Consider the following 51283-nt stretch of genomic DNA (forward strand, 5'->3'; position numbering starts at 1 on the left):
CGTGTGCTTCGGTGCGGGAGAGTGGGCCGGCTGACCAGTTCAGCAGCTCCGGGTTGAGATCGTGTGACAGTTCCCGCGCGTCGATGGTTACCTTGTATCCGTGGATCGTCAGCGTCCTGCCCGTCGCGTCCGCAAATCCTGCGAAGGATGGATCAACGACGATCCTTCCGTCGACGGCAACTGCGAACTGGAAGTCGGCCATTCCGCGGGCGAGGAAGAAGAGGTATTGCTGCGACGGGATCAAGGTCAGCTCGTGTGCTTCGGCACGGGGCAGCGGTCCGGTCGACCAGTTCAGCAGCTCTGGGTTCAGGTCGTGTGACAGTTCCCGCGCGTCGATGGTTACCTTGTATCCGTGGATCGTCAGCGTCCTGCCTGTCGCGTCCGCAAATCCTGCGAAGGATGGATCAACGACGATCCTTCCGTCGACGGCAACTGCGAACTGGAAGTCGGCCATCCCGCGGGCGAGGAAAAAGAGGTATTGCTGCGACGGGATCAACGTCAGCTCGTGTGCTTCGGCACGGGGCAGTGGTCCGGCCGACCAGTTCAGCAGCTCTGGGCTCAGGTCGTGTGACAATTCCCGCGCATCGATCGTCACTTTGAACCCGTGAATCACCACCGACCGGCCAACGACCTCGGTAAACCCCGCATAAACCGGATCCACCACAATCCGGCCGTCGGCAGCCACGGCAAACCCGAAGTCCGCCATTCCTCTGGCAAGGAGGAACATGTAGGACGGTGCAGGCAACAGTTGGAGGTCGTGTGCCGAATCCCGCGACAGCGTTGCCATACCGCCCGTGATGAACGGGTTCAGATCATGCGACAGGGCGCGTCCGTCGATCGTGGCCGCGAAGCCGCGCAGCACGAGGGTGGTCGTCCCGCGGCCTTCGAGGAATCCGTCGAAGGCCGCGTCGAATTCGACTGTCCCGTCTTGGGACACCTCGAACTGGAAGCTCGCCGGCCTGCCGGGCACCTGCTCGATGCCGTAGACCCCGGGTTCCAGGGAGACCGTTGGTGCGGCCGCCCCGTTGATGACCTCGGAGCCGTGCCCGAGGATCACGAACTGCGGGTAGGTGAGGCTGCTGCTGTCTACGCGGATTTCAGGCATCTTATGCGCTCCAAGGCTTCGGGCCTCTGGCAGCCGCCTGCGGGAGGGCGCGGTCCTTGGTCGACGATCGCACTGGCCGTCTCCTTCTACGCGGCGGCGAGCATGAACGTCAGTCGTCGCTCGGCGGATCGTCGAGGGGACACCGCCCGCGGCGACCCTGTGCGGCGGAATTCGCGGGTGCAGGAGGTGATTGCGGCTGCAGCGCCGTAGCGCGCGGCCGACAATCGCAATGGGCCCAACAGGCCTCACTCCCAAGGGTTTCGCAGCCGACCGCCACCTGCAACCGGACGCGGGTGCCCCTGTCGGCGGGTGACCTCAGTCGGCCTCGGGATCGAGCCGGTCGGTCAGGATGTCGTCCAGGACCACCAGGTCTCCGCCGAGGCTCACGCCGGCCGTCGAGGCGGTCACCGTGAGGGCGATCGGGCCGACCCCGGGTCCGTCCACGGCGAACAGCGGGAAGGTGACCGTACCGTCGGCGATCTGCACGGCGCGGTTGGGCCCGTAGAAGGCCTGAGCCCCGCCCGGGTCGCAGAGCAGGACGTGGATGCTGCCTGCTCCGTCGGGCTGGGTGAGGACCAGGTGGCGCACGCTATAGGACGTCTCCGTCTGGTCTCGGACGGCGACCAGGCCGGCCAGGGCCGGAGCCTGCAGCAGGGTGTCCGGCAGGCCGTCCTGGATGTCGGGGTCGATGCAGAGGAGCAGGTGCTCGCCGCAGTCGATCGCGAGGGACGCCCGCTGCGCTGGGCTCATCAGGTACAGCTCACCCTCCGTCAGCGTCCTGAGCAGGGCGAAGTCGTCGTCCGTCGGCGCCGACGCGGTGATCGGCGACAGGGGCTGGGCGCCGGGGTCGATGGCGCGGATGGCGGTCTCGTCCGGCGGGGTGAGCTCGAAGCCGGTCAGTCCGGCCCGGGACGCGATGACCGACAGTGCGAAGGCCGCCTGGTCACCCACCGCGTCACCGGGCGGCGGCGCGAGCTGGCGGAGGTCGTCCAGTACGTCGGACCGGGCGATCTGCTGGAGCGTACCCCAGGCGGTGAGGGCGGTCACCGGGTCGGCGGAGGACGCCGCTCCCTGGACGACCGGCACCGCGCCGTTGCCGAGGCAGGCGGCCAGTGAGAGCCCTGCGGCGGCAACGAAGGGGTCAGCATCCGTGACCGCCTGCTGGACCGCCTGGGCGAGGGGGCCGTCGGGGCTCGGGTCGGCGCGGGCCAGCAGGGCCATCGCCCGGGGCCGGTCCGGGTCGTCGGCGGAGAGCGCGCGGGAGAGGAGGTCCCCGCGGTCGGCGTCGTCGAGGGACGTCAGAAGGGCGGGATCCAGACCGTCAACCGTGCCGAGCAGCTGGTCGATGTTCTCGGTCATGGCGCATTCACCATCTCTCGACGTTCCCTACGGCCTGACCAGACAGTGGCGCTTCATCAGGGCGGCCTGCGCGGCCGTGACACCGGTGTTGGAGGCCGAGACCGCATCCATGAAGTCCGAGGGGGCACCGGCGCACAGCGACGGGTTCACGGCGCAGTGCGGCAGGCCGAGGAAGTGGCCGACCTCATGGGCGAAGGTGTTGCCCGACTGGTCCGTGAACTCTTCCTGGATCGTGACGACCGGTGCCCGTAGGGCCGGGGCCTTCGTCTTGTTCTTCCGGCAGTCGCCCGGCTGTGGCGAAAGGCCGACGAACGTCGGACCGGTGATCAGGCGGACCACGAAGAGGTCGAGTGCGTCGTTCTTGACCGACCACCCGTTGGCGAGGGCGATCGCATCGGCATGGCTCCGGATGACCGTCAGCCTGCCCGCGGCCGCGGATGGGATGTTGAAGTTCCTGACCGTGCCGACCTCGGGTCCCAACGCGGCGAAGATCACCTTCATCACCCCGACCGCGTCGTTGACCTGCTGCACCTTGGCGGGCGTGAACGTGTCCTGCCCGACGATGATGACGTTGACGTCGAAATGCGGTGCCATGGCGGACTCCGATCCTCGTCGCGGAAACCTGGACGGGTACGGGACGCGACGGCGGCGCCCGACGACGTCAGCACGGCTTCGGGCCGGTGACAAAGAGCCCCGGCTCCACCGGGAGCACTCTCAAGTCGACCAGCACACATGCCTCTTCCGATCGTAGGCCGCCCCGGTCCACACGTCGCGGTAGCGGAGGGAGCCTGCGGATCCTCGAGGCCGGGCCGGTACGGCGGGGTCAGGTCATGGCCGACTGGAACCGGCCGGCCCGGATGCCAGCGGACGAGCGCCTGCACGTGCTGGACGACACAGCGTTCCCCGTCCCCTGGAGCGATGCGGATCCGGGCGCCCTCGCCGCCGCCCAGCCCGGCGGCTGGGTGTGGCCGTCGGAGTCGTCCTGGTGCGCCCGCGCCCGGTATGAGTTCTTCGGGACCACCGGCTCCTACAGCTTTCACTGGCGCCTGGCCGCCGCCTGGGCGGACACCAGGCCCGCGGCGGCCCCCGATCTGCTGTCGCCCCTCGACCGCTTCCTCGGCGCCGTCGTCCCCGAGCCCCCGGCCGACGGCCCCGCGCCGACAGCTGGCTTCCCCGACGACCCCTCGCCCTGGCGCCTGCACGTCCCCTACTTCGTCCCCCGGACGCGATCCCGGGCCTCGCCCGCGCCTGGGCGACGGCCGCACCGCGGCTGGAGGAACTCCGTGCACCCTTCGACGCCGAGTGCGCCGGCTGGGCAGGCCGACCCGCCACCTTCGCCGCCGCCGCGGGGGCCGGCACCGCGGCCGCCAACCGGTCACGGGGTTTGGGGCGGGGCGGGGCGCCCGGCCGCCGCCGCGGGGCGGTCGTTGGTCGGCGGGGCGCCCAGATGTGCTGGTCATCGAGGGGCATGGTCATCGTCTCCGGGTCGGTGGGGATGGTTGATGCGATGGCTGACCTGGGCGGCGTAGTTGGTCCAGTCGCCTGCTGAGGTGGTCGGTTCGGGCCGCAGCCACCGAAGCCCTGGCGCCTGACTGTGCTTCCTACGCGGTGGATGTAACGCTGATGCCCGTTCGGGCGCCTAACGCTCTGTAGACACGATCGGCCTGCGGGCCCCGTAGAGCGAAGAGGCAATGACTCATGGAGGAAGACGCTCTCTGCTCGCCAGAGGACTTCTTCAGGAAGTGGTACCCGATCGTCAGAGCTCGGGTCGAACTGTTGTACGGCGACCACGGACTGGACAGCGAAGCCGTGACCGACGACGCGTTCGTCGCGCTCTTCAAAGCGCAGCGGGAGGGACCGGTGCCCCACCCGTCGGGGTACCTGCTCACGGCCGCCTTCAACGGTGCCCGCGACTACCACCGAAAGCGCCGCCGCCGTTTGTGGGGACATCCGGTGGAGCCCGCCGACCTTCCCGATGCCGTCGGCGCCGCCGCATACACCTCGCTCGCCCACATGACGGGGCCGGCGGAAGCCCTCGAACTGCGCGAGGGCGAGCGGTACGTCCTCGGCCTCGTCAACCGGCTTCCGCAGAAGCTGCGCGAGGTGTTCGTCCTCGTCCACGTGGCGCGGATGGACCGGGAAGAGGCCGCGAGGGTCCTGGGCATCAAGCCGAGCGCGCTTCGCGCCCGCCTGTCCCGCGCGAGCGCGAAGCTTCGCAAGATCATCGACAAGGACCAGAACAAGCCGGAGACGGTCCTGGCCTACCTGGAGAAGAAGGCGACGGCATGAGGCACGACGACCCGCTGGACCACTCGGGACAGATCACCGACACCCTGACGAACACCTACCACGCACTCCAGAGCGCCTACAGCGAGGACGAAGCGCAGGCGGCCAAGCGCCTGAGCATGCTCCAGGCCCGGGCGGCGGCCGAAACCAAGGCCGAGGCCCGTGCTTGCGCCGGCAGGAAGCGGGCGTGCACCACCTGGGTTCCCGGCCAGTCGTCTCGCGACTGGCCGGGGCTGGACCTCCTCGCGCTGGTCCTCAAGGCCGCGGCGTCCACTTCCGCGCTCGCCAACGCCGTGACGGGCTCCGTGATCGCCACCCTGGTCGCCCTCACGATCGCCGGACGTCTCAGCGTGCACGTCACCGTCCCCCTCGCGACGACCGTCGGGGTTCTTCGCGGCCTGCCGATCGAGCTGCCGCACAGGCTCGACCGGGAGCGGGAGCAGCGTCGGTCCAAGGACCTGTAGTGCACATGGGCCCGCCGCCCCGGTTCCTAGGCCAAGAGAGCGGCGGGCCAGGCAATCCCCACCTACAAGCGAGGAGGTCACCGTGACCAGAATGCACCACCACCAGCTCCGCCGGGACCGGGCCTGCGAACGAGTCGATCGCAGCCGTGCCGTCGTCAGCGCAGGCACATGTGACTGCCGTCCGTGCGACAGGCGACGCCACCGCAAGCGGCTGCTCCGGACCGCGACGATGCACACCGCCCGCGGTCTCGGGTACGGGGCCGGCGCAGGTGTGTTCACCCTGCTCACCTGGTGGCTCACCAGCCGCTAGTCACAACCGGGAAGGTTCGCCGGGTCGCGGCGGCAGTGCTCGGACCGCATGGAGTCGGTGCGGAAGAATTGAGCGGTGGCGGAGCAGGTCAAAACACTAGGCTTCCGGCATGTCTGGTCCGACGCTGGTGATCGAGTTGGCGGAGCCCGTCTCCCCGGCTTCACTGCAGGAGTTCCGCGCGTTGATGGTGGGGCTCTCCTCCCGCTTCGAGGAGAAGCGACCCGGGTTCTTCGACGTCAACCTGCCCGCTGAGCGACTGGGTGTCGAGGACAGCCGAGAGGAGGACTGGCGAAAGCCGTTTCCGCTTCCCCTTCTTGGCCACACCTCCGTAGATGACAAGCTCGCGGCTCTGGTGGGATTCAATCCGCAGCACGAGGACTGGGATCGGCCTTTCCTCGTCTACCTGATGGGGCCGGGTATCGGTGACGAGGACATCTTCGAGGCCGAGCACGAGGACGAGCCCGAGGTGGAGGCCGTCCTCGGCTTCAGGCCGACCCATGCCGTCAATGTCAGCGCCTGCTGCAACGGTGGGATCGACCACGTGGCAACAGCACTGCTGACCGCCGCGGTCATGGACGTCATCGGCGGTGTGGCCAAGGCCGAGCTGCTGGACGGACGGGCGTCGGTCGTCGCTGACCTTCCGGGAGTGCTGGGGATCACGGACGACGAGTGGATGGTGCTGGGCACGGCGGAGTTCTTGCGGGCTTGGGTCGGGCAACCCGGCTTCAGGCTGCTCAAGTAGCGCAGGCGGAGCTGCGGCGGGAGTGATGCTGTGCCCGGGAGCGTTCGCCAGGTTGCCTGATCACGCGGCGAGAGCGGGTCGGCCGCCCCAGCGCAGGCCCTTCTCGCTGCGGATGCGCGCGCGTGCCTTGCGTTGGGCCGCGAGAACGTCGGGGTGGCGGGCGTTGGTGTTGCGCCAGCTCAGGTAGGCGTGCAGCGCGCGGGTCTGGACCGTGTGGTTCGGGTGGTTGGAGTTCGCGAGCGTGAACTGCCGCAGCGGTCCGAACTGCGCCTCGATCGGGTTGGCCCAGGAGGCGTTGGTCGGGGTGAAGCACAGGTGGACGTTGTTGTTCGCCGCCCAGCGCAGGATCCTCTTTCCGTTGTGGGCGGAGAGGTTGTCCAGGATCACGTAGACCGGGGCGCCGTCGGGGCGGGCAGCCCGGATGGACCTGAGTGCGGCCAGGGTGTTCGCGGTGCCCTTGCGCCGGCGGTTGACGCCCCTCAGGCTGTCGTCGCCGATCGAGTAGCAGTCGTGGAAGTACGTGACGCCGTTGGTCCGCTTGTAGGTCGCCGGGTTCCGGGCCGGCCGACGTTGCTCGGCCCAACAACTTCCGGCGGTGGGCCGGATGCCGAGCGGGCCGAACTCGTCGAAGGCGAACGTGCGATCCGGGAAGTGGTCCAGGACGTGCTCGATCCGGTCGAGCTTGGCGTCGTAGTCGGGGTCGGTGGACTCCTTCCAGGTCTTGGTGCGCTGGAAGGTGACGCCGCGCCGGGCGAGCAGGCAACGAAGGGGCCTCGCGCCCGAGGCGGATCACCCGGCCGTGAACCCGGCGTTACCGCCAACCGAGGCCAGCAGCATCATCGCCCGCCGATAGCGCACCGTGTTGGTGCTGCTCCGACGCACGATCCGCTGTAACTGCTGCCCCTCCTGGTCGGTCAATGCCTTGGCGGCCACCAGTTCCTGGTCCTCGGCGATGCCGACCGCCGCCAGCAGGTCCTGCTGGTCGGCCTCAGGGTGGGCCAGCCGGCGCGTTGTCAGCTGGCTTCCAGCGCCGTGGTGTCCGTGGGCCCACCGTAAAGACGATCTTGCCCAACTCGGTGTTGGACTCCCGCGGCGGTCGTTGGCGGGCCTGCCTACGACCACCGCTTCTCAACGTTCAATAGAAGCTGCTCGGCCTTCGATAGGGACATCTACCCGCGCGACCTCTTAAGTCGGTCGACTGTCACTGCCAGCGCAGTACGGCCGGATGCGCAGTGTCCATTCCCGATGGTGCGTAGTCACGGGATGTGCAGTCGGCCATCTGCGACAACGGAGTGCCGCCGGGGGCCGGTTCGATGTTGGCGGCGGGGAGTACGGCGTACTCAGCGGGCGTGGTGAAGACGACCAGAGCCGACCTTGTGGCGGCCAGTGGCTCTCCTGCGACCGCCGGAAAGGGTCGGACGTCAGTACAGAGCACCTGGACTCGCTGGCCTTTCAGGGGACCGAGCGCAGTGTGAACCTGGCTGTAGTACGGAATCGTGCCGTCGGCCGAAGTCGCTCGCAGGGTGCCGTACTGGGAGGAGTTTGCGGGCGAGGCGGCTGCTGGAGGTGACGGTGGAGGCTCTGGAGCCGACGACGCCCCCGTCGAGGGCGGCGCGGATGTCGGCAGTGGCCAGGTTGCCGACGGGCTCGCGCCGGCACCCGGTCCGTGTCCGGGCCCGTGTTCGTTGATCGTGCCGGGGGACATTACGGTGTTGTACAGGACGCCGAACAACAAAGCGACGGCTCCCAGCGCCCCGGCGAGCCGCCGGCCTCGTGTCCGCCCGGGACGGACAGAGATGGTGGTGCTCGGAGCCGGCCGGGGCCGTGAACCGCGGGTGGGGGCCTCCTGCCGTTGCGGCTGCTCCTGGTGCTGGCCCGTCGACGCGGGGAGCGGTCGGGCGGGTTGGAAGGCGAGGGCGGCGCGCACCCAGTGCCACAACGTCTGCTGAGGAGGAAGGGCCTGGCGACGCTTGCCAGCCAGGTAGTACTTGGCGGCCTGAAGGACACGGGTGCTGTCAGCGGGCATCAAGGCCCCCAAGCGGAAGCTCTGCCACGGTTTGTGTCGCTGCCTCCGGTGAGCCGGGAGACGTTACGGGCCGTGCCTCGGTGGAGAGACCGGGCGTGTGAGGGAGAGTGGGTTGTGAGGCCGGGGAACTGTCACCCTGGGTTGCCATCTGCTGGATGATCAGCGGGGCTGCGATACCCAGTGTCAACGCCCCCAGCGGACCTGCGATCTGGTCCGCAGCTGCGTACACCGCGTTCAGGCCCGTCCCCATTACGCATCTGCAGGTGATGGCGATGGCATAGCCCCACAACTGGGGCCGCCCGCGACCGTCCACCCATGGCCACTTCGGGACTCTGAAGGGCCGCGCGGCCGACCAGAGACCATGGACCTCGACTAACCCCACACCCAGCAGCCCCCACAGGCATGCCTGCCAAGTCGGCATTGTCCCCCGCTCTCCCTCTGGACCCAGTCCCGTCGTACCCGAACGTAGCCCCAGTGGTTCTCCCCGTACAGAACGCACCGAAGAACCGTCTCGCGCCGCCACCGGCGGGGTCTTGCTGTCGGTGGTGGCCGGGATGCTGGGCGGCATGGACGACGATGCGCTGATGCGGGGCCGGGTGTACGGGGCGGACCACGACGATCCGGATCCGGGGCCGCGGCCGGGCCGCGTCTATCGCGAGCTGGCGGCCGGCCCGCTCGACGGGCTGCTGCTGGACGTGACCGGCTGGAGCCGGGAAGAGCTTGAGGACGGGGCTGCGCTGCTCACCGAGATCGGCTTCCACGGCGCGGGTGGGCGCTCACTGCGGCCGCCGAGGCAGTACGACAGGGCGGCCAATGGTCAACACCGGGGGAAGCTGAGAGCGAGTCCGCCGCGGGCGGTCTCCTTGTACTTGGTGCTCATGTCGGCGCCGGTGTCGCGCATGGCGCGGATCGCGGCGTCGAGCGGGACCAGGTGAGTGCCGTCGCCGTGGAGGGAGAGCCGGGCGGCGGTGATGGCCTTGAGGCTGCCGATGGCGTTGCGTTCGATGCAGGGGATCTGGACCAGTCCGGCGACCGGGTCGCAGGTCAGGCCGAGGTGGTGTTCGAGGGCGATCTCGGCGGCGTTCTCGACCTGGCCGGGGGTGCCGCCGAGGAGTTCGGTCAGTCCGGCGGCGGCCATGGCGGCGGCGGTGCCGACCTCGCCCTGGCAGCCGACCTCGGCGCCGGAGATGGAGGCGTTGCGCTTGACGATGCTGCCGATGGCGGCGGCGGCGAGCAGGAAGCGGACGGTGTGGTCGTCGTCGGCGCCGGGGACGCACCGGTGGTAGTGGTGCAGGACGGCGGGAATGATGCCCGCGGCGCCGTTGGTGGGGGCGGTGACGACGCGGCCGCCGGCGGCGTTCTCCTCGTTGACGGCCAGGGCGTGGAGCGCGACCCAGTCCATGGCGTGCAGCGGGTCGGCGGTGTCGCGGAGCCGGGTGAGGCGGCGGTGGAGCGCGGGGGCTCGGCGGGGGACGTTCAGGCCGCCGGGCAGGACGCCTTCGGTGCGGCAACCGCGTTCGACACAGTCGCGCATGACGTCCCACAGGTGCAGGAGCCGGGCGCGGACCTCGCTCTCGGGGCGTCGGGCGCATTCGTTGGCGAGCATCAGGTCGCTGATCCGGCCGTCCCCGGCGAGCTGGAGGAGTTGGTCGGCGTCGTCGAACGGGTGGGGGACGTCGGCCGGCTCGCCGGTGTCCTCGCCGAGCAGGAAGCCGCCGCCGACGGAGTGGAAGGTGCGGCTGTCCAGGGCGTCGCCGTCCCGGTCGAGGGCGGTGAGGGTCAACGCGTTGGGGTGGGCGGGCAGGGTCCGGTCGGGGTGCAGGAGCAGGGTGTGGCGGACGGTGCGTGCGCCCGGCAGCGGGACGCGGCCCTCGGCGCTGTAGCGGCGGAAGCGTTCGTCGGCGGTGGCGATGTCGACGGTCCCGGGTTCCTCGCCGGCGAGTCCGAGCAGGACGGCCTTGTCGGTGCCGTGTCCGGTGCAGGTGGCGGCCAACGAGCCGAACAGCTCGACCTCGACGGCGGCGACGCGGGCCAGCAGGCCGTCCCCCTCGAGTCCGCGGACGAACCGGCGGGCGGCGCGCATCGGGCCCACGGTGTGGGAGCTGGACGGTCCGATGCCGACGCGGAACAGGTCGAACACGCTGATCAAGGGGGACTCCTGGGGAGCGGCCGTGGTGGTGGCCACCGGTCTACCGTCGGCCGGGCGGGCCTGGTGGCACACGGCGGCCACTGGCGAGGACGGGCGTGGGGCGCCCGGGCCGGGCGCACTGTCGATCTCGGCGGTGAGTGTTCGGGTCTGACACCTACTCGCCGGTATGTGCCACGATGCGCCGAAAGCGGCCCCCGGTACGCATCGGCGGGACCCGGCGCGTCCCGTGCTGCCGCCGGTGCGTCCGGAGCGGGCCGCCTTCACGGGGAGGAACGCCGATGGCCGACGAGGACCTGCCGACACACCTGTGCCGCCTGGGGCTGACCCGCCGCGAGGCGGAGGTCTACGTGGCGCTGCTCGCCACCGGATCCGGGGACACCGGACACCCGCCCGACGAGCCGGGGCCCGACAGCGAGGCGCACCTCGCGCACCTGCGCCGGCTCGGACTGGTCACCGTCTCGGACGTCGGTGGGCTCCGCCGGCACGTACCGGTGGAGCCCACCGTCGCGCTGGAGTTCCTGGCGCACAGCCGCAGCGCGGAGCTGCGCGAGGCCCAGCAGGCGGCCGCCAACGCCTACCGCGGGTACCGGCGTTCGGTGAGCCCGCATCCCACCGACAACCTGGTGGAGGTGGTCACCGGCGACTCGATCATCGAGCGGATCGAGACCATCGAGGAGGCGGCCGAGAGCGAGGTGCTGCGCTTCGACTCGCCGCCTTACCACACCCACGGCTCCGCCAATCCGATCGAGATCGAGAACCTGAGGCAGGGTGTGGAGTACCGGGTCGTGTACTCCAGATCGGCGGTGCAGAACGCGGCGTACTACGCGGTGAACATCCAGCCGTCCATCGCCGCGGGGGAGCAGGCCCGGATCCTGCCGACCGTGCCGGTGAAGCTGACGGTCTTCGACCGGCGGCTGGCCATCGTGTCGATGTCGTTCGTCGAGGCCGAGGTCAACGACTCGCTGCTGCTGGTCCATCCGTCCAGCCTGCTGTCCGCGCTCACCGGGCTGTTCGAGACCTCGTGGCGGGCGGCGCTGCCGATGCACCTGGGGGAGCGGGTGCCGTCGGCGCTCAGCCCGATCCACCGGCGGATCGTCGAACTGCTCGCCACCGGTGTCACCGACGACACCATCGCCGAGCTGCTGGGCGTCAGCCGCCGCACCCTCTCCCGCCACCTGGAGCAGCTCAGTTCCCGGGCGGGTTCGGTCACCCGCTTCCAGATGGCGCTGCACGCCGCCCGCAACGGCTGGATCTGACCTGTTCACGGGCGGTTCCCGGGGCTCCGGGAACCGCTCCTTCGCCATGCCCGGAGCAGGCCAGGAGCGGCCTGGGCGCCACCGCCGCGCGCGAGACCTCCCTGGCCAGACCGCGCCACTGGCGGTAAGTGGCTTCTCGTGGCGTGTTTCTGACGGTACTTCTGTTGCCCGGCCCGCCACCGGAGTGGAGTGATCGCCCACCCCCACGGCGAACCCCGGTCGACGGCCCGGAAGCCGCCGCCGATACCCCGCTCCCCGCGTCGGCGGACTCCCGCCGCACACTTCCCCCGAGGAATCACCGTGTCCCTGTACCGCGCACGCCGCCATGCCCGCAGGACGAAACTCACCACCGTGGCCGCCACCACCGTCGTCGCCGCCGCGGCCGCCGCCGTGGTCATCAACCCGGCGAGCGCCAGTCAACGGGCCCCCGAGGAGGTCCGGACGGCCGGCGACCTGATAGCCGGCCGCTACCTGGTGGTGTTCAAGGACGACACCGCACCGGGCACGGCGGCCCCGGACACCGCCGCCGCGTCCGTCGCCGACCGGCTGGCGCACACCTACGGCGGCACCGTCCGCACCGTCTTCGACACCGCGCTGCACGGCTACGCCGCCGAGATGACCCCGGCCCAGGCACAGCAGGTGGCGTCCGACCCCGCGGTCGCCTCGGTGGAGCAGGACCGCACCCAGCACCTGGACGCCGCGCCGGAGGCCGCGCAGGCGGCGTCGGTGGCCAGCTGGGGCCTGGACCGGATCGACCAGCGCAACCTGCCGCTGGACAACAGCTACACCGCGCCGAACACCGCCTCCAACGTCACCGTCTACCTGGTCGACAGCGGACTGCGCACCACCCACAGCCAGTTCGGCGGCCGGGCCGCCATCGGGGTGGACCTGGTCGGCGACGGCCGCAACGGCGCCGACTGCCTCGGCCACGGCACCCACGTCGCGGGCACGGTCGGCGGCAAGGACTACGGCGTGGCCAAGGGCGTGCAACTGGTCTCCGTGCGGGTCACCCCCTGCAACGACTCCATCCCCACCTCCTCCGTCGTCTCCGCCGCTGACTGGATCACCAAGCACGCCGTCAAGCCGGCCGTGGTCAACATGAGCATCAACGGCGGCGTCAGCTCCGCCGAGGACAAGGCGATCCGCGACTCCATCGCCTCCGGCGTCACCTGGGTGGTCTCCTCCGGCAACAGCAACGCCGACGCGTGCAAGAACTCGCCCGGCGACATCCCCGAGGCCGTCGTCGTGAACAACTCCACCTCCGACGACCAGCGGCGCTCGGACTCCAACTGGGGCTCATGCACCGACCTGTTCGCCCCCGGCAGCGGCATCACGTCGGCCTGGAACACCGGGGACAACGACAGCCACAACCTGACCGGTACCTCGATGGCCGCGCCGCACGTCACCGGCGCCGCGGCGCTCTACCTGTCGGCCCACCCCACGGCCACCCCCGCCCAGGTCCAGGACGCGCTGATCAAGGCTGCCACCACCGGCAAGATCGGCAGCGCCGGCACCAACACCCCCAACCGGCTCCTCTACGTCAAGAGCCTGGGCGACAACCCCACCAAGTGACCCCCGACCAACACCCGACCCAGGAGGAATCCGTGTCCAACCCCACCACCGGCCGCCACCGTCGCAGCCGCAAGAAGATCGCCCTCGCCGTCGCCGTGCCCACGGCCGTGGCGGGCAGCCTCGCCACCACCCTGGTGGGCATCGGCTCGGCCTCGGCGTCGACCACGATGCCGAAGCCGGACCACGTGGTCGTGGTCATGATGGAGAACCACGCGTACAAGCAGATCATCGGCAGCAGCGACGCGCCGTACCTGAACTCGCTCGCCACGGGCGGCGCCGTCCTCAAGGCCTCGTACGGCATCACCCATCCCAGCCAGCCCAACTACTTCGCCGTCTTCTCCGGCAGCACCCAGGGCATCACCGACGACAGCTGCTACAAGGCCGGCTCGATGACCGCCGCCAACCTCGCCTCCGAGGTGATCGCGGCCGGCAGGACCTGGGGCAGCTACAACGAGTCGCTTCCCCGCGAGGGCTCCACCACCTGCAAGAGCGGCAAGTACGCCCAGAAGCACAACCCCTGGTTCGCGTTCAAGAACGTGCCCACCGACACCGGCCACACGTTCGCGCAGTTCCCGAGCGACTTCACCGAGCTGCCCGCGGTCTCCTTCGTCACCCCCAACCTCTGCTCCGACATGCACGACTGCAGCGTGGGCACCGGCGACAGCTGGATCCAGAGCAACCTCGGCGCGTACGCGAACTGGGCCAAGACCCACAACAGCCTGCTGATCGTCACCTACGACGAGGACGACAAGCAGAGCGGCAACCAGATCCCCACCGTGCTGTACGGACAGCCCGTCAAGCCCGGCAGCGCACCGACCACCAAGTACAACCACTACGACATGCTCCGCACCCTGGAGGACCTCGCAGGGACCGGCAAGCACGCCGGCAAGGCCGCCAACGCCACCGACATCGCCGGCGTCTGGAACTGAGCGTGTACCTCGCGGACAGCCGACGCCCCGCGGCGTCCGCCGCCGCCCCGGCCCCCGGGCCGGGGCGGTCCGCGCGGATCGCCCCCACCGTCCTCGCCCTCGGCACGGTCAGCCTGATCACCGACGTCTCCTCCGAGATGGTCACCGCCGTCCTGCCGCTCTACTTGGTCGCCGCCCTCGGCGTCTCCCCGCTCGGCTTCGGTGTGCTGGACGGCGTCTTCAGCGGCGCCTCCGCCACCCTGCGCCTGCTCGGCGGCCTTCTCGGCGACCGGGGCGGCGGCCGCCACAAGGCCGTCGCCGCTGCCGGCTACGGCCTCTCCGCGCTCTGCCGCCCGGCCCTGCTGCTGGTCTCCACCGCGTCGCTGATCGGCCTCGTCCTCGCCGCCGACCGGGTCGGCAAAGGCCTGCGCACCGCACCCCGCGACGCCATGATCTCGCTCGCCACCCCGCCCGAACGGCGCGGCCGCGCCTTCGGCGTCCACCGGGCGATGGACACTGTCGGCGCACTCAGCGGCCCCCTGCTCGCCTTCCTCATCCTGCGCACCGCCCCCGGCGGCTACCGCGCCGTCTTCACCGTCAGCTCGTACGTCGCCGCCCTCGGCGTGCTCGTCCTGGTCCTCCTCGTCCCCGGCCGCAGCCTCCGCCCCACCCTGCGGGCCCGCGGACCGCGCCCGCGGTTCGGCGTACTGCTCCGCCTGCCCGCCCTGCGCCGGATCACCGCCTGCGCCGCCCTGCTCGGAATCGCCACCGTCAGCGACTCCTTCCTCTACCTGCTGCTGCAGCGCCGCCTCCACCTCCCCGCGGGCTGGTTCCCGTTACTGCCGCTCGGCACCGCCGCCATCTACCTGCTGCTCGCCGTCCCGCTCGGCGCGATCGCCGACCGGATCGGACGCCGGCGCGCGTTCGTGCTCGGGCACGCCGCCCTGCTCACCGGCTACGGACTGCTGCTCGCCCTCCCGGGCGGCGGCCTCTCGCTCGCCGCCGCGGTCCTGCTCCTGCACGGACTCTTCTACGCCGCCACCGACGGCACCCTGGCCGCCGTCGCGGCGGGCGCCGTTCCCGAGGAGCGGCGCGGCGCCGGCCTCGCCCTGGTCGGCACCGGCCAGGCCGCCGGGCGGTTCCTCTGCTCGCTCGCGGTCGGCGCGCTGTGGACCCGGTGGGGCGACACCACCGCCCTGGCCGTGATGGTCGCTGCCCTCACCGCCGCCGTCACCATCGCCGTCCGCCTGCTGGGCAGCGTCACCGGCGACCCGGAGCGGGCGACCGCCGACCGACCTGCCACCCACTGATCCCCGTCCCCCCGATGACCGGAAGAGGCCCCCACGCATGACCTTCGGCCGCCGTCTCCTCGTCCTGCTGGTTGCCGCCGCCCTGCTCCTCGGGGCCGGTGTCTGGACCGTCCTGCGTGCCGGGGACCCGACCCGGGGCGGCGACCGGGCGGGGGACGGGCCGCCGGCCAGGGCGGGCGCCGTCACCCTCGGGCCGCACAGCGACGGGCCGCGGCTGGTCTTCCGCAGCCTGACCTGGGGCTCCCGGCGCGACCACCTCGCCGCGGTCCCGCTCGCCGACCCCGCCGCGACCCGGACGGTGGCGGCGCCCGCCTGCCTGCGCTTCCACGCCGCCGCCGGCACCGGAATCTGCCTGCAGGCCGTCCACGGCGTCCTGCAGGACACCTACCGCGCGGTCGTCCTCGACGCCGACCTGAACGAGCGGCGCCACTACGACCTGGCCGGCATCCCCACCCGCGCCCGGGTGTCGCCGTCGGGCCACCTCGTCGCCTGGACGGTCTTCGTCGGTGGTGACTCCTACGCCGGCACCGACTTCTCCACCCGCACCTCGATCCTCGACACCCGCACCTGGACGCTGCAGGACGACCTGGAGAGCTACGCCATAACCCTGGACGGCCACCCCTACCACGCCGCCGACACCAACATCTGGGGCGTCACCTTCGCCGACGACGAGCACTTCTACGCCACCCTCGCCACCGGCGGGCACACCTGGCTGGTCGCCGGCGACGCCGTCGCCCGCACCCTCACCACCCTGCACGGCAACGTCGAATGCCCGTCCCTGTCGCCCGACGGCTCCCGCGTCGCCTACAAGAAGCGGGTCCACGGACTGCCCGACGACGCCCCCTGGCGGCTGTACGTCCTCGACCTGGCGACCATGACCGAGACCGTGACCGCGGAGCAGCGCACCATCGACGACCAGGCCCTGTGGCTCGACGACCGCACCCTCGCCTACGCCCTCCCGGGCGACGACGGCAGCGACCTGTGGACAGTCCTCGCCGACGGCACCGGCAGCCCTGCCCTGCTCGCCGCCGCCGCGCTCGCCCCCGCCGTCGTCCGGTGACCCGGTGCACGGCCGGACAAGCGGGGGCGTCAGTCGGCGAGCAGCAGCGCGGCGACCGCCTCCGGCGCCTCGTGCATGGCGTCGTGCCCGGTCGGGAGGTCGTGGACCCGCCACCCGGGGTCGGCCAGCAGCCTGGTGCGCAGTTCGGTGAACGGCGTCCGGTCCGCCCACCCCGAGCAGTGGACGAACTCCCGCCGGGGGACGTGGTCGACCGCGCCGGTCAGCCGGACCGCCTGCAGGAACGAGGCGAGCGGATGCGGCCGGCGCCGGGGATCGCCGCCGTCCGGCGGCCGCACGGTGAAGCCGGTGGCCGCGGCGCCGGTCGCGAAGACCTCCCGGAAGTGCGCGTTGGTCGCCGACCAGCAGGACTCGCCGTCGCGCGGCACGTAGGCGTCCAGGTGCACCAGGCGTGCGATCCGGCCGCCGGCGCGGTCGGCAGCGGCCGCGATCACCATCCCGGCGTAGCTGTGGCCGACCAGCGTCACGCCGGTGAGGCGGTGGCGGTCGAGGTGGCGCAGGACATCCCCGGCGTGCGTGTCGAGGTTGGCGGTCGCCACCGTCGCCTCGTCGTCCGGCCCCAGCCCGGTCAGCGTCAGGGCGTGGACCGCGTGACCGGCGCGTTCCAGCAGCGGAACCACCGCCTCGAACGACCAGGCGCCCTTCCAGGCGCCCGGCACCAGGACGAACGTCGCCATGTGCTTCTCCTTCCGTTCCCAGCCGCGGGCAGTGCGGCTGACGAGCACTCGGTACGGAGACCACCCTCGCCGGATCGGGGCGTGGCGGGTTAGCGCTACGCTGCCAAGAGATGCCCGTTCCCCGCCAACCTCGCCGACCCGCCGGTGCGACGTCCCAGCTGTGGCCGTCCGGCGGGCGCCACCTCTGGCCGTCCGGCGGAGCGAGCGCGGCGCAGTCGCACCCCCGGGGACACCTGGTGTACGCGGCCGGCGGCGTTCTGACGCTCCACACGGAGCACGGCAGCTGGATCGTTCCCGCCAACCGGGTCGCCTGGACCCCGGCCGGGTTCACGCACCGTCACCGTGCGCACGGCGACACCGATATGCGGATCGTCTTCCTCCCGCCGTCCCTTGCCCGGCTTGTACCGGACCGTCCCGTCGTCTTCGAGGCCTCGGGCCTCGCCCGCGAAGTCCTGCTCGCCCTGACCCGCCCCCGCGATCACGACGGCGCCGCGCCCGGCCACCGCCGCACCGCGCGCACCCGCCTGCTGCGCGTCCTCGTCGACGAACTTTGCGAAGCCCCCGAGCAGCCGCTGCACCTGCCGGAGCCGCGGGACGACCGGTTGCGGGCCGTGGCCCGGAGGCTGGCCAAGAATCCGGCGGACAACGCCACGCTGGCCGAACTCGGGCGGGCGGTCGGGGCCGGCTCCCGCACCCTCAGCCGACTGTTCCGCGCCGAGCTCGGCATGACCTTCTACGAGTGGCGCACCCAACTGCGCGTCCACCACGCGCTGGTGCTCCTCGCCGACGGCCACGACACCGTCCGGACCGCCCATGCCTGCGGCTGGGCCAACCCCAGCGGCTTCATCGCGGCGTTCAGCGCTGTGGTCGGAACGACCCCGGGCCGCTACCGGGCAGCTCAGGTCCCGACGGCATAATGTGCGGGCCGCCGGGTGTGGGGACTGATGCGGTGTGGTCCATGGCTCCGCTGGGATCGGACGGGGGGACTACCGGCCGGACCGCTACTACGTCGTCGGCCCCACCATGTGCGCGCCACGCGGCCGCCGGGCACGGCACGCTGACGGCTTGCCGCACGCGCATCAGGACAGCGGCCGCTGATCTCCGTAACGAGGGCGCTCGCCGATGCGCTCCGCCCAACCGGCAGCGATGCAGGCGTCATGTGTTCGTAGCCCGCGACTGTCCCAGTTTGACTGTGACGCTCTGTACGAAGTCCGGTGGGAGCTCTTCGGGCATCGTCAGGGACACGCGGACCTCCGCGGCGAGAGAGTTGCCGGTCAGCTCCGCCTCCGCACAGCAATCCGTCTCTGCGTCGCGCAGCGGCCCCAAGAGCCGGGCGCATCCTTTCGGAGGTCTGCCGACTCAGCTCGCCGACCACACCGTCGCCGATGCGCACGACCACGATCGGAGCCACCGGCCCGGGGGCCGGCGCGATCGGCCAGATCCAGGCGCGCATAGGCGAACGCCCGCCCGGGAAAATACGCCCTCTCCAGCAAGTGCTAGTCGGCGACCTGGTCGAAGGTGGGATCGCTGGTGGCCATCGATTCGGACTGTACGGGCGCCGGGTCGGCCGCGCGCGGCCGACAGTTCGGACGGCTGGGTGTCGGTGGTGGCCGGGATGCTGGGCGGCATGGACGACGATGCGCTGATGCGGGGCCGGGTGTACGGGGCGGACCACGACGATCCGGATCCGGGGCCGCGGCCGGGCCGCGTCTACCGGGAGCTGGTGGCCGGCCCGCTCGACGGGCTGCTGCTGGACGTGACCGGCTGGAGCCGGGAAGAGCTTGACGACGGCGCGGCGCTGGCCACCGAGATCGGCGCCTATGGCGCGGGCGGGCGCGCTCACTACGGGCCGCGGCCGGGCAACGGCCGGTACTGGGACTGGGAGGGCGACAGCGCCTGAGCCTCTGATCGGCCAGAAGGCCGCCACCCGTGGGTGGCGGCTTCGTGGGCTTTCTCGGAGCGGGTTCACGCTAGCGACTGCCACTGACACTGATAGCGCTGACCGGGTCTCCGGTGGTCGTGGCTCTGCCACTGACCGACGCCCTGCTGGGTCGTCAACGCCCCAGTCTGGGGTGCGCCCGGTGCCGCCGCCGGGGTGGCTCGTTGGTAAGGCATGGCAGATGAGGTGGGTGCCGGGCCGGAGCGGGCGCCGATGGTGTGGGCGCTGGCGGTGCGCGAGTCGGCGGCCGGGGCGCCGTTCGCGGAGGTGATCGTGGAGGTCGGCCCCCGACTGCACGGCGACCTGATCGAGAACGTGGTGGACAGCGGGTTCGTCCTCGCGGCGGGAGAACCACCGGACACCACGGCGGTCGTGGAGATGCGGGGCGATCTGCTGGCGCGCCTGGTGCTGGTGGGCGGCCGGCAGGTCTGGGAGCCGGCCTCGCCGGTCGTCGCCTCGTCCGGATGGCTGTCGGCGGCCGGGGCCCGGGGCGGGGCGGTGGTGATCGTGGTGCCGCCTGGAACGTGGCCGCCCGGGCTGATGAACCTGGCACCGCAGGAGGATCGACGATCAGGTGAACAACCAGCCCGCCACCGCTGCGGAACTGTCGCTCTCCGTCGACATGTTGCGTGAGACCGCGAGCGAGCTGGCGGTCCGGCTTCGCGCCTCCGCGGACCTCACCGAGGCCGGACGGCCCGTCGAGTCGGCTCTGGAGGACGCTTTGTCCGCCTATACCGGTGCCCGGGCCGCGCTGCGCGACGTGCTGGAGGCGGCAGGGACCCGATGGACCGTGGACGGGGACTTCACAGACCTCGACCGGATCGTGGCTGAGCTCGCCGCAGCGGAGGAGGACGCCCGTACCCGCGAGGCCCGCATCGCCGAGCTCCGGACCAGGCACGGGATGTACGCCGATCTCCTCGGCCAGGAGGAGGACGAGATCGCCCGCGCCCATTTGACCCAGCTACGCGACCGGATCGCCGAACAGCTCGGGGAACTCGTGGGGGAGCGGCCCGCGGATGCCGATCCGGCTCTGCCCGGCCGTCATCGCCGCGCACCACCACATCTCGCTGCGCACCCTGCACCAGCTGTTCCGGACGCGGCCCGAGACGGTCGCCGCCACGATCCGCAGTCGCCGTCTTGAGCGCTCCCGTGTCGACCTCGTCGACCCGCGGCTGCGCCACCGCACGATCGGGGACGTCGCCGCCCGCTGGGGATTCCGCGCGCACGCGGACTTCAGCCGTGCCTTCCGCACCGCGTACGGCGTGGCACCCAGTGATGTCGGAGGGCCCGATCCGCAGGGACGGGGCGTCGAGGGTGTCAGTCGCCGCGGAGGCTGATGAAGGTGGCAGCGGGAGGCCGACCGGCTCCTGCGACGCGCAGGTGTCGAGCATCAAGGCCGTCGCGGACGACCACGCTGGCGCGCCTCGCAGCCTCCAGGTGGCTGCCCAAGTGCGTCGGGACACAGCAGGGGTTCGGCACCTGTGTGGGTGCCGAACCCCTGCCTCATGGGCGCTGCAGCGCCCCTCGCGTCAAGCCGAAGGCTTGGCGAATGCGGGCCTCACGAGTACGGAGAGAAGAGCCAGCACTGTCGCCGCGAAGAGCGTGAACAGGTGCTCCCCCGACAGCAGACCGTAGCCAAGCAGCACGACCTGCACGGATCCGGCCCCCACCAGGGCAGAGGAACCACGGGACCTCCTACTCGGCGACTGCATCGCCCACAGGCCCCGAGCCGCCCAACCGTTGATCCCAATCATGACAATTCCTACAGAAAGGAACCCGTACGGCAGGAGGCGCGGAGTGGGCGCCATCTCATCCTCGAAAGCGATACCGCCCGCAAGCAGCGGCATGGCAATACAGAAGAAGAGGGCGATCGCGATCGTCTCAAGCAGAATCAGGGCCATTGCACCCAGCAGGGCAGCAGTGGAGGAGCGGGTCATCTTGCCTTCCAGGCGTTTCGGTCGGATCGGCCGTGAGCCAGAATATCAATTTCGCACTCAGTGCGACAGTGAGTGCAAACCTCCGCCTGCCACCGCAATCGCGCGTCGGGTGCGAATCTGGGCATGACAGTCCACTGGGGACATCCTTCATGTGATCCAGCATATGCTGCCCGAAAAACCTACCCGTCGCATTGCTGTGATAGTCCATCGCATGATGCGAATTAGCAGCATCTTCTGACATATTGGGCGGCTGTCATGCTGGCATTGAATGAACAATGACGGCAGGTTTCGCGCTTCCCGCTGTTACCGTTGCTCCCGGGCCAAATTCCACCTCCCTTTCCTTCCTTGTTGGAGTGGTAAATTGTCAACTCGGAGGCATCGCATGCCTAGGTGTAGATAATCCAGCGACTCGGCCACTTGCAGAAATCCTTCTCAGGCTCGTTCATATGTCCATCGCTGCCATATGGCGCTGCACGCACTGCAGCCCAGTTTCCAGCGTCTGGGGCGATGTGAGCAGAACCGGGCTGCCGACCGTCCCGCGTGTGCCCCACCAGCAATGGCATCGGTCGGGCTTGTCGCCCGTCCACCACACCGATTCGACAAGCCGGCCGCACGGTCGGTCGGCGGCCGCAGATCCACGATGGTCAACCGGCTTCTCGCCGTCGGCGTCGCGCTGGCACGCAGGACCGGGTACGGCAGGGAGAGAAGCACGTCGTCCCTCGCCGGGTGGAGGGCTTCAAGGACAGCGACGGTGCGGGCGACGGCCTCAGCGACGCGCCAGGTCGCCGGGACGCCGTTGGTGTCGTCCTCTTCTTTGAAGGCCAGGTTACGCAGTGTCCAACGGTAGGGGCGGCCGGTCTCATCAAGCTCGATGCGCACGCACCCGCGCCGCAGGCCCTGGACAGCTGGTAACCGGATGTATTCGGAAGCTGCGGTATTCGGTCGGCGGTCAGGTCGCCCTATGCCCCGGCGACCAGCATCGCGCCCATCGCCAGCATGGTCGCCGCGACCAGGCCGTCCAGCACCCGCCAGGCCTTCGGCCGGGACAGGACGCCGCTCAGCAGCCGGGCGCCGAAGCCCAGGCCGGCGAACCAGCACAGGCTGGCCAGCGCCGCGCCCGTGCCGAAGGCCCAGCGCAGGTCGCCGCGGTTGGAGGCGAGCGAGCCCAGCAGGAGCACGGTGTCGAGGTACACGTGAGGGTTCAGCCAGGTCATCGCCAGGCAGGTCAGGACCGCTCGCCGGACGGACCCCGCCTCTGGTCCTCCGCCGGTGAGCGCGGCCGCCGGATCCGGGCGCAGCACCCGCCGGGCCGCCAGGAAGCCGTAGCAGAGCAGGAATGCTCCGCCTATCAGGCCCACTGCGGTCAGCGCCGCCGGCCAGGCCGTGACCACCGTGCCCACGCCCGTCACGCCGAGTGCGATCAGCGCCGCGTCCGAGACGGCGCAGATGGCGACCACTGCGAGGACGGCGTGCCTGCGGGCGCCCTGGCGCAGGACGAATGCGTTCTGGGCCCCGATGGCCACGATGAGGGAGAGCCCGGTACCGAAACCGGCGGTTACGGCGGCGATGGTGCTGCTGTTCATGGCTCCGACCGTATGGACCGCTCATCCATGAGTACAGCTAAAGATTCTTAGGTAACCTTAGCCGTACTTATGGACGAGCTTCCCCTGGACCAGGTCCGGACCCTGCTCGCGGTGGTCGACGAGGGCACCCTCGACGCCGCGGCTGCCGCCCTGCACGTGACCCCCTCCGCCGTCAGCCAGCGCGTCAAGGCCCTGGAGCAGCGCACCGGGCGGGTCCTGCTCCTGCGCACCAAGCCGGTACGGCTCACCGAGTCCGGCGAGGTGGTGGTCCGTTTCGCCCGCCAGCTGGCCCGCCTGGAACGCGACACCCGCGACGAACTGGGCCTGGCGGCCGAGCAGGGCCCGGCCCGGGTCCCGATCGCGGTCAACGCCGACTCCCTCGCGACCTGGTTCCTGCCCGCGCTCACCCAGGTGCCGCAGGACCCGCCGATCTGCTTCGAGCTCTACCGGGAGGACGAGTCCCACACCACCGCCCTGCTGCGCGAGGGTCAGGTGATGGCCGCCGTCACCTCCTCGCCCGAACCGGTGGCCGGCTGCACCGCGCGGCGGCTCGGGCTGGCCCGCTACCTGGCCGTGGCCACGCCGGAGTTCGCGGCCCGTCATCTCGCCGGGGAGCTGGCCCAGGATCTGTGCGAAGCCCCCACCGTGGTCTTCGACCGGCGCGACGAGCTCCAGGACGCGTTCGTCCGGTCCCTCACCCGGGGGCGGTCGGGCGCCGGTCGGACCCGCCACCTGGTGCCCGCTTCGGACGGGTTCCGGGACGCGGTGGCCGCCGGTCTCGGGTGGGGTCTCGTACCCGAACCGCAGGCCGGGCCGCTGCTGAGGGCCGGCCGACTGGTGGAACTGGCACCCGCCCGGCCCATGGACGTCCCCCTGTACTGGCAGCAGTGGAAGCTGGATTCGCCCGCCCTGTCCACGGTCGCCGAGGTCGTCGCGACGGCCGCCGCCGAGGCCCTGCTGGCCAAACCCACCCGCCGGCCATAGGCCGCCCGGGTACTCCCAGGCCGTCTGGCCGCCTCACGGCGGATGATCGCCGGTTTCGTGCGCGGCGGCGGGCACCCACTCGTGGCATCGGCCGCCGGGTGGGCTTCGCTGCGGCCACTTCACGCAGCTCCCTCGCATTCCCAGCCGGCGCTCTGCGCCCCGAATCCGCGCGCCGGGCGTCGATCGTCGATCGTCGTCCCGGGTAGGGCGAGCGGAAGAAGCGGGCGATCTCGTGGTGGGTGCACTCCTGGGCCGTGACGTGCGGGACGGAAACGGACCCACCCGGCGGAGCAGCTGCCGAGAAGGCCGGCCGCGGCCGGGGCACAGCGGCGGCCTGGGGAGCCAGGCGGCACGGCGGTGTGGGCGCCACGCCGGATATTCCTAAGCGCCACAGTGCACCGCGGTGCTACCCTGCATGAAGGCGACGCTGGACGCCCACCCCTCAGGGTGCGGGAACCAGGCGCCACTGCATACCGGGGCACCCCGCTACGGCGGGCCCGGATACAGGCGGACTTCCGCCCTTCCAGCGCTCCGTGCCTGGTCTATCGGCAACACCTGAGAGTCGCCCTCCGCGGCAGCGTCCCGGCGAACCGTCGCCGACGGGCAACCGACTCCACCTGCCAGGTCCCTTCGTGGCCGTGCAGGGGCCGGGCGTGCCGCCGGAACGCGGCCGCGCCGACCGTCCTGGCCCATCGTCCCGCGCCCGCCCGGGTGCTTCGGCCGGACCGCGGTCCCGCTCCCGGCGCCCGGCCGGCCGTGCCGCTCAGCGCTGCTCCGTGCCACCCACGCCGGGCCCGCCGCGCGCCGCCACACCCTTCGACACCCGCACGCCACACCCTTCGACATCACAGGAGTACCTTCTCGTGACGACCACCACCGAACCGTCGACCACCACGCCGCTGGACGGCCTGCTGAGGGCCGACCTCTACCAGCTCGCCTCCGCCCTCGGCATCCCGGGCGCCGCCCGCCTGCGCAAGGGCGAACTCGTCGAGGCGATCACCGCCGAGCGCTCCACCGACCGGCCTCCGACGCCGACGGCCGGTCCCCGGCCTGCGGACGTCGAAAGCCACGCCGGCCGTCCCGCACTTCCGGCGCCGCGAACGCGTGGCCGCTCCGACCGGCCGGAGCGGCCGGCCACCACCGTGGGGAACGACCTCGTCCCGGTCGCCGGTGTGCTGGACGTCCGCGAGGGGAACGCCGTCCTGCGCACCTCCGGCTACCTCGCCGGCCCCACCGATGTTCCCCTGCCCGCCGGTCAGGTGCGTTCGCTCGGCCTGCGGCCCGGCGACGTCCTGACGGGGGCGGCCCGCCCTCGTGCGGGCGGCGCCTCCCGCCCGTCGCTGGCCCGCATCGACACGGTCAACGGCAGCGCCGTCGAGGAGTCCGTGCCCCGGCCCGCGTTCCATGAACTGACGCCGCTGTACCCGCAGCAGCAACTGCACCTGGAGACCGACCGGCAGCAGCTGACCGGCCGCGTCATCGATCTGATGGCCCCGATCGGGAAGGGTCAGCGCGGTCTGATCGTGGCGCCGCCGAAGGCAGGCAAGACGATCGTCCTGCAGACGATCGCGGCGGCGATCGCCCGCAACCACCCCGAGTGCCACCTGATGGTCGTCCTGGTCGACGAGCGTCCGGAGGAGGTCACCGACATGCGTCGCTCGGTCAAGGGCGAGGTCATCGCCTCCACGTTCGACCGGCCCGCCCGCGAGCACATCGCCCTCACCGAACTCGCCGTCGAACGCGCCAAGCGCCTCGTCGAACTCGGCCACGACGTCGTCGTCCTGCTCGACTCGCTCACCCGCCTCGCCCGCGCCCACAACGCCACCGCCCCCTCCCACGGACGGACCCTCACAGGCGGCCTCGACGCCACGGCCCTCCAACACCCGAAGCGGCTCTTCGGCGCGGCACGCAACATCGAGAACGGCGGCTCGCTGACCATCCTGGCCACCGCCCTCGTCGACACCGGCTCCCGCATGGACGACCTGATCTTCGAGGAGTTCAAGAGCACCGGCAACATGGAGCTTCGCCTCGACCGACGCCTCGCCGACAGGCGCGTCTTCCCAGCCGTCGATGTCAAGGCCTCCGGCACCCGCCATGAGGAACTCCTCCTCGGCCGTGCTCGCACGCCCGCGACGTGGGCCCTGCGCAGGGCTCTGGGCGGTCTCGACGCCCAGCAGGCCGCGGAACTGCTCCTGGACCGGCTCAAGCGGACGGCCGGCAACGCCGAGCTCCTGCGCCAGGTGGTAACCAGCTCCCCGGCCCGCGCGACCTGAACCGACGAACCACTTCCTCCCCTGCGGAGGGCTTCAGCCGATCCGACCGCCGCCCGCAGCCGGGACTGGCCCGGAGAGCCGACCGTCATAAGGACCCCACGTTCGATCATGCGGAGCAGGTGGGGACGGCAGCGACGATCCGCCTCTGCCGTATCCGTGCTTGACGTCGCGCAGACCGTGGCGTCGTACCAGCAACCGGCGCGAACAGCTCGGCCGCCTGGATCGGTACCCCTGCGTGCACGTCCCGCGGTGGTCAGCCCACCCCCATCCGCATGTCTCACACACCAGGACGTACAGCCAACCACCGGTGCAGGCCCGTCAGGGACTTGGCGAAGGATCGCCCAGACGAGGCGAAGTCAGTAGCCGTCCGCGGGCAGGACTGAGCGCCCCGACCGTCGACTGCCGTGCGGCCCCCGGCCAGCCGAGCTCGGTTCCCAAGCACCCGCACGCTGGCACCGTCATCACACGTTTCCGCCGACCCGCTGAAGCACCGCGTCGCCGTGTCGGCCCGGCTGCGCACCAACGGGATCGGCGATGAACGACACCACCAACCACCACGTCCTGCTGACCCAACTCGGCACCTGCGCCAGGATCGAGCTCGTCGGCTTCCCCATGCACTGGTGGGAGCGGGCCCCAGCCCCTGTCGCCGAGCCAGCCCTTGCCTTCAAGGAACTCCCTGCTTCCGGGCCCCGCAGATGTGCCCTGCCGAGCACGACATCGAGCAAGTGGCGAGCGGCCGTCCGCCGCGCCCCCACCTCAGCAGCGCCCTGCCGCGCCGGATCAACGCAGCTCGCACCCGGGCGGCTACGGCGGAAGCAACCGGCGGTCCGACCCGAACCGGCGCGGGTGGATACGGAAGCCGTAGGCGATCAGCATTCGCAGGTCGGGACGCTGCGTCGCCGTCCTGTTCAATGCAGCACAGCGTTCGGACCGTCAGGCGGGAGGCCCGGCCTCCGGCGCGGTGGCATGCGGTGCGTCGGCGGATGCGGACGTGGCGGCGGACGCGGGTGTGGCGGCGGGTGCTGTGGCCGCAGTCGGGGGTGACGCCAGGGTTTGGACCCGGGCCTCCTGGGCGACCCGTGCCGCGAGCGGGTTGACCTCGGCCCGGCGGGCTTGCTGCATGAAGGTCAGCCGGTTGACCACCAGGATCGCCGCCACCGCCGCCACCAGGCGCAGCGCCGACCCGGCGACCTCGACCCGGATGGTGTTGCGCAGGTCATCCAGGCTGTCGAGGACCGCCAGGTCGACGCGGTGCATCGAGGCGGCCGCGATCCGGCCGAGGACGATCGAGCCGATCCAGGTGGACCACCACAGCGCGAGCACCTTCTCGGACGGCGCGCGTCGTCGTCCCTCGGCGTCCAGCGGGGCGCTCGCCCGCCAGCAGTCCACCATCAGCTGCCAGGGGAACCAGAGCAGGACGATGGGGGTGAACCAGGCCCCGATGGTCCAGCCGCGGCCGTGGCGGTGCCCGTTCGGCAGCAGCAGGTCGGCGTTCTCACGGATCCGGTGGAACCAGACGATGAACATCACGGCGGTGGCCAGCGCCAACGGGAGGAACACCCCGTTCAGCGCCTCCGCCACGGAGTCCACCGCGTCGAAGTCGTCGAGGCCGGCGTCGCCCGACCCGTCCAGCAGCCGGCCCAGGAGCAGGTCGCACCGGACGTCGACCGCGACCACCGCCGCCGCCAGGACGGCGTTCAATCCCAGCAGGACGTAGACCGCCGCGGCAAGGCCGTTCGCCGGACGGAGCGCCGCCGCCCAGCCGGGAGCCGCCTCCGCGCAGCCGAAGCAGCGGCCGCTGTCCGTCCCCACCGGGCGTGCCCCGCACGCCATACACACCATCAGATCGTCAACTCCTGGGAATCGCCATGCGGGCTCGACCACGCACGCCGGGACGCCACCACCCCGACCGGGACGGGCGCGCCGACTCTAGGGGATCCGCGACGTCGGCTGCCAGCGAGAATTCCCAGCTCAATGGCGGTTTCGCCACATACCCGACAGATCAGCGGGTCGGCGGCGACGGACGCCCAACGCCGGTCCACCTCCGGCATCCGGGGGCGGGTGCGTTGTCGGTGCTGACAGGATCGGGAAACCGAACGTCGAGTGGCACTGCCGACGACTACTACCGTGCCGAGTCACGCGAGGCCTGGGTGTCGGTGGCATCGGGTTGGATGAGCATGTGACTGTCTATGACGTGGCCCGCCGCCTTCCCGCCATCGCCGACCTGCGGGACCTGTGTCGTTCACTGGCGATGCTCGATGCGATCCTGAGCCCGGACTGGGAGGGGCGCTACCACTCCTACAACGCCGCTTGGGCCGACGGCGAGGAGATGGCGTCGATGCGCAACGGGTCGGGAGACGAGTACTCGATCGTCTTCTCGGCGGCCGGGGCCTATGTGCGGGGCTTCGATCACGAATCGCCGATGAGCCCCTTCGGCAACGACGGCGAGCCCTGGCCGGGCGTTGTTGACGAGGTCCCCGAGCTCTTCAAACCCTTCGTCGAGGAGCCGGCGTTCACCGACGACGAGGGGGTGCCCGTCGTGACGGCCTGCTTGTGGCGGGGGCCGACCGACGAGCGGTGGCACCACGGGACGATCGACTTCCCCGAGGGTGCTGTCGATCCTGACGGGGCGACGAGCCTGTTCAGCCTCCTGGTGGACCGTTCGCCGGAGGCGTTCCAGCGTTTCGCCGAGGACTACTACGAGGTCTCCATCGACCTGGGGGCGGTGAGCCAGGTTCAGGCTTTGCGGCCGCTGGACCAGGAACTCGTGTCGTTGCTGAACCCTGAGGTCAGCTTGGCGGACCTGGCTGAGGACATCTCCGAGATCGGCTACCCGTGGCTGGACCCGGAAACGGACTGAACGCTGTCGATCCTTCGGATGAGGTGCTCGGCGTGCTGGAGCAGGAGTCCACGTGGTGCCGTGAAGTGATGGATCCGGCCTGGTCGGGCGAGTTCGGCCCGGGTGCTGCCGCGCTGGTCGAGCCGTAGCGAGCGGCGCCCGGGCTGCTTGCCGATCTGCTCTGCCACCGTCACCCGATCTGGTGGTTTCCCGGACGCACCCCACCCGCTGTCAGGGTCCGGCTGCCGACCGGAGGCGCAGTAAGCACCCGGGCCGGGCCCCGGGTCGTACAGTCCTGGCCATGGCCGACACCACCGCGTCGTGGCGCGAGATCGAACGCACCACCAAGTTCAGCAAGTTCGGGCGGTCCGTCGACCGCGTCGACTTCGAGCTGCCCGACGGACGGAAGGAGGAGTTCTACCTCAAGCGCGAGCGTCCGGCCGGCGCGGTGCTGGCCCTCACCCCCGACCAGCACGTCATCCTGGCCCGCCAGTACCGGCCCGGCCCGGACCGCGTGCTGTACGAACTGCCCGGAGGCTTCATCGAACCCGGCGAGCAGGCGGCCGAGGCCATCGCCCGGGAACTGCTGGAGGAGACCGGCTACCGGGGCGAGGTCAACGCCGCCGGACCGTACTGGCACGACGCCTACTCCGACGCCCTGCGCGTCGCCTTCTTCGCGACCAACTGCGTCAAGGTCGCCGAGCCGACCCCGGAGCGCACGGAGTTCATCGACGTGGTCACCCTGCCCCTGACCGAGTTCCGCACCCGCGTGCTCCGCAGGGGCGAGATGACCGACACCGCCGCCGCCTACCTCGCCCTGGACTGCCTCCGGCTCCTGTAGCCCGGCATGGGTGGGCGGGCTGGCGTGGCACCTCCCCTCACCCGCCCGGCCCGGGAGGCCCCGCGACCGAACGGAGCACCACCACCCGACCCGCCGCCCGCGACCGCGACCGGCCGCCAGCCGGGCCGCGCCCGCAAGCGCTGCAGCCACCCGAGGACCTCGCGGTGGCCGTCGCTGGTCGGCGGGAGGTCGTCCAGGTCCGCCCAGGTGTACGCGTCGTGCTCGGTCGGCGTCACCGCCGTGCCGTCCGGAACGGTCGCGGTGAAGACGAACTGGCGGGTCCGGCGGCCCCGGGAGTCGGTGAAGTCCAGGGCACGCACGTACTCCACGTCCGTGCATTGGATGCCGCTCTCCTCGAAGAGCTCCCGGGCCGCGCCCGCGTCGGGGCGCTCGCCGTCCTCCAGACCGCCGGCCGGGTAGTCCCAGAGACCGGGCAGGACGTCGTCCGGCTTGCGGCGCAGCATCAGCACCCGGCCGGATACGTCGAAGACCACGACGCCGGCGGCCGGCCTCCCGAAGCCTGCGTCGAGCGCCTGGCGGGCGAGAAGGTCGTACGGGATCACGTTGTGCTCCTGTCGGTGCGCTGCGCGGGCAGCTGCCGGCCACGGTCGTGCTGAAGGGCGCGCAGGTCGGCGAACATGCCCGGGGCGCCGGCCAGTTCCTCGAAGCTGCCTTCCTGGATCACCAGGCCGTGGTCGAGGACGACGATCCGGTGAGCCACCTTGGTGTTCTCCAGGTTGTGGGTGACCAGCACGGTGGCGCAGTCCTTGGCGATCTCGGCGAGGCCGTTGAAGATCCGGTGCTCGGCACGCGGGTCCATCGCACCGGTCGGCTCGTCGAGGATCAGCAGCGTGCCGGACTGCGCCCGGTGGAACGCGGCGGCGGTGACCACGCGCTGCCACTGCCCTTCGCTGATCTCGGCGCCGCCCCAGAACTCCTTGGCCAGCAGGGTGTCCAGGCCGCTTGCCAGCTCGGCGATCACCTCGTCCGCGCCGGTGGCGGCAGCGGCCTCCAGCACGGCGGCGTCCCCGCGCCCGGTGGGCTGCCCCAGGGTGATGTTCTGGCGAACCGTGAGCGGCCAGTGCGAGAAGTCCTGCTGGACCAGCGCCGTCTGCCGCCACAGCAGGTCCGGGGCCATGTCACGCGTGGAGACGCCGTCCCAGGACACCGTCCCGGCGTCGGGCAGGGTGAGGCCGCACAGCAGCTTCATCAGCGTCGACTTCGCCGCACCGTTCACGCCCACGACCGCGACGATCTCGCCCCGGCGGACGGTGAAGTCCACGCCCCGCAGGGCGGGCCGCTCCGAGCCCGGGTAGGTGAAGGTGACGTTCCGTGCCTCGATCACCGCCGTCCCGGCCGGCGGTGCGGCCACACCGCGGTCGAGCCGCTGCGCCCTGGCCATCTCGATGAACGACCGCCAGTCGCCGACGTACAGGCCGGTGCGGTGGACGGCCGCGGAGTAGTTCGCGGCGGAGTGGAGGTCGGCGGCGGCCGAGCGCAGCGCGATGACCGCCGTGCCGGCCGACGCCAGGGTGACGTGGCCGCTGGCCAGGAGCCAGGCGAGGCCGCCCCAGACCAGGAACGCGCCGATGCCGGAGGCGGCGGCCCCGTACAGGCCGAGAACGGCACTGCGGCCGGCGGTGGCGTCGGTGGCGTCGGTGACCCTGGCGGCGGCCCGGCGGTAGATGCGCAGCAGGAACGGGGAGATGGTGTTGGAGCGGACCTCGGCGGCGCAGCGGCGGTCGCACAGGAACCAGCGCAGGACGTTGGCCGCGCGGGTGGCACCGAAGGTGGCCATCATCGCCCGGTAGAAGGCGTTGGCCGCTGCTGTGCGTGCGAGGGCCTGCGGGATGACCGCCAGGACGAGCAGCGGAAGAAGCACCGGGTGGATCGTGGCGATCACGATCCCGGCGGCGACGAGGTTGGCGGTGTAGCCGATGACGTCGCGGGTCTGGGAGAGCAGGTCCCGGGTGGAGCCCGCGCCCCGGTCGGCCGCGTCCCAGGCGGCCTGGAACTTCGGGTTGTCGTAGGCGACGACCTCGGCGTGGGTGGCCGCGTCGATCAGCTCCAGCTCGGCGGCTCGGGCGATCTTCGGGCCGATCCGGTCGGCGACCCACTCACCCACGATGCGGAGCACGGCGGCCGTCCCGGACATCGCGGCCAGGAACGCGACGGACGGGACCGAGCGCGCCAGGCGATCCGCGATCGGCGCGTTGTCGGCGACGAGATGGGTGATCATGCCGGTGGTGGCCAGGAGGCCGAAGCCCGATGCCGCCGCCGACGCCGCCGCGCACGCCAGGAGCGTGATCAAGGCGGTGCGGTCGGCCTGCCGGCCCAGGCGCAGCGCCAGGACCAGGAGTCGGGGCAGGGCGCGGGCGGTGGCCCGCAGGGTGGTCTTCGAGCCGTCGATGATCTCCGCGTCGCTGCTCGGGGGCTGCCACTCCATCATCGCGGCGGCGTCGGCGTCGTCGGCGTCTGTCGTGGTGGGGGTGCTCAAGTGCGGGCCTCCCCGGTGAGTGAGCGGCCCGCCAGGTGCTGGAGGTGCTTCTCGAAGACTGCACGCGGGTCGGCGCCGGTGCGGGCGATCAGGATCAGGGCGGTCACGGCGGCGTCGCATGCCTCCGCACGCACGTCGTCCACGTTGTGGGACAGGCCCTTGCGGGGGTTCATCCCGAGCATCCCGATGACGGCCTCGGCGACCTCGCCGGCCTCCTCGCAGAGCTTGAGGGCTTGCCCCAGGATGGCCTGCTCGGGAGGCACCTTGGACAGTGAATTCAGGCTCTGTATAAGTGAGTTGATAATCTCCCAGGAGGTTTCCATGGCGTTGAATCCTGCCGCTGTTCGATCGGCTCGTTCAACCCCGGCGGTTCCGGGCGAGCCTGGGCCGAACAGCCCGTTTTCGATTCCGGGCAGTCGCCGACTGTGGGCCCGGTCGACTTGCCCGGCCGGGCCGTGTGGCCGTTCTCGCTTGTTGGCGAATGTTCAAGAGAGTTGGCGGGTCATGGGTGCAAGAGCGATCAGATGGCACTGAGTTGCGGTCCTGTCGCACTGCAGTTGGCCAGTTCTCACTCAATCTCATCGGAGCTGTCGGATTCTCACTGCTTCACCCGCCGCACTGGTGATGAAGATCTCGGAAGACGGCCAGGGCTACTCACGGTTCCCCACTCAGTCCGGCCTTCAACTGAGTGGGGAACCTCAGCGAGCATCACGAGCTTCGCGGGTCGGGGCCGCCCCGCTCGTGCAGTGTGCGGGCCGTGCCGGCCGGTCAAGGGCGCCTGCGGCGGCGCTTCGCGCCGGCTGTTTTAACGGGTTCTTTCGGCCCCGCCCCCTCCATCGGGTGAGGTTTCACGGCCTGCCGTGCAACGGAGTGGTGGGTGTGACGAAAAAGCGTGCGGTGACCGATAGCTGTGGTGTGCCGCGCCCGCCCCGATGCGTCCCGACAGGATGCGGCCGGGCGGGCGCCGTGTTGTCGGCGCCCGCCCGGGGGATGTGCCGGAGTCGGGTCAGAACTCCAGCACCTCGCGGTCGAGCGGATACTGCGCACGGTGAGGGCCCTCGTACGGTGAGGGCGTGATCGGCAGGACGCCGGTCGGTTGCAGGCCCAAGTTGTCGTCCCAGATCCGGGGTTCGACCTGCCCGAGGACGCGGAACTGCTGGAAGGTGAACGGCGGGCTGTCGGTCGGGAAGAACTCGGCCGTGGTCATCACCTGGAAGTGCAGGTGCGGGGTGGTGGAGTTGCCGCTGTTGCCGATCAGCGCGAGGACCTGGCCGGGTTCGACGCAGTCGCCCTCCCGGACGTTGAGCGAGCCGGGCTGCAGGTGGCCGTAGAGCAGGTAGCGGCCCGGTGCGACTTCCAGGGTGATGTGGTTGCCAACGGTGTCCTCGATCGGCGGGATTGGCGGCGTGTGGGGCGGCGGGTTGTCCGGGATTCCGTCCTGGACCTCCACCACGCGGCCGCGGGCCGCGGCCGCGACCGGCTGACGGTAGCTCAGGTAGCTCGTGAGCTGGGCGGGGTCGCCCTCCCAGGACTGCCCTTGCTCGCCGACCCGGTACCAGTCGATCGCGAAGCGCTGCGGCACGCCGAAGCGGCCGTTGATCGGGGCGAGGCCGCGCCGGTGGTGGGTGTTGCCGCAGCACGACTCGCTGGCGTACCAGGTGCCGGGGAGGACCGGCGGGTTCAGGTTCAAGGGCGCGGTGCGGGCGGTCGGGGTGGCCTGCACTGTCTCGTCGAACGCGGAGGGGCCGGAGGCGGTCAGGATGGCACCCGAGAGATGGTGTACGAGGACCTCGGGCGCCGCCCGGCCGTGGTCGAGGGTCAGGTCGAGCCAGATGATCCACTGCTGGGAGCCCTGGATGACGGTCGGCGTCGGCGCCGGAGGCGGCGGGGTGTACCCGTCCGCACCGGGCAGGGGGTCGCCCACCGGATTGGCGGCCTCGGCCAGCGCCTGCCCGCTCAGCGAGCCGATGACCTGTTGGGTGCGGGCGTCTTTGACGTCGACGCGGTCAAGCCGCACCGGCGTGCTGCTGGACAGTGCGCTCGTGGTGAGCAGTTCGTACGAGAGGTGGGTCTTGCCGTCCGTGGCGTCGAACGGCGTCGGTTCGGTCATCACTGCCGCCGTCAGCGGCGTGAACTGTGTGCCGGGCGCCAGAGCGGCCGCGCCGGTCCCGTATCCGGGTCCCGCTGAGGCCACCAGCATGCCGACTGCGAGCACGGCTGCGGCGAGCCCGCGAAGTAGAGGGCCGCGACCAGTGCGGTTACGAGGGTCGTGCTCTGCCATTGTGCTCTTTCATTCGTCGGGTCCGGGGCCGTGAAGGACGCCGGCACGCCCCGCGCCGAGGCGCAGGCCCATGCAACCCGGAGGCGCACCGCTTCGGGCGGAGGCCACCGGAGTCAGGTGTCGAACTACACCCGTCCAGCCGCACGCGGGTTTGCGCCGCCAACTGGACCAAAGGCGCCACTGCGCCATCTGACGTCATGTCGGAACTATGGGCACGGGTGGGGCCCAAAGAACCCGGAACTCAGGTGGGGCCAGCCGAACCCGTATAAGCGGAGCCAAAACTAGCCGTTATAGACAGCTGGCCTTCGGCCACCCTGGACGGTCCGTCCCGCCCCCTGGACCTGGTCGGCTATCGGGCGGCCCCTCCCGAGCGGCGTCCGTCCGCAGGTCAGCGTGCCGCAGGGTGGGGAATCGCGCGAGCAGGTCTGGGGAGCGCCCAAGCGGGGGGTGGGAAATCCAGGGAGCCTCATCACTGGTGCCCCTGACCCGTCTCAGCGGAGTCTGATCAGTCTCATCAACGCGTGAGCGGCACCTCCTCTACTGTGTCGCACCATGACCATCCTGATCGTCGGAGGCAGTGGATTCCTGGGTGCCGAGCTGGTCCGCCAGGCGGCAGCGGCGGGCCATACGACGGCTGCGACCTTCGCCAGCCGGCCCGGTAGCACTTCGAAGGTCTCGTGGCACGCCCTCGACCTGCGCGACCTTGACCGCATCGAGGCTGTCATGGCCAAGGTGGGGCCTCGTGTGGTCGTCAACGCGACGAGCGGCGGACCCGATTGGAGGGTCACGGCCGAGGGACCGGTCCGCCTGGCGATGACCGCGGCGAAGCACGGCAGCCGCCTGGTCCATGTATCCAGCGACGCCGTGTTCTCCGGTGCCCACGTCCACTACGACGAATCCTGCTTCCCCGACCCGCTCACCCCCTACGGCGCCGCGAAGGCTGCGGCGGAGACCGGCATCCGCCTCGTGAACCCGGGCGCAGCCGTCGCCAGAACCTCCCTGATCGTCGGCGACCGGCGATCGGAACACGTACGCGCGGTGCACGACCTCGTGGCAGGCATCCGTACCGGTGCCCTGTTCACCGACGACATCCGCTGCCCCGTACACGTCGCCGACCTGGCCGCCGCCCTGCTGGAAATCGCGTCGAGCGACCTGTCCGGCGTGCACCACCTGGCAGGATCCGATGCCGTGAGCCGCCACGAACTCGGCACCCTCATCGCCCGGCGCGACGGGCTCGACGCCTCCCGCCTCCCCACCGGCCTGCGGGCCGACAGTGCACTCCCTGGAGCACTCGACGTCCGCCTCGACAGCCGGGCCACCCAGCAGCGGCTCCGGACCAGGCTCCGCGGCGCCCGCCAGTTCCTCGCCCTGGGGACGTGAGCTCCTGTTCCAAGGTGAGGCGATCGCCCACGCTCAGACTCCGGTGAAACGGCGCAGACGTCGATGGGGCGGGACAGTTCCGGAGCCCTGTGCCGTCCCCACCGTGTGAGATCCGGTTCCGCGAGAGCCAACTCGGCTGAGAACAGCGTCGGAGTCCGTTCCCACACCACCTGGCAGCCCTACTGGTCAGAGCCTCATTCGTTGCCAACTCGGATGAGACGGGTGAGAGTTGCGGTCCTGTCGCACTCGAGCTGGCGGCTTCTTGCTCGGTCTCGTCAATGTGGGGCGGTGTCCGGGCTGGTGGGTTTGGTGGTGGGTGGGGTGGTGTGGAGGAAGAGTTCGCGGGCTTTGGTGCGTTGGAGTTTGCCGCTGGTGGTCTTGGGGATGGCGCGTTTGGGGACGAGGTGGATGGTGGTGGTGTGGATGCCGGTGTGGGTGGTGATGGCGGCGTGGATGGCTTGGCGGAGGGTGTGGTGGTGGGTGGGGTGGAGTTCGGTTTCGGCGATGAGGTGGAGTTCTTCGGTGTCGGTGTGGTCGGGTTGGTGGGCGAGGGCGATGACGGCGCCGGGGCGGATGCCGGGGACGGTTTCGGCGGCGTGTTCGATGTCGGTGGGGTAGTAGTTGGCGCCGCGGATGATGATGAGGTCTTTGGCGCGGCCGGTGATGCGGAGGTTGCCGTTGCGGAGGTAGCCGATGTCGCCGGTTTTCCACCAGCCGTCGGGGGTGGTGGCGTTGGTGGTTTCGTGGGGGAGGTTGTGGTAGCCGGTGGTTTGGGAGGGGCTTTGGAATTGGATGTGGCCGATGTGGTTGTCGGGGAGGGGTTGGTTGTGGGTGTCGGTGATGCGGATGCGGGTGTTGGTGAGGGGTGGGCCGCAGTCGACGATGTGGAGGGCGTCGGGGCTGTTGGGGTCGGTGTCGGTGGCGGTGTGGTGGGTGGCGGCGGTGTGGCGGTTGATGGAGTCGTGGGTGAGGGGGGTGTCGGGGTGGGTGGTGGTGATGACGAGGGTGGCTTCGGCCATGCCGTAGGCGGGGGTGAAGGCGTTGGGGGGTAGGCCCCAGCGGGTGAAGCGTTCGATGAAGGGTTTGATGGTGGCGGGTTTGACGGGTTCGGCGCCGCACAGGGCGATGCGCCAGGTGGAGAGGTCGATGCCGTTCAGGTCGTCGTCGTTGACGCGGGTGGTGAGGTAGCCGTAGGCGAAGTTGGGGGCGGCGGCGATGGTGCCGTGGTGGGTGGTGATGTGGTGGAGCCATTCGGTGGGTGCGCGTAGGAAGCGGGTGGGGGGCATGAGGACGGTGTCGGCGCCGGCGTAGAGGGGGCACATGAGTCCGGTGATCAGGCCCATGTCGTGGTAGAGGGGGGCCCAGCTGACGGTGGTGTCGTGGGGGGTCCAGTGCAGGGCGGTGGTGAACTGTTCGCAGTTGGCGGCGAGGTTGGCGTGGGTGATCTGGACGCCTTTGGGGGTGCCGGTGGAGCCGGAGGTGCATTGGATGAGGGCGAGGGTGTCGGGGTGGGGCGGGTTGAGGGGGTGGGTGGGGGCGGTGGGGTCGAGGGCGCGGGTGTGGAGGGTGTCGGCGTTGATGAGGCGGGTGTCGGTGGGGTGGGGCAGGGCGGTGATGACGGTGGGGGTGGTGATGAGGGCGGCGGGGCGTAGGTAGTCGAGGAGGTCTTTGAGTTGGCTTTCGAAGCCTGCGGCGCCTCCGAGGCGGGCGGGGACGGCGATGGCGGTGGGGGTGGCGCCCAGGAGTTGGGTGCCGAGGAAGGCGGTGGTGAAGGGTGCTGCGGTGGGCAGGCACAGGACGATGCGGTCGCCGGGGCGTATGCCGTGTTCGGCGAGGGCGGCGGCGGTGCGGGCGGCGGCGTTCAGGAGGGTGTCGTGGCGCAGGGTTTCCTGGTGGGTGGTGTCGTGGGCGAGGGTGACGGTGGGTGCGTGGTGGCCTTGTTCGGCGCTGGCGAGCAGGGCGTGGAGGATGGTGGGGTGGCGGGGGTGCGGGCGGGTCATCGGGGGCGCTCCTTGGTGGTGGCGGTGTTCGTCTGCCCGGTCCAGGGTTGGACGGTGAGGGTGTGGGCGGTGGTGCGGGCGGGGTGGAAGTGGTGGCGGGCGGCGAGGTCGCGGGCGGCGTGGACGCCGTGGGGGGTGAGGGCGCCGTAGGAGGGGCTGGGGGTGTGGGGTTCGAGGCCGAGGAGGATGGTTTCGGCCATGCAGGAGTAGAGGATTCCGGGGGGCAGGGTGATGCCGGGGAAGTGGGGTTGCTGGTGGTCGGGGAGTTGGATGCGTCCGCCGTTGACGAGGGTGACGCCGGGTGTGGTGGCGAGGTCGGGGTGGGCGTCGCCGGGGACGGCGAGGTCGCAGACGAGGACGTCGGGGCGGGCGGGGAGGTGGTGGGGGAGGAGGACGGGGTCGGCGGAGTTGGTGGCGGTGATGATGGTGGGGCAGTCGGTGAGGGCGTCGAGGTCTTCGCTGATGCGGATGTCGGTGAGGTGGCCGAGGCGTTTGGCGAGGGTGTGGAGGCGCCTGGCGGAGCCGGGGCGGCCGACGAGGAGGAGGGAGTCGCAGTGCGGGGCGGTGAGTTCGGCCATGACGGCGCCGATGTTGCCGATGCCGCCGACGAGGCCGGCGTGGCGGGTGCCGGGGGCGTGGGTGGTGAGGTGGCGGCGGATCAGGTCGTGGGCGCAGGCGGCGGTCAGTGAGTTGCCGGAGGTGATTTTGATGGTGTCCTCGACGACGGCGCGGGCGGCGTCGGTGACGATGGAGGTGTGGCCGCCCAGGCCGATGGCGCGGGCGCCGAGGGAGCGGGCGAGTTCGACGGCTTCCAGGACGGTGTGGCGCAGCCAGTTGCCGTGGCCGGCGCGTAGGGCGGTGGTGGCCTGGGCGGCGGTGAACGGGGCGGCGATCATGATGACTTCGGTGCGGGTGCCGGTGGGGGAGGTGATGTGGTGGCGGGTGACTTCGAAGGGGTCGAGTTCGCCGTGCATGCGTTCCAGGGCGGCTTCGCACTGGGGGGTGGTCCAGGGTGCGAGTTCGGGGGCGAGGGAGGGGAGTTCGGCGGGGATGTCGAGGTTGGCGAGGAAGGCGACGCGGGGGGTGTCGCCGGGGCGGGCGGGGGGTGGTGCGGGGCGGGTGGTGCGGGGGCGGGGGATGTGGCGGGGTGGCTGCCAGGGGCCGGTGGGCGCGGTGGTGAGGTGGTCCAGGAGGGTGGCGTAGTCGCCGTGGGTGAGGAGGGCGGCGACGTCTTCGAAGGCGGTGCCGATGCGTTCGATGTCGTCGGTTTCGAGTAGGGCGGAGGGCTGGACGCGCACGGTGGTGGGGGCGGACAGGGTGGGGATGACGCGGATGCGGTGGGTGTGCAGGAGGCGTCCGGCGATCAGGTAGCCGAGTGATTCGGTGTCGAAGACTTCGCGCAGCAGGCCGGAGGCGGGCCGGGGGAGGTGGAACTCGACGCCTTGGAGCAGGCCGCGTCCGCGGACTTCGGCGATGGCGCGGGGCCAGCGGGCGGCGGCCTCGTCGAGGCGTTCGCGCAGGAGGAGGCCGGTTTTGGTGATGCGTTCGCGCCAGGACAGGGCCAGGTCGAGGGCGGCGGTGGCGATGCGGGCGGAGAAGTCGTCGTCGGCGAAGGTGGAGGTGTGGTGGCGGCCGAACTGGGGGACGTAGCGGTCCTCGGTGACGAGCAGGGCGGAGATTTTGGCGAGGCCGCCGCCGAGGGATTTGGAGAACAGGTAGTAGTCGGCGTTGACGCCGCTGTCCTGGGAGGCGAGGAAGGTGCCGGTGCGGGACATGCCGCACTGGATCTCGTCGAAGACCAGGGCGGCGTCGTGGTGGTCGGCGAGGTGGCGCAGGGCGGCGAGGGTGGCGGCGGGGACTTCGTGGACGCCGGATTCGCCCTGGAGGGGTTCGGCGAAGCAGGCGGCGAGCGGGGAGAGGTGGCGTGTGGTGGAGTGCGGGATGCCGGCCGCGTCGATGGTGACGGGGTGGATGGTGACGCGTTCGCCGTCCAGGGCGGTCCGCACGGCGTGGGGTGTCCAGTCGTCGAGGCGGTGGTGGCGTGGTCCGGGGACGTGGAGGTCGGCGGGGACGTTGCCGCCGTGGGTGAGGGGGCCGGCGCCGGCGGTCTTGCCGTGGAAGGCGCCGCGCAGGGAGACGAACAGGGGTTCGGCGTCGCGTACGGCCTCGCAGCGTTGGAGGGCTTCGGTGAGGACCTCGGCGCAGGGGCGTCCGGTGGCGGGGCCGCCGGCGCAGGGGACGTCGGCGAGGTTGTCGCGCCGTACCCGGCGCAGGGCCTGTTCGAGGTCTTCCTGGAGGGCGCCCAGGCGGCGGCGGTGTTCGACGGTGGCGTGTTTGACGGCGGCTTCCACCGCGTCGGCGCCGGTGCTGCCGAGGGTGACGACGTAGGAGGCGCCGGTGGTGGCGCCGACGGCCCGGGAGAGCCGCTGGGCCAGTTCGGCCGCGGCGGGGCGGATGCTGGCCTGGGCGTTGAAGGGGACCTGTTCGTCGAGGCAGCGCCGGGCCACCGCCAGCAGGTGGGGGTGGTTGTGCCCGAACAGTGACGCGCCCGCGCCGCCGACCAGGTCCAGCACCCGCTCCCCGCCGGCCACGGCGGCCGTGGTGGCCGCGGTGCTCGCGCTGGAGGTGTCCGTGCCGGCCGCGGTGGCCGCGGTGCTGGGGGTGCCGGCGTCGGCCGTGGTGTCCGTGCCGACGGTGTCCGGCGCGCCCGTGGCGGCCGTGCCAGCTGCGGTGCCTGCGGTGCCGGCGGTGGTGTCCGCGTCGGCCGTGGTGTCGGTGTCGGCCGTGCCGGCCGTGCCGCCCCCGGTGTCGGTGTCGGTGGTGTCGGGGAGCGGGGGGCGCAGGGTGAGGTGGTCGCCGTGGCCGCTCTGGTAGACCGCGTCCAGGCGCAGGGCACGGAAGAGGCGGGCGAACTCGGGGCGGGTGTGGCGGGCGAAGGCGTCGTCGGTGTTCATGAGGGCTGCCCGTCGTGTGCGGTGCGGGCGGCCAGGCTGGCGCCGACCTGGTGGGCGACGTCGCGCAGGGTGTGCATCGCGGCGGCCTGTTCGTCGGAGATCTGCACGCCGAACTCGGACTCCATGTCGACGACCAGCGTGATGGAGCGCACGGAGTCGAGGCCGTAGTTCACGAGCGGTACGTCGGGGTCGAGTTCGGCCACCTGCAGCTGGTGGCGGAACATGCCGTCGACGACGTCCAGGATGGTGCGGTTCATTGCGGGTTTTCCCCCTCTTCTCCTGCGCTGTTCCTTCGCCGGCCGGGCCGGGGAGGACGAGGTGGGCCGTGGGGTTCAGCGCCGTACCGCCACGGCGAACGAGAGGTCCGCCGTGGAGCGGACCCACACCGGTACCCGGCGCCCGTGGTGCGAGGCGGTCAGGGTGCCGGCGTGCCGGGCGAGCCGGATCTGCCAGAACAGGAGGCCCTCGGGCGCTCCGGTGGTGTGCATGGCCTTGAAGGCCGCCTCCTTGGCGGCGAACAGCTCGCGCGGGGTGTACGGGCCGGCGGGTTCGAGCAGCCGGTGGCGTTCGGGCCCGGCGAGGACGAAGCCGGCCACGCGGGGGGCGATGGCCGCGTTCTCGAGGTCGGTGCCGACCGCGCGGGCGCCGGGGACCACGACGGCGACCGCCAGGCGGTCGGTGTGGGAGATGGACCCGGGGTAGCCGGGCGGGAAGAGCGGCCGGCCGCCGGGGCCGCGGGGCACGTGGTGTGCGCCGGGCCCGGCCCCGGCCGCGTGCAGGGCCGCGGCGGCCGCGTGCCGGCCCGCGGCGTGCTGCTGGGCCGGCCCGTGGGGCCAGGGCACCGGGCAGAACCGGGCCCAGGCCCCGGTGACGCCCGCGGGGACGTCCGGTACGTCCGGCACGGCCGTCACCGCGGGCCCGTCAGTTCCGCAGGGCCACGACGTGGCCGGCCAGCGACTCGACGGAGCGCAGCACCTCCGGGCGCACGTCGTCCTCCCATTCGAAGCCGAACGCGTCCTCCATCGCGACCAGCAGGCTCACCAGCGCGGTGGAGGGCACCCCGGCCTCGCGCAGCGAGGCGCCGTCGGCGATGGCGGCGGTGAACTCCCCGTCGCTGAACAGACCGGCGAGCAGTTCGCGGATACGCGCCCTGACCACAGCCGCCGCACCAGGCGCACCAGGCGCACCGTCCGTACCGGGCGTACCGCCGTCGGTGCCGGGGGTGCCGCCCGTACCGGTGTCGGGGGTGCCGGTCGTACCGGGCGAGGTGTCCGCAGCGTTCGCACCGGGCGTGCCGGGTGTGCCGGCCGCGGTGTTCGCGGCGGGGGAGCCGGGCGTGCTGTCCGTGCCAGGGGCGCCGATGCCGCCCGCACCGGGCGTGCCGCCCGCGCCGTCCGTGCCGCCCGCAGCGTTCGCACCGGGCGTGCCGGGTGTGCCGGCCGCGGTGTTCGCGGCGGGGGAGCCGGGCGTGCCGGGGGTGCCGTCCGCGGTGTTCGCGGCGGGGGAGCCGGGCGTGCCGGGGGTGCCGGCGCCGCCGGCACCGGGCGTGCCGTCCGTGCCGGTGCCGGTGCTGGTGCGGGTGTGGGGGGTGCGGGTCTGGAGTGTCGTGTCAGGCATGGGAGTCGGTTTCCTCGACGAACTTGCGCACGATCGTCTGGAAGCCCTCGGGGTCGTCGAGGAACGGTACGTGGCCGGCGTTCGGCATGATCTCGCAGCGTCCGTCGGGGAACAGGGCGGCGAGCTCGTGGCCGCGGGTGGGGCTGAGCAGGATGTCGTCGTCGCCCAGCACGATCAGGGTCGGTGCCTGGACGCGCGAGAGCAGCTCGGGGCTGGTCTCGCCCTGCTGGACGAGGGTGAGGCCGTTGGTGAGTTCCTCGGGGGTGGACATCGCCAGGAAGCTCTCCCGCAGTCCCAGGAACCCCGGGGTGCCGGACTCCTCGTTCATGTCCCCGCTGATCACCTCGGGGTACATGTGGCCGTACAGGGCGGTCATGCCGTGGTTCTGCAGCGTCAGCAGCCAGGCCCGGTTCAGCTGGCGGTGGCGGCGCATGCCGCGCAGGCCCAGCACCGGGCCCGCCAGGACCAGGCCCTTGACCCGGTCCGGGTACTCCAGCGCCACGTCGCGGGCCAGCTGGGTGGAGGCGGAGGTGGCGACCAGGTAGGTCGACTCGATGTCCAGCGCGTCCAGGAGCCCGACCACGTCCGCGGCGTGTTCCTCCCAGGTCGGTTCCTGCGCCAGGCGCGAGGACGCGCCGTGGTTGCACAGGTCGTAGCTGACGACGCGGAAGTCGCGGGCGAGGTCCGCGGTGTACTCGCGCCAGAACGGGCTGGTGATGAAGAAGTTGTTGAGGAGCGTGATGGCGGTGCCCTCGCCGCTCACCTCGTGGTACAGCTCCACGCCCTCACGGGTGCGGATCCGCGGCGTGTCGTAGTACTGCAGGTCGTGGTGGTCCTGCGCCTCACCGGCTGACATGGCGTCCCGTCCTTGTCTCGGTCCCGTTCCCGGGCTCGTTCTCGTTCCCGGGCTCGTCCCCGGGCCGGTCCTCGTGCGCGTTCTCGTTCCCGGGCCCGGGCCGCCGCCCGTTCCCGCCCTGCTCCCCGCCGCGGGGCCTGCTGCCGGGCTCGCCGCCGGGCCCGTCGCCGGGTCCGCCGCCGGGCCGTTCCCCGCTGCCGGGCCCGTCACCTCCGCCGGGCCTACTGCCGGTCCCGGGCTCGCCGCCGGGCTGCTCCCCGCTGTCGGGCTGCTGCCCGTCGCCGTCTCCGCCGTCGGGCCGGGGCCCGCTGCGGGGCAGGACGGGGGCGAACGCGGCGACGACGGCGGCGGCCGGTGCCGGCCCGTCGACCGCGGCGCAGGAACGGCCGCAGTACAGTGCCATCTCCTCGATCCGGCCGGTGGTGGCGGTGGTGGGGACCGCGGAGCTGAACCGCGGTACCAGGTAGGGCCTGCCCTCGACGACGGTGCGGCCGATGAACGTGCTGGGCTGCGCGGGGTCGCGGGTGACGGGGGTGGCCAGCACGCGGTGGCGCCGGCCCGGCCAGCCGATCTCGTAGACGCCGCTGATCACGGTGTCGCCGTCGCCGGCGGCGGCCACCGCGTCCTTGAAACGCCCGTGCGCGCGTGACTCGTGCGCGACGACGAACGCGGTGCCCAGCAGCACGCCGTCGGCCCCGGCGGCCAGGGCGCGTTCGGCCTGGGCGGGGGAGCCGATGCCGCCGGCGGCCACCAGGCAGGCGCCGGGCAGGCGTTCGCGCAGCGCGGTGACCAGCGCGTCGCGCCGCATGGTGCCCAGCAGGTGGCCGCCGGCCTCGGTGCCCTGGGCCACCACCACCGCGCCGAGGGAGGCCGCCCGCACCCCGTCCTCGACGGTGCCGACCTGGACGACCAGGTGCCGGCCCGCGGCCACCGCGCGCGCGGGGAGCGCGTCGCCGGCGGGCAGGCCGAACAGCGACACGTAGACGCGTGCGGGTGTCTCGTCCAGGACCTGTGCCAGCTGCCGGGCCAGGTCGCGTTCCCCGACGACCTCGGGGATCAGGTTCACCCCCACCGGCCGGCCGGTGCCGGCCACCAGGCGCCCGAGCAGGGCCGACAGGGCGTCACCGGCCAGCTTGTAGCCGCCCGCGCAGCCCGCCGCGCCGGCCCGGGAGACCGCGCACGCCAGCTCGGTGCCGGCCACACCGCCCATGCCCGACTGCAGCAGGCCCACCTCCACGCCCAGGACCTGCGCCAGCGGCCGGCGCATCAGCCCAGGTCCTGAAGGGCGGCCACGGCCGCGCCGGCGCTGCCGAACCGGGCGGTCAGGGTGTGCACCCACCGCTCCAGGCCGAAGGCCAGGCAGCTGGTGTGCGCGGTCGCGCCGCCGGCACGGATGTCGCACCGCTCGCCGAAGAAGTTGCGGTGGTAGTTGACCGAGCCGACGGCCAGGCCCCCCACGACGAACTCCTCCTTCACCGGGAACAGCCGCTGCATCTTCGCCTTGCCCCCGTCGGGGTCGAAGAACGGGTCGGTGGCGGCCTGCAGGGACACCTGAAGCCCCAGCGCCGCGCACAGCCCCACCACCGCGTCCCTGGCCCGCAGCAGGTGCTTCTTCGCCACGTCCTCGGGCCCCACGCAGACGATCTCGCGCATCGAGAAGCCCAGCAGCCGCTGCAGGCCCCGGTAGTGGTCCTCGTTGCGGAAACACGTGCCGACGGTGGTGCGCAGCACCCCGTCGCCGGACAGGCGCGAACCCGCCAGGTCGAGGTAGACCGAGTAGCACGCCGCCGACGGCAGCGCGAACGCGGCCGGCTCCATCACCGCGGCGGGCACCTGCCGCACCGGCCGCGGCCCCGCCGCCAGCAGCTCCTTCAGGCGCTGCGGGTCCAGCCGGGCCGCGGCCAGCCCCAGGTGCGGGAAGTTGTCGTAGTAGTCGAAGGTGTCCAGGTCCTGGCAGCGCATCAGGAACGGGTACCGGAACTCCGGCGCCTCCCACTCCCGGGCCAGGCGCAGGAACACCGCGTCCACGGCCCGCAGCAGCCGCAGCTGGCCGCCGTCGAGCACTCCCAGGCCGCTCTCGCCCGCTGTGGTCATCGCCCTGCTTCCTTCCTGAAGAACCGCGCCTCCAGCGCGCCGAGGGTGCGGAAGTCGTCCAGGTCCAGGTCCTCCGGGTCGGTGGCCTCGCCGGTGAGCTCCTCCAGCAGGAAGATGAACTCCACGAACGCCAGCGAGTTGATGGCCCGGCTGTCGATCAGGTCCAGGTCCTCCGGCAGCTCCGCCAGCTCCGGGTTGCGGCCCAGGATGAACTCCCGCACCGCCTGCATCGCCTCCCCGCTCACCGCACGGCCTCCCGTCCCACGCCCGCCTTCGACAGGAACCGGCGCGTGCGCCGCAGCACCCGCTCGTGGGCCTCCACCCGCGCGGGGTGCTCCAGCGCCCTGCGCCGCAGCCCCAGCGCGTCCGGGATCCCCGCGTCGCGGTAGGCCGCCGGGTTGTAGAGCGTGGCGATGCTGTACTGCAGGTACTCCTCCAGGTACCGGGCGATCACCGGCACCTCGCCCGCATCGCGCCGGGCCACCTGCCCCAGCAGGTTCGTGAAGATCATCCGGCCGAACGCGACGTGCCGGCTCTCGTCCTGGTGGTGCACCCGGTTGATCTCCCGCGCGATGGCCGGCAGCGACTCGTCGGTGGCCATGTGCGCGTTGTAGTGGTCCACGATCTCCTCGAACACCAGGATCCGCGCGAACACGACCAGCTCACGGGCGACCGGCGACAGGTGGTCCACCGCCCCGGCCTTCAGCGCCGGCTGCGCCGGGTACAGCTTGCCGCCGTAGCGCAGGCAGAACTGGGCGAAGAACCACATGTGCTCGTTCTCCTCGCCGATGAAGTGGTGCAGGAACTCCGAGACGTCCCGGTAGGCCCGCCCGTGGATGCGCATCACCACATCGCTCATCAGCTCACGGATGCCGTGGATGTTCAGGCTGAAGAAGTTGACCGCCTCGTACCTGGTCAGCGCGATCTGCTGCTCACGCGTCAGCTCGTCCCACATCGGCGTGCCCGCCAGCGTGGTCAGGCTCTCGCTCATCCACGGCACACCGGGCTCGATCGCCTCCGGCCAGTCGAACATCGTGTACGGGTTGTAGTAGCCGGACTCGGCCAGCTGCTCCAGCCGCTCCAGCTCCAGCACGATCGGTTCGATCCCTACCGCCATCTTTTGACCCGCCCTTCCAGTAACGGAGCAGTTCGAGGAAAATTCGGCGTCAGCGCGCCGACCGGATGTCCGCACGCACCACCACCGCCCGCCCCGACCCGCAGCCGTGACGGCCGAAGGACGCGCCGGCGGCGGCGGTGGACGGGATCACCTTGTTGTAGACCGACCCCAGGCACAGCTCCTGGAAGCCGGCGGTGTCCGGCGACAGCCGCGCGGCCAGCTGCGCCTTGGCGATGTCGACGCTCCTGAGCGCGCCGTCGTCGTCCTCGACCTCCACGCACGCGTGCGGCAGGTCGAGGGCGCCGCCGAGCACGCCGCAGAACCAGCCCCGCTTCGCCCGGGCCCGGTACCCGGCCGCGCGGAAGGCCTCGGCCAGGAACAGGCTCGCCGCGATGCAGCTGGTCGCGCCGAGGGCGTGCACCAGCTCGTGGTCGGCCTGCATGGGGACGGGGATCATCTGCCAGCGGTAGCCGGCGTCGAGGTACTCGCGGGTCAGGCGCCGCAGGACGGGGGAGAGCAGCGGGGTGCGCGCGCCGGTGGTGGTGACGGTGGCCTCGTAGCGGGCCGTGCCCCCACCCGGCACCGGCGCGGCCCCGCCGGCCAGGCGCCCGCCGAAGCGGGCGACGTCGGGCGCCTCGAAGTGCCACGGCGCCTCCTCGCGGCACCCCGGGCACTCCAGACGGGCCCGGAACTCCCACGACTTCTCGCGCAGCAGCTCCTCCACCGGGCGCCGGGCGAACCGGAACAGCATCCGGAACGCGAGCTGCGGCTGCGTGTCCGGGCGGCCCGCGTACATGCCGAGGTTGTAGAGGTCGCTCGCGTCGAAGTGACGCACCCCCGCGTGCTCCTCGAACGGCAGGCCCGCACCGACCAGCCGGCCGATGTCCGCCTCCGTGCAGCGCAGCATTTCCCGCGCCACGGATTCCGGCTGGGTCCTCTCGGCGTATTCACCGGGAATGAACTCGATGGAATCCGCCACTTCTTCCCAGGGCGTCGTCACGGCAAAATCCTGCTCTGGCACAGTCCGTCCCTCCAGGAAAAAAGACCGCGCCGACGGGCCCGGCGCCAATTCCGGTGGCGCGGCGCCGCGGCCGGCGGCGCACATTTCCCGCAGCGGCCGGCCCGGCCGCCGGCGGGCATTTCCCGCCGGCTCCCCGCCCGAAATCCGCGGAACGATCCCGACGCTACCAGCCGCCGATCGCTCCGCGACAGGTTATTTCCGCACACGCCCCCGTGCGTTTCACACACAAGGGACGGAGAAATCAATACCCGCCCGCCCCCGGCCGGCGCCGCCCGTCCGCCCTCCCTCCGCCCCCGCCGGCGCTGCCCGCCCGTCCCGCGCGCCGCCGGCCCGGCGCCGCGAAGGGGGTGCCGCAGGACGGCGCCGCCGCAGCGCCGGGCAGGCCGGGACGCGCGGGAAGGCCCGGAGCACGGGGACGCGGGGGAGCAGGGGCCGGGGAGCAGGGGAGAAGGGGCGCGGCGGGGGCGGGGGCCCCGCCCGCACCCCGCCCCCGCCCCGCACGGGAAACCCACGGCACCAACCAGCGTGCCCCGCACACCGCCTGACGCACCATCGGACCGGCCGCCACCACCGCCCGGCCCGCCGCCCAGGCACGCCGACGGCCCCTTCCACCCGGCCCCGTCCGGCCGGACCCGGCACGCCGCCCGGCCCCTTCCGGCCCGCCGTCGGCCCCTGCCGGCTCCTGCCGGCACGGACCTGGCGCACCGTCGGGACCGTGTACCCGCTCCCGCCGCCCCGACGCGCGCCGGCGCCCCGGCCGCCCCGCCTGCCCCGCTCCCGCCACCGGGCCGGGCCGGCCGCGGCAGGGGTGACAACCCCAAGACGCCACCGCTACTGTGATCACGCGTGACACCCTTTGCGGTCTTATGCGCGCACGCCCGCGACATCCTCACGCCTGCGCCGTGCGGGCCGATAAAAAAAGGGGGACGGGGGAAACGTGCGCGGGGCGAACACGCCCGGCCCGCCCTTGACCGGCGGACCGGCCAGGGGCTTTGATGTGCCGGCACCGGCGCACCGCTCCCCGGCGGCCCAGCCCGCCGCCGCAAACGGAATCACCGCCTCCCCCGTTCCCGCCGCCCGGACCATATCCGGCGCAATAACGGCACGGCCCCCGCGCCCGCCCCGCCGCATTCACCCCCGCCGCGACGGAAAACACCGGGCGAAAACCGCGCCGCACCACACCGGAACGCAGAAGCGGCAGACCCGGCCCACCACCGCGCACACCGTCGTGCACACCATCGGGCCCGCGACCGTGCACACGACCGGAACCACCACCGTGCACACCACCGGGACCACCACCGGGCCCGCGACCGGGACCACCACCGTGCACACCACCGGGACCGCGACCGTGCACACCACCGGGACCGCGACCGTGCACACCGCCGGGACCGCCACCGCGCGCACCACCGGGACCGCGACCGTGCACACCACCGCGCCCGCGACCGGGCCCGCGACCGTGCGCGGCGCCGGCCACCTTGCGCCCCCGCCCGCACGCACCCGTGCGCCGCGGGAGGCACCACCACGTCAGGAGGCGAGTGACCCATGGCCGCACCAGCAGCACCCCTGCGCATCCAGCTCCTGGGACCGGTACGCGCCTGGCGCCACGGCACGGAGGTGACCCTGGGCCCGCCCAAACAGCGGGCCGTCCTCGCCCTGCTCGCCAGCCGCGCAGGCGACGTCGTCGGCGTCGAGGGCATCGTCGACGCCCTCTGGGGCACCGACGTCCCCCACACCGCCGCCAACGGCGTCCACACCTACGTCGCCGGCCTGCGCCGCGCCCTGGAACCCGGACGCACCACCCGGGCCGCCGACGCGCTCCTGGCCTCCGGATCCGGCGGCTACTGCCTGCGGATGGACCCCGCCGACGTCGACGCCACCCTCTTCACCCGCACCCACAACGACGCCCGCAGGTCACGCGCCGAAGGCAACACCGAAGCGGCCCTGCGCCGTTACGAACAGGCCCTCGCCCTGTGGCACGGCGAGGCCTGCACCGCCGTGCCCGGCCCCTTCGCCGCCATGGAACGCACCCGCCTGCGCGACCTGCGCCTGACCGCCGTGGAGGAACGGGCCGACAGCATGCTCGCCGCCGGCCGCCACGTCGAAACGGTCACCGAACTCACCGGCGCGATCGCCGAGGAACCCCTGCGCGAGAAACTGCGCTGGCTGCTCATCCTCGCCCTCTACCGCAGCGGACGCCAGGCCCACGCCCTGCGCCTGTACGAGGACACCCGCGAACTGCTCCGCAGCGAACTGGGCATCGAACCCGGCCCCGACCTGCGCACCCTCCACCAACAGATCCTCGCCGGACACCCCGCCCCCCACACCCACGCACCCCACGCCCACACCCACGCACCCGCCCCCCACGCCCACGCACCCCACGCCCACGCCCACGCCCTCCACGTTCCTCACACGTCCCGCCCCGACACCCCGCCGCCCCCGCCGCCCGCCACCCGCGACCACCCCTTCCACACCACCCCCAGACCCGCCCAACTCCCGCCCCTGGCCCGCGGATTCATCGGCCGCACCAAGGAACTCGCCCACCTCGCCGCCCTCCTCGGCGCCGACCTCCCCCGCCACGGCGCCACCACCCCCGTCGCCGTCGTCGACGGCCCCGCCGGCGCCGGCAAGTCCGCCCTCGTCCTGGAACTGGCCCACCGCCTCACCGACCGCTACCCCGACGGCCAGCTCTACGTCGACCTGCACGCCACCGCCCCCCGGGGCCGGCCCCTGGCCGCCGCCGACGCCCTGGGCCAACTCCTCACCGGCCTGGGCGTCCACGCCTCCCGCATGCCCCAGGGCCCGGCCGCCCGCACCACCCTCTACCGCAGCCTCCTGCACGGCCGGCGGATGCTCGTCGTCCTCGACGACGCCCCCGGCGCCGACCAGCTGCGCCCGCTCATCCCCCGCGGCTCCTCCTGCGTCCTGGCCACCAGCCGCCGGCGCCTCAGCGGCCTCGCCGCACGCGACGGCGCCCACCTGCTCACCATCGGACCCCTCACCGACGAGGACTCCGCCCGCCTGCTCACCGCCCTGGCCGGCGGCCGCCTCACCGCCCACGACCCGGCCACCACCCGCCTGAGCGCCCTGTGCGGAGGACTGCCCCTGGCCCTGCGCATCGTCGCCGACGCCCTGGTCGCCAACCCCGACACCCCCCTCGAAACCCTGGTCGACCAGTACACCGCCGAACACGGCCGCCTCGACCGCCTCACCGTCCAGGACGACGCCACCGCCAGCCTGCGCAGCGTCTTCGAGGCCTCCTACCAGGCCCTGCCCGCCGACGCCGCCCGCATGTTCCGCCACCTGGGCCTGTGCCGCAGCCCCTTCACCCTCCAGATCGCCGCCACCCTCGCCGAGACCGACCGCGACACCACCCGCCGCCTGCTCGCCCTCCTGACCGCCCACCACCTCCTCCAGGAGGAACCCGGCCACCGCTACCGCTTCCACAGCCTCATCGGCATCTACGCCGCCGAGTGCGCCCAACGCGAACCCCCCGCCCGCCGCCGGGAAGCCCTCAACCGGCTGCTGCGCCTGTGCAGCGCCCACCACCCGCCCCGCCTGAACGCCCCCGGCTGAGCCCGCCCCCCACCGCCCCCCCGCCGCCCCCGCGCCCCGTGCGAAAGGCACGCGGGCGCATGCGGAAATCATCTGTCGCACCGCGATCCGCGGCTGGTAGCGTCAAAACCGCTCCGCACACCCCCGGGGGGAAACCGGCGCACAGGCCCACCCGCCGGGCGGCCGCCCCGCCCGACCGGGGGCGCCGGCGCGGCACACGCGGCACACCACGGCGGGCCGACGCCCCGGCCCGCACACCCCGCAGGCCCGGCCGGC

Annotated in this window: 42 protein-coding genes and 3 pseudogenes; 21 read left to right on the forward strand and 24 right to left on the reverse strand. The window is 72.0% G+C overall.

Annotated elements, in window-relative coordinates; all coding sequences use genetic code 11:
* The 3 genes and pseudogenes from J5Y04_RS37235 to J5Y04_RS37245 all read right to left on the reverse strand — a co-directional run.
* Positions 1–1105: pseudogene (locus J5Y04_RS37235) on the reverse strand (hypothetical protein); the annotation flags it as partial.
* 315 nt (positions 1106–1420) lie between these two features.
* Entirely contained in the window at positions 1421–2464 is a 1044-nt protein-coding gene (locus J5Y04_RS37240; RefSeq protein WP_209416971.1) for a hypothetical protein, read from the reverse strand.
* A gap of 27 nt (positions 2465–2491) precedes the next feature.
* The gene (locus tag J5Y04_RS37245; RefSeq protein WP_209416972.1) at positions 2492–3058 is read right to left on the reverse strand and encodes a hypothetical protein; all 567 of its coding nucleotides are present in this window, start codon (positions 3056–3058) and stop codon (positions 2492–2494) included.
* 1104 nt (positions 3059–4162) lie between these two features.
* Between J5Y04_RS37245 and J5Y04_RS37250 the strand changes: the two genes are divergently transcribed.
* From J5Y04_RS37250 to J5Y04_RS37265, 4 genes are all read left to right on the forward strand, one after another.
* Complete coding sequence (locus tag J5Y04_RS37250) at positions 4163–4753, forward strand: RNA polymerase sigma factor (protein WP_209416973.1); 591 nt, start codon at positions 4163–4165, stop codon at positions 4751–4753.
* The gene (locus tag J5Y04_RS37255) at positions 4750–5214 is read left to right on the forward strand and encodes a hypothetical protein (RefSeq protein ID WP_209416974.1); all 465 of its coding nucleotides are present in this window, start codon (positions 4750–4752) and stop codon (positions 5212–5214) included. Before J5Y04_RS37250 ends, J5Y04_RS37255 begins: the two co-directional genes overlap by 4 nt.
* Before the next feature lie 82 nt (positions 5215–5296).
* Positions 5297–5524, forward strand: coding sequence for a hypothetical protein (locus J5Y04_RS37260; RefSeq protein ID WP_209416975.1), 228 nt, complete (start codon positions 5297–5299; stop codon positions 5522–5524).
* Positions 5525–5633: 109 nt separating this feature from the next.
* Positions 5634–6266, forward strand: a complete 633-nt coding sequence (locus tag J5Y04_RS37265) for a DUF6368 family protein (protein ID WP_209416976.1) — start codon at positions 5634–5636, stop codon at positions 6264–6266.
* A gap of 60 nt (positions 6267–6326) precedes the next feature.
* On the opposite strand, the pseudogene J5Y04_RS37270 reads toward J5Y04_RS37265, so the two are convergent.
* A pseudogene (locus tag J5Y04_RS37270) lies at positions 6327–7106 on the reverse strand (transposase).
* A gap of 1752 nt (positions 7107–8858) precedes the next feature.
* Between J5Y04_RS37270 and J5Y04_RS42535 the strand changes: the two are divergent.
* Positions 8859–9086, forward strand: a pseudogene (locus J5Y04_RS42535) (hypothetical protein); the annotation flags it as partial.
* Positions 9087–9109: 23 nt separating this feature from the next.
* On the opposite strand, the gene J5Y04_RS37275 reads toward J5Y04_RS42535, so the two are convergent.
* The gene (locus tag J5Y04_RS37275; RefSeq protein ID WP_209417005.1) at positions 9110–10441 is read right to left on the reverse strand and encodes an L-serine ammonia-lyase; all 1332 of its coding nucleotides are present in this window, start codon (positions 10439–10441) and stop codon (positions 9110–9112) included.
* Positions 10442–10719: 278 nt separating this feature from the next.
* On the opposite strand from J5Y04_RS37275, the gene J5Y04_RS37280 reads away from it, so the two are divergent.
* From J5Y04_RS37280 to J5Y04_RS37300, 5 genes are all read left to right on the forward strand, one after another.
* Complete coding sequence (locus J5Y04_RS37280; protein ID WP_209416977.1) at positions 10720–11697, forward strand: helix-turn-helix domain-containing protein; 978 nt, start codon at positions 10720–10722, stop codon at positions 11695–11697.
* A gap of 300 nt (positions 11698–11997) precedes the next feature.
* On the forward strand, positions 11998–13269 hold the full coding sequence (locus J5Y04_RS37285; RefSeq protein WP_307853498.1) for a S8 family peptidase: 1272 nt from the start codon (positions 11998–12000) through the stop codon (positions 13267–13269).
* A gap of 32 nt (positions 13270–13301) precedes the next feature.
* Entirely contained in the window at positions 13302–14198 is an 897-nt protein-coding gene (locus tag J5Y04_RS37290; protein WP_374106197.1) for an alkaline phosphatase family protein, read from the forward strand.
* A 2-nt stretch (positions 14199–14200) separates the two neighbouring features.
* Positions 14201–15487, forward strand: a complete 1287-nt coding sequence (locus J5Y04_RS37295; protein WP_209416978.1) for an MFS transporter — start codon at positions 14201–14203, stop codon at positions 15485–15487.
* Positions 15488–15524: 37 nt separating this feature from the next.
* Positions 15525–16547 carry a TolB-like translocation protein gene (locus J5Y04_RS37300; RefSeq protein ID WP_209416979.1) on the forward strand — a complete coding sequence of 341 codons (1023 nt, stop codon included), beginning with the start codon at positions 15525–15527 and terminating at the stop codon, positions 16545–16547.
* A 29-nt stretch (positions 16548–16576) separates the two neighbouring features.
* On the opposite strand, the gene J5Y04_RS37305 is transcribed toward J5Y04_RS37300, so the two are convergent.
* A complete protein-coding gene (locus tag J5Y04_RS37305) occupies positions 16577–17242 on the reverse strand; it encodes an alpha/beta fold hydrolase (RefSeq protein WP_209416980.1) in 666 nt (221 codons plus the stop codon).
* A 110-nt stretch (positions 17243–17352) separates the two neighbouring features.
* Between J5Y04_RS37305 and J5Y04_RS37310 the strand changes: the two genes are divergently transcribed.
* From J5Y04_RS37310 to J5Y04_RS42540, 5 genes are all read left to right on the forward strand, one after another.
* Positions 17353–18159: a helix-turn-helix transcriptional regulator gene (locus J5Y04_RS37310; protein ID WP_209416981.1), complete on the forward strand. Its 807-nt coding sequence runs from the start codon at positions 17353–17355 to the stop codon at positions 18157–18159.
* Positions 18160–18869: 710 nt separating this feature from the next.
* Complete coding sequence (locus J5Y04_RS37315; protein ID WP_209416982.1) at positions 18870–19142, forward strand: hypothetical protein; 273 nt, start codon at positions 18870–18872, stop codon at positions 19140–19142.
* 213 nt (positions 19143–19355) lie between these two features.
* Positions 19356–19814: a hypothetical protein gene (locus J5Y04_RS37320; protein ID WP_209416983.1), complete on the forward strand. Its 459-nt coding sequence runs from the start codon at positions 19356–19358 to the stop codon at positions 19812–19814.
* Positions 19756–20322, forward strand: a complete 567-nt coding sequence (locus J5Y04_RS43790; RefSeq protein ID WP_307853504.1) for a hypothetical protein — start codon at positions 19756–19758, stop codon at positions 20320–20322. Before J5Y04_RS37320 ends, J5Y04_RS43790 begins: the two co-directional genes overlap by 59 nt.
* Positions 20267–20518 (forward strand): helix-turn-helix domain-containing protein, encoded by a 252-nt coding sequence (locus J5Y04_RS42540; protein ID WP_307853503.1) that lies wholly within the window; start codon positions 20267–20269, stop codon positions 20516–20518. The genes J5Y04_RS43790 and J5Y04_RS42540 overlap by 56 nt, the downstream gene beginning before the upstream one ends.
* Before the next feature lie 192 nt (positions 20519–20710).
* On the opposite strand, the gene J5Y04_RS37330 is transcribed toward J5Y04_RS42540, so the two are convergent.
* Complete coding sequence (locus J5Y04_RS37330) at positions 20711–21118, reverse strand: hypothetical protein (RefSeq protein WP_209416984.1); 408 nt, start codon at positions 21116–21118, stop codon at positions 20711–20713.
* 959 nt (positions 21119–22077) lie between these two features.
* Positions 22078–22701, reverse strand: coding sequence for a LysE/ArgO family amino acid transporter (locus J5Y04_RS37335; protein WP_209416985.1), 624 nt, complete (start codon positions 22699–22701; stop codon positions 22078–22080).
* Positions 22702–22770: 69 nt separating this feature from the next.
* Between J5Y04_RS37335 and J5Y04_RS37340 the strand changes: the two genes are divergently transcribed.
* Together J5Y04_RS37340 and rho are read left to right on the forward strand one after the other, a co-directional pair.
* Positions 22771–23685, forward strand: a complete 915-nt coding sequence (locus J5Y04_RS37340) for a LysR family transcriptional regulator ArgP (RefSeq protein ID WP_209416986.1) — start codon at positions 22771–22773, stop codon at positions 23683–23685.
* An 863-nt stretch (positions 23686–24548) separates the two neighbouring features.
* Positions 24549–25958 (forward strand): transcription termination factor Rho, encoded by a 1410-nt coding sequence (rho, locus tag J5Y04_RS37345; protein ID WP_209416987.1) that lies wholly within the window; start codon positions 24549–24551, stop codon positions 25956–25958.
* A gap of 933 nt (positions 25959–26891) precedes the next feature.
* On the opposite strand, the gene J5Y04_RS37350 is transcribed toward rho, so the two are convergent.
* Positions 26892–27791 (reverse strand): DUF4328 domain-containing protein, encoded by a 900-nt coding sequence (locus J5Y04_RS37350; protein WP_209416988.1) that lies wholly within the window; start codon positions 27789–27791, stop codon positions 26892–26894.
* Between the two features lie 346 nt (positions 27792–28137).
* Here J5Y04_RS37350 and J5Y04_RS37355 point away from each other — a divergent pair, with 346 nt between their 5' ends.
* Both J5Y04_RS37355 and J5Y04_RS37360 read left to right on the forward strand, forming a co-directional pair.
* Complete coding sequence (locus J5Y04_RS37355; protein ID WP_209416989.1) at positions 28138–28818, forward strand: hypothetical protein; 681 nt, start codon at positions 28138–28140, stop codon at positions 28816–28818.
* 280 nt (positions 28819–29098) lie between these two features.
* Complete coding sequence (locus J5Y04_RS37360) at positions 29099–29638, forward strand: NUDIX hydrolase (protein ID WP_209416990.1); 540 nt, start codon at positions 29099–29101, stop codon at positions 29636–29638.
* On the opposite strand, the gene J5Y04_RS37365 is transcribed toward J5Y04_RS37360, so the two are convergent.
* The 4 genes from J5Y04_RS37365 to J5Y04_RS37380 form a co-directional block, all read right to left on the reverse strand.
* The gene (locus J5Y04_RS37365) at positions 29605–30201 is read right to left on the reverse strand and encodes an NUDIX hydrolase (protein WP_307853500.1); all 597 of its coding nucleotides are present in this window, start codon (positions 30199–30201) and stop codon (positions 29605–29607) included. The two genes, J5Y04_RS37360 and J5Y04_RS37365, sit on opposite strands and share 34 nt — an antisense overlap.
* Entirely contained in the window at positions 30198–32135 is a 1938-nt protein-coding gene (locus J5Y04_RS43080) for an ABC transporter ATP-binding protein (RefSeq protein ID WP_256463615.1), read from the reverse strand. Before J5Y04_RS43080 ends, J5Y04_RS37365 begins: the two co-directional genes overlap by 4 nt.
* On the reverse strand, positions 32132–32458 hold the full coding sequence (locus tag J5Y04_RS37375; protein WP_209416991.1) for a MazG-like family protein: 327 nt from the start codon (positions 32456–32458) through the stop codon (positions 32132–32134). Before J5Y04_RS37375 ends, J5Y04_RS43080 begins: the two co-directional genes overlap by 4 nt.
* A 683-nt stretch (positions 32459–33141) precedes the next feature.
* Positions 33142–34245: a M23 family metallopeptidase gene (locus J5Y04_RS37380; protein WP_245206245.1), complete on the reverse strand. Its 1104-nt coding sequence runs from the start codon at positions 34243–34245 to the stop codon at positions 33142–33144.
* A gap of 723 nt (positions 34246–34968) precedes the next feature.
* Between J5Y04_RS37380 and J5Y04_RS37385 the strand changes: the two genes are divergently transcribed.
* Complete coding sequence (locus J5Y04_RS37385) at positions 34969–35796, forward strand: sugar nucleotide-binding protein (RefSeq protein WP_209416993.1); 828 nt, start codon at positions 34969–34971, stop codon at positions 35794–35796.
* Between the two features lie 275 nt (positions 35797–36071).
* Here J5Y04_RS37385 and J5Y04_RS37390 read toward each other — a convergent pair whose 3' ends face one another.
* From J5Y04_RS37390 to J5Y04_RS37440, 11 genes are all read right to left on the reverse strand, one after another.
* Positions 36072–37796 (reverse strand): AMP-binding protein, encoded by a 1725-nt coding sequence (locus tag J5Y04_RS37390; protein ID WP_209416994.1) that lies wholly within the window; start codon positions 37794–37796, stop codon positions 36072–36074.
* Positions 37793–40750 (reverse strand): aminotransferase class III-fold pyridoxal phosphate-dependent enzyme, encoded by a 2958-nt coding sequence (locus J5Y04_RS43375; RefSeq protein ID WP_209416995.1) that lies wholly within the window; start codon positions 40748–40750, stop codon positions 37793–37795. The genes J5Y04_RS37390 and J5Y04_RS43375 overlap by 4 nt, the downstream gene beginning before the upstream one ends.
* Positions 40747–41007, reverse strand: a complete 261-nt coding sequence (locus J5Y04_RS37400) for an acyl carrier protein (protein WP_209416996.1) — start codon at positions 41005–41007, stop codon at positions 40747–40749. Before J5Y04_RS37400 ends, J5Y04_RS43375 begins: the two co-directional genes overlap by 4 nt.
* Before the next feature lie 75 nt (positions 41008–41082).
* Positions 41083–41652, reverse strand: coding sequence for a hypothetical protein (locus J5Y04_RS37405; RefSeq protein ID WP_209416997.1), 570 nt, complete (start codon positions 41650–41652; stop codon positions 41083–41085).
* Positions 41653–41671: 19 nt separating this feature from the next.
* On the reverse strand, positions 41672–42367 hold the full coding sequence (locus J5Y04_RS37410; RefSeq protein ID WP_209416998.1) for a hypothetical protein: 696 nt from the start codon (positions 42365–42367) through the stop codon (positions 41672–41674).
* Entirely contained in the window at positions 42360–43223 is an 864-nt protein-coding gene (locus tag J5Y04_RS37415; RefSeq protein ID WP_209416999.1) for an alpha/beta fold hydrolase, read from the reverse strand. Before J5Y04_RS37415 ends, J5Y04_RS37410 begins: the two co-directional genes overlap by 8 nt.
* Complete coding sequence (locus tag J5Y04_RS37420; protein ID WP_209417000.1) at positions 43210–44490, reverse strand: nitronate monooxygenase family protein; 1281 nt, start codon at positions 44488–44490, stop codon at positions 43210–43212. The genes J5Y04_RS37415 and J5Y04_RS37420 overlap by 14 nt, the downstream gene beginning before the upstream one ends.
* A complete protein-coding gene (locus J5Y04_RS37425) occupies positions 44490–45317 on the reverse strand; it encodes a hypothetical protein (RefSeq protein ID WP_209417001.1) in 828 nt (275 codons plus the stop codon). The genes J5Y04_RS37420 and J5Y04_RS37425 overlap by 1 nt, the downstream gene beginning before the upstream one ends.
* Positions 45314–45562 (reverse strand): acyl carrier protein, encoded by a 249-nt coding sequence (locus J5Y04_RS37430; protein WP_307853501.1) that lies wholly within the window; start codon positions 45560–45562, stop codon positions 45314–45316. Before J5Y04_RS37430 ends, J5Y04_RS37425 begins: the two co-directional genes overlap by 4 nt.
* A complete protein-coding gene (locus J5Y04_RS37435) occupies positions 45559–46434 on the reverse strand; it encodes a diiron oxygenase (RefSeq protein WP_209417002.1) in 876 nt (291 codons plus the stop codon). The genes J5Y04_RS37430 and J5Y04_RS37435 overlap by 4 nt, the downstream gene beginning before the upstream one ends.
* A gap of 49 nt (positions 46435–46483) precedes the next feature.
* Entirely contained in the window at positions 46484–47341 is an 858-nt protein-coding gene (locus tag J5Y04_RS37440) for a hypothetical protein (RefSeq protein WP_209417003.1), read from the reverse strand.
* Positions 47342–48997: 1656 nt separating this feature from the next.
* Between J5Y04_RS37440 and J5Y04_RS37445 the strand changes: the two genes are divergently transcribed.
* Entirely contained in the window at positions 48998–51028 is a 2031-nt protein-coding gene (locus J5Y04_RS37445; protein ID WP_209417004.1) for a BTAD domain-containing putative transcriptional regulator, read from the forward strand.
* Positions 51029–51283: the final 255 nt, after the last annotated feature.

It is taken from the genome of Kitasatospora sp. RG8, assembly GCF_017813315.1.
Classification (GTDB): domain Bacteria; phylum Actinomycetota; class Actinomycetes; order Streptomycetales; family Streptomycetaceae; genus Kitasatospora.

Bases quoted from the DNA above. Each gene is read 5' to 3' on its own strand.
- J5Y04_RS37420 (WP_209417000.1), bottom strand. From the start codon at position 44,490: ATGCGCCGGCCGCTGGCGCAGGTCCTGGGCGTGGAGGTGGGCCTGCTG.
- J5Y04_RS37240 (WP_209416971.1), bottom strand. From the start codon at position 2,464: ATGACCGAGAACATCGACCAGCTGCTCGGCACGGTTGACGGTCTGGAT.
- J5Y04_RS37440 (WP_209417003.1), bottom strand. From the start codon at position 47,341: ATGCTGCGCTGCACGGAGGCGGACATCGGCCGGCTGGTCGGTGCGGGC.
- J5Y04_RS37255 (WP_209416974.1), top strand. From the start codon at position 4,750: ATGAGGCACGACGACCCGCTGGACCACTCGGGACAGATCACCGACACC.
- J5Y04_RS37320 (WP_209416983.1), top strand. From the start codon at position 19,356: ATGGCAGATGAGGTGGGTGCCGGGCCGGAGCGGGCGCCGATGGTGTGG.
- J5Y04_RS37330 (WP_209416984.1), bottom strand. From the start codon at position 21,118: ATGACCCGCTCCTCCACTGCTGCCCTGCTGGGTGCAATGGCCCTGATT.
- J5Y04_RS37340 (WP_209416986.1), top strand. From the start codon at position 22,771: ATGGACGAGCTTCCCCTGGACCAGGTCCGGACCCTGCTCGCGGTGGTC.
- J5Y04_RS37350 (WP_209416988.1), bottom strand. From the start codon at position 27,791: ATGGCGTGCGGGGCACGCCCGGTGGGGACGGACAGCGGCCGCTGCTTC.
- J5Y04_RS37310 (WP_209416981.1), top strand. From the start codon at position 17,353: ATGCCCGTTCCCCGCCAACCTCGCCGACCCGCCGGTGCGACGTCCCAG.
- J5Y04_RS43375 (WP_209416995.1), bottom strand. From the start codon at position 40,750: ATGAACACCGACGACGCCTTCGCCCGCCACACCCGCCCCGAGTTCGCC.
- J5Y04_RS37280 (WP_209416977.1), top strand. From the start codon at position 10,720: ATGGCCGACGAGGACCTGCCGACACACCTGTGCCGCCTGGGGCTGACC.
- J5Y04_RS37300 (WP_209416979.1), top strand. From the start codon at position 15,525: ATGACCTTCGGCCGCCGTCTCCTCGTCCTGCTGGTTGCCGCCGCCCTG.
- J5Y04_RS37380 (WP_245206245.1), bottom strand. From the start codon at position 34,245: ATGACCGAACCGACGCCGTTCGACGCCACGGACGGCAAGACCCACCTC.
- J5Y04_RS37315 (WP_209416982.1), top strand. From the start codon at position 18,870: ATGGACGACGATGCGCTGATGCGGGGCCGGGTGTACGGGGCGGACCAC.
- J5Y04_RS37390 (WP_209416994.1), bottom strand. From the start codon at position 37,796: ATGACCCGCCCGCACCCCCGCCACCCCACCATCCTCCACGCCCTGCTC.
- J5Y04_RS37385 (WP_209416993.1), top strand. From the start codon at position 34,969: ATGACCATCCTGATCGTCGGAGGCAGTGGATTCCTGGGTGCCGAGCTG.
- J5Y04_RS37410 (WP_209416998.1), bottom strand. From the start codon at position 42,367: ATGCCTGACACGACACTCCAGACCCGCACCCCCCACACCCGCACCAGC.
- J5Y04_RS37305 (WP_209416980.1), bottom strand. From the start codon at position 17,242: ATGGCGACGTTCGTCCTGGTGCCGGGCGCCTGGAAGGGCGCCTGGTCG.
- J5Y04_RS37435 (WP_209417002.1), bottom strand. From the start codon at position 46,434: ATGGCGGTAGGGATCGAACCGATCGTGCTGGAGCTGGAGCGGCTGGAG.
- J5Y04_RS37250 (WP_209416973.1), top strand. From the start codon at position 4,163: ATGGAGGAAGACGCTCTCTGCTCGCCAGAGGACTTCTTCAGGAAGTGG.
- J5Y04_RS37245 (WP_209416972.1), bottom strand. From the start codon at position 3,058: ATGGCACCGCATTTCGACGTCAACGTCATCATCGTCGGGCAGGACACG.
- J5Y04_RS37400 (WP_209416996.1), bottom strand. From the start codon at position 41,007: ATGAACCGCACCATCCTGGACGTCGTCGACGGCATGTTCCGCCACCAG.
- J5Y04_RS37425 (WP_209417001.1), bottom strand. From the start codon at position 45,317: ATGACCACAGCGGGCGAGAGCGGCCTGGGAGTGCTCGACGGCGGCCAG.
- J5Y04_RS37375 (WP_209416991.1), bottom strand. From the start codon at position 32,458: ATGGAAACCTCCTGGGAGATTATCAACTCACTTATACAGAGCCTGAAT.
- J5Y04_RS37445 (WP_209417004.1), top strand. From the start codon at position 48,998: ATGGCCGCACCAGCAGCACCCCTGCGCATCCAGCTCCTGGGACCGGTA.
- J5Y04_RS37415 (WP_209416999.1), bottom strand. From the start codon at position 43,223: ATGTCAGCCGGTGAGGCGCAGGACCACCACGACCTGCAGTACTACGAC.
- J5Y04_RS37360 (WP_209416990.1), top strand. From the start codon at position 29,099: ATGGCCGACACCACCGCGTCGTGGCGCGAGATCGAACGCACCACCAAG.
- J5Y04_RS37265 (WP_209416976.1), top strand. From the start codon at position 5,634: ATGTCTGGTCCGACGCTGGTGATCGAGTTGGCGGAGCCCGTCTCCCCG.
- J5Y04_RS37335 (WP_209416985.1), bottom strand. From the start codon at position 22,701: ATGAACAGCAGCACCATCGCCGCCGTAACCGCCGGTTTCGGTACCGGG.